The following is a 57,671-nucleotide window of genomic DNA, read 5'->3' as shown; positions in this document are numbered from 1 at the left end:
GACGCGGTGAAGCACGGTTCGTTTGATGCGCGGCTTGAAGCTAGGCTCGGCCGATGACGAACGACCTCCCCGCAGATAATCCCAGACGTTTCGGGTGAGCAGGAAGTGATCGGAGTTGATCGTATTTTCGGGAAATGAGTAGATATTGAGCGGGCTGAAGGGATTTCCTTCATAACGCGTCTCGAAATGCAGGTGGGCTCCATAGCTGCGGCCGGTATTACCGCCCAGTCCCAGCTGGTCACCGGCTTTGATGAGTTGACCTGTTTCGACTGTCTGCTTGGACATGTGGCCATACAGCGTTTCGAGCCCGTTGTAGTGCCGAACCAGTACATACCGCCCGTAGCCGTTACCATCCCACCCAACGACCCGTACAATGCCGTCGAAGGCCGAGTAGACCGGGTCGCCGGTTTCCAGGTCGAGGTCGGCTCCGGTATGCCAGCGTCCCCAGCGGTAGCCAAAATTAGACGTCAGTTTGCCTTCGTTCAGCGGGGGCGACCAGAAGCGGTTGGCTGGCGGATCATAGAGCTTGATGTCGATGGCTTCGTCGAACTCCAGCGGATTAATGTTGTAGGGATCGATCGTGCGCGAATCCCATACGGCGTAATAATCGGCTATCTTGACCCATTCATTACCTACCAGCACCGAGTCGATAACTTCAACAACGCTGGTTTCTCCCTGATCGATCTGGCTGGTGTCTTCGCTGACGACCGGGTTTAGTGCTTTTTTAGGTTCAAACTGGTTGTTGAAGCGCAGTTGAGTGGTTTCCTGGTCATAGGGGTCGTCCGCTTTTCGAGGCTGCTCAACGACCGGCGCATTGGGGGAGGGTTGATTTCTTGGCGTAATCTTCAAGTTATTCTTGAATCGACCGCGTTCCTGGGCGGACGCCGTTACGGTCAGGCATAGGCATCCAATAGCCAAAAGCCACTGTGTAGCGGTTTTTTTCATCGTTCGGAAGGGGTAGGGTGTCGAATAAACCGGTTTATACAGAATCCTCTACCAGGCAGAGTGTTCTCTGCCTGGTAGAGGAGCCACGAACAGCATGGATTATAGACCTGTCAATTCGATACCCTGCCTCTTTTTAAGTTAATGAACAAGTTCCTGGTCCTGCATTTCCAGCGTGACAAGGTAACGTTCGGCATCCAGTGCGGCCATACAGCCTGTTCCCGCAGCGGTAACGGCCTGCCGGTAGATGTTGTCCTGAGCGTCACCACACGCAAAAACGCCGGGTATGTTGGTACGGGTACTCCCTTTCTCGGTCAGAATGTATCCACTCTCATCCAGATCCAGATAGTCCCGGAATATATCCGTGTTGGGTTTGTGACCGATGGCTACAAAGAAGCCGGTCACATCTAAAACGCGTTCTTCGCCCGATACCGTATTTTTCACCCGTACGCCCGATACTTCGTCGTCGCCCAGGATTTCTTCGGTTTCGGTATGGAACAGAATCTCAATATTGGGCGCCGTTTTTACCCGTTGCTGCATGAACTTGGAAGCCCGCATATCGCCCCGGCGGACGAGCATGTACACTTTGCGGCAAAGGTTAGCCAGGTAGCTGGCTTCTTCGGCCGCTGTATCGCCGGCCCCTACAATCGCTACGTCCTGCCCCCGGAAAAAAAAGCCGTCGCAGACCGCGCAGGCGGATACGCCCCGACCGTTTAGCCGCATTTCGGAGGGCAGGCCCAGCCACTTGGCCGATGCGCCGGTTGAAATGATGACCGAATCGGCCGTTAGTTCAAGCTTATCGTCGACGGTGATGCGGTGGGGCCGGCCGTGACCGGGTGTTTCCGAAAAATCCACGGCCGTGACCATACCGTATCGAATATCAGTACCAAACCGGCGTGCCTGCTTTTCGAGGTCCTGCATCATCTGCGGGCCTTCTACGCCATCTGGATAACCAGGAAAATTGTCGACTTCTGTCGTAATGGTCAGCTGGCCACCAGGCTGTCCACCCTGATAAAGGACGGGCTTCATGTTGGCGCGGGCTGCGTAAATGGCGGCTGTATAACCGGCGGGGCCGGAGCCTATAATCAGGCACTTAACGTGTTCGGGAGTCATTGCAAATGGGGCAATTCGTTGTCGGATAGCACTAGTGACCGTTCGATAAAAAACGAGTGTCAACAGGACAACATACGCAAAATTGAAAAAAATCCCGTAGAATGCAAAGTAAGGGGCGTCCGGTCCGTTAGGACTATAGATTTACCGCACCGATCGTCCGGGCCTGAATGGATCATAACACCCGCCATTCGATGCGTCGGTTGAGACGCCGGTTTTCGTCGTTCGTGTTGGGCGCCACCGGGCGTGTTTTTCCGTATCCTACGGCCCGAATGCGCCCCGGATCGATGCCTGCCTGGCTTAGGTACGTCACGACCGTCTGTGCCCGTTTCTGCGACAACGTCTGGTTGGCGGCTGCTTCGCCGGTATCGTCGGTATGGCCCGATATTTCAATACGGAGGGCCGGGTTCATTTTTAGAAATGCCGACAGCCGGTTCAGTTCGGTACGCGATTTATCGGCCAGGTCATACCGACCCGACTCGAAGAATAGGTTGTTCAATGTTTCTTTAGCGGTGGCTCCTGCTACCGCCGGCTCCAGGGGAACGGCCAGGGTCAGGCCATCGCCCCGCTCGCTTTTTTTCTGGGTAAAGTCGAACGAGAGGCTCTTAAACAGATAGCCGGGGGTGCTAACGTAGAGTGCATATTCACCACCGCTCGGCAGCACCGTTGTGTACTGTCCTGTTTGCGCATCGGCCTGTACCTGGGTGATAACCTGGTTGGTTTTCAGGTCGATCAGCTCGATGGTAGCGGCCAGGGGTTTCTTCGTTCTGGCGTCGGCAATAACCCCTTTTAGAATACTGACCGGCCTGACCCGTTCCCGCAGCGACTCGGGCAGATCGAACGCATACAGCCGGGACTTCTGGGATACGCCATCTTTCTGCTCTTCGTACGAGTAATAAGCTCGTTTGCCGGTTGCTGAGACAAAGAGAGAGGCCTGGTCTTCGGAGGTGTTGATGGGATACCCCAGGTTAGCCGGCGCTGACCAGCCCGATTGGTTACTGTCACTCACAAACAGATCGTAGCCCCCCAGGCCAATGTGCCCGTCGGAAGCGAAAAACAGGCTCTGACCATTGGGGTGAATAAAGGGTGAAGCTTCGTTCTGGGGCGTATTGATGGGGTCGCCCAGGTTGACAGGGTCGGCCCAATTGCCCAGCGAATCCCGATCGGCCCGCCAGATATCCCGACGACCTTTGCCGCCCGGCCGGTCCGACACGAAATACAGACGCCGTCCGTCGGCCGACAGGGCGGGCTGCGATTCGTAGAAACGGGTGTTGATCGTTGGGCCCAGGTTATCAGGGGTCGACCAGGTATCGCCGGTTTTCTGGCTAACGTACAGATCGCAACTGCCAAACCCTTTTCGCCCCTGACAGGCCGTAAAAACAATCAGTCGCCCATCGGCCGATAAACTGGCGGTGCCTTCGTTTTCGGGGGTATTGATGCCGGGCGACAGCGAGACGGGGGGCGTCCAGGTTTCGCCGTTGAAGGTGGCTACCATCAGATCTTCGTCTCCTTCGGGTTTGAGGGCTGTAAACACCAGTGTCTGCTCATCGGCCGTAAGGACCGGAAAATACTGCGAAGGGGTCGTCTGCAGGACTGGTGACAAGGGTTTGGGGTCGACCGTTTGCGGGCGTTGCAGGGCGTTCTGCCCAAACCGGGCGGTTTCGATCTGGCGTTCGATCCGTTTGGCCTGTACCGACTGGGGGGCAAATAAGGTCTGGTATTTTTCGAGATAGGGCAGTGCTTCGGCGTAGCGCCCCAGTCGAAGGAGTGTGTTGCTGAGCGATTGATAGGCTGCTCCCGAGGCCGGACTGTCGGGTTGCAGCCGAAGGGCGTTACGATAGGCCGCTATGGCCGGCTCGTACCGTTTGGTGAACTCATAGAGCTGCCCCAGTTTAATGTAGGCATCGGTAAAATTAGGGTTTTCTTTGATGGCCTGTTCCATGAACGGGATGGCTTCCGTAGCGCGCCGTTCGCCAAAAAGCTTGATCGATTGGTCGTAGAGCTGCCGGGCTTTGGTCGTCTGCCCGAAACCAGGGCTGGTCAGCAGGAGCAGGAAGCTAAACAGGCCGATGAGCGCGAGCAGCCCCCCGTACTCTCCATTCCGTTTACCTGTCAGGGAATATCCAGATACTTGTGTGTTTGTAATGAAAGCTGCCATTGCGGATGGTCTTTAACGTACTCAACGATGCGAGGTAGCATTTCATTGGAACGACTCCACTCGGTTTGTAAAAAGAGTTTACAATCGGGGCGCAGCGAGGGTACAAACGACTCGGCAAAGGCGAAATCAGACTGATTGTAGACAATGACTTTCAACTCATCGGCCCGTTCAAAAATGGCCGGGTTGGGCTTTTTGAACTTCTTGGGCGAAAAGCAGATCCAGTCCCACGAACCGGTAACGGCCTCACAGACGCCGGATGTTTCGATGTTGGTCCTGAAGCCGGCGGTCTGTAGCGCGCGGGTGAGTGGGGTCAGGTTGTGCATCAATGGTTCGCCACCCGTAATGACCGCCATTCGACCCGGATAGGCCAGGGCGCCGGTCACAATAGCATCGATGGTACGCTGCGGATGAGCGTTGACATCCCACGATTCTTTTACGTCGCACCAGTGACAGCCCACGTCGCAGCCACCCAGCCGGATAAAATAGGCCGCCCGCCCGGTATGCGCTCCCTCGCCCTGGAGCGTATAAAACGCTTCCATTACGGGTAATGATGACGTAAGTAAGTCTGTTGAAGGTTGTTGTTTCTGTTCCAAAAGCATACGACAAAGATACGGCTTTTGGCGCCTGGTTCGAGCCTCTGCCTGTTTTAGGACACGCCGACCCGCTTACAGATGGCGAAACTGGCCGGAGGCTTGTTCCAGATGGAGCTGGCTATTACTTTTGCGCCCATGATCTCCTCCCGGGCCGCCGTTCCTTATTTTCGACATCGTCGCCATCATCGCGGCTGATCGGTCCATATTCTACGACTGAATCGATCTGCCGATCCGTCGTTTTCCAGTACTTTTGCCGTTCATTTAACCAGGTGGTTCTGCGACGCGTCAATGCCTGCGGCCTGCCTACTCATCAGCGAATAACTCCCGGCCTTTACGGCCTGTTGTGATTCGTCATTCGTCAAATCCATTCATGGCTTCTTTATTACGCATTGCCCTTCAAAAATCCGGTCGGCTGAGCGAAGATTCGTACCAGCTTTTCAAAGAGTGCGGTATCCGGTTCGACTATGGCACCGGTAAACTCAAATCGGTATCCTCCAATTTTCCGGCCGAGTTCCTGTTTTTGCGGGACGACGATATTCCAGGCTACGTCGAAGATGGTGTGGCTGACCTCGGTATCGTTGGAGAGAACGTAGCGGTCGAGACGGGCCGCCCTGTCCAGACGGTACACAAGCTGGGCTTTTCAAAATGTCGGCTGAGTATTGCTATTCCGCGCGGTGTCGACTGGGCCGGTATTCAGGATTTGCAGGGTAAAAACATTGCCACGTCGTATCCGAACCTGCTGGGTACTTACCTGGCTGGCGAAGGGGTTCAGGCCGAGATTCACGAGATCAGCGGATCGGTCGAGATTGCACCCAGCATTGGACTGGCCGAAGCCGTCTGCGATATCGTCAGCTCAGGCAGCACATTGCTGAGCAATGGCCTCAAAGAAGTCGAAACCATTTTCCGGTCGGAAGCTATCCTGATTGCCCGCCCGGCCCTCGACGCCGACAAACAGGCGCTGGTCGACAAACTACTGTTTCGGATTAAATCGGTGCAGGCCGCCAAGAATAACAAGTACATTGTGCTGAACGCGCCTAACGACGCCCTCGACCAGATAACGGCGCTGCTGCCGGGCATGAAGAGTCCGACCGTAACACCCCTGGCTACGGAGGGCTGGAGCTCGGTTCATTCGGTCCTGAATGAAAACGAATTCTGGGAAAACATCGAAGCGATTCGGGCCGCCGGGGCGGAAGGGATTCTGGTTATCCCAATCGAGAAAATGATTTATTAACAGCGATGCAATCCGGTCGGTGGCGATGTGCTGTCGGCCCAGCGCATTTCTTCAGCCGTATTATCATGACAATTATTCCCTTTCCTGACCGGAGCGAATGGCCTGCGCTGCTGGCCCGACCGGTGCAATCGACCCAGCAGATTGAAGCGGCCGTCACCCCTATACTGGCCCAGGTACGCGCCGGAGGGGATGCGGCCCTGATCGAACTGGCTCAGCGATTTGATCGGTTAACGCTACAACCCGATCAGCTCGAGGTCAGCGCGGCCGAACTCGATGCCGCAGAAGACCAGTTGTCTGCCGAGTTGAAGGCCGCGATCCGGCAGGCGTATCAGAACATTCGGCTATTTCATGAAGCACAGAAACAACCCGTCGAAAAAATAGAAACGATGCCGGGCGTTACGTGCTGGCGCCGGAGTGTAGGCATCGAAAAGGTAGGCCTGTACATTCCGGGTGGCACGGCTCCTTTGTTCAGCACGGTTCTGATGCTGGGCGTGCCGGCTCAACTGGCCGGTTGCCGGGATGTCGTGCTCTGTACGCCCGGTAGCCATCCGGCCATTTATTATGCGGCCCGGCTGGTTGGGGTCACGCGCGTTTTCCGGATTGGCGGAGCACAGGCCGTTGCGGCCATGGCGTATGGGACCGAGACCGTTCCCCGGGTATACAAAATATTTGGTCCGGGTAACCAGTACGTGACGGCGGCCAAGATGCTGGTGGCCAAAGAAGGAATGGCTATCGATATGCCCGCGGGTCCCAGCGAGGTAGCCGTTTACGCCGATGATACCGCCGTGCCGTCATTTGTGGCGGCCGATCTGCTTTCACAGGCCGAGCACGGGGCTGACAGCCAGGTTCTGCTGGTTTCCACCAGTAAAAAACTAATTAGTAGCGTGAATCTGACCTTAGGGACGCAACTCGATAAGCTTCCCCGGCGCGACCTGGCCGCGCAGGCGCTCGAGAATAGTAAGGCCATCCTGGTCGACACGCAGGCCGATGCAATCGAGCTGCTGAATCACTACGCGGCCGAGCACCTGATCCTGAGTGTCAGCAACGCCGAGCAGGTAGCCGAACAGATTATCAACGCGGGGTCTATTTTTCTGGGCAACTACACCCCTGAATCGGCTGGCGACTACGCGTCAGGCACGAACCACACCTTACCTACCAACGGGTTTGCGCGGGCTTACAGTGGCGTATCGCTCGATAGCTTCGTCAAAAAGATTACGGTTCAGCACATCACCCCGGAAGGGCTTCAGCTGGTAGGACCAGTCGTTGAAGCAATGGCCGAAGCAGAATCGCTGGATGCACACAAACGCGCCGTCAGCCTGCGTTTAGCTAGTATCAACGAAGAAAGTCCGGTAAATTGACCGTCGGCATTAATGCCGACGCTAGTCATTGATAGAATGGGTTGGATTATCTCATTGAGCCAGGTCTATGAGTAGCAGCGGCATTGATGTTGTTGCGGTATACGGGATCACCGGGGATCGTCGGCATCAATGCCAACGCTAGTCATTGATAGAATGGGTTGGATTATCTCATTGAGCCAGGTCTATGAGTAGCAATGGCATTGATGCGTTGTTGCGGTATACGGGATCACCGGGGATCGTCGGCATCAATGCCGACGCTGTTCATTGTTGGAATTGGTTGGATTATCCCATTGAGCCAGGTCTATGAGTAGCAATGGCATTGATGCCGTTGCGGTATACGGGATCACCGGGGATCGTCGGCATCAATGCCAACGCTAGTCATTGATAGAATGGGTTGGATTATCTCATTGAGCCAGGTCTATGAGTAGCAGCGGCATTGATGCCGTTGCATGTATATATCTATAACACCGCCTTGGTCTGCCGGTAGAATTAACACAATTCTGTCTATAAAATGAAAACGCTTTCCGACCTGCTCCTGCTCGGCGACCCGCGGTTGTATCAGAACTGCGACCCGGTCGGGAAAGAAGAGCTACCTCTGGTGTCAGGATGGGTGGCGGACCTGCATGCCGTGATGGAAGCGATTCGGGCCCGCTATCAATTTGGGCGGGGTATTGCCGCACCCCAGTTAGGCATAATGAAACGGCTGTTTTATCTGAACATCGACCGGCCCATAGTTGTGATCAACCCCGAGCTGGTAGACGTAAGCCCCGAGCTGGATGAACTCTGGGATGACTGTATGAGCTTTCCAAATCTACTGGTCAAGGTTAGGCGTCACAAAACGCTGACGCTTGCCTATCGGGACGAACACTGGCGGGAGCAGGTATGGACAGTAACGGACTGGTCCCTGGCCGAATTAATTCAGCATGAGTATGACCATCTAAACGGTGTGTTGTGTACGATGCGGGCCGTGGATGAGCAATCGTTCCGATGGAGACCCACACCTACGGACTAAAGGCCTATGGATTTGACAACGAAGAATATAGCCCGGTAAGTAAACAAGAGGTTACGGATGGCTCGAAAATAAATGCAAAAAGTTGGGTTTGGTAGCATACCAGAGCGGTAGAACTACCGTTTAATCAACAAATCCAACTATATATTTTATGAAGTTTTCCTACCTCTTCGCTACGGCAGTCATAGTTATGGCTACAGCAGCGTGTCAGTCCGATCGGGAGTCGGAGCAGGTGCCGGCTCCTGTATCGTCTTCAGTCTATGCCGAAATAAACACGGGAGAAACCACCGTCCCTGCCCCGGATCTGGCCGGGGCTCGTGCTGCAGCCGCCAGCTCTGCCCAGCAGCAGGAAGTCCTGACGTACATCAACGTGGCTCGCTCCAAACCTTGCCAGTGCGGCACCACAACGTACCCCGCTGTGCCTGCTCTTACCCTGGATAGCCAGCTAAATTCAGCTTCGGACAAGCATGCGCTGGACATGGCTACCTACAACTATTTCAGCCATACCGGACGCGACGGCTCGCAACCCTGGGATCGGATGACCCGGGAGGGATACATATGGCGGGCCGCCGGCGAAAATATTGCGGCTGGTTATAGCACCACCCGGGCGGTAGTCGATGGCTGGCTGAAGTCGCCGGGCCACTGCCGCAATATTATGAGTGCCAACTTCAAACAGGTAGGGGTGGGGTATGCTTATTCAGCGACCAGTACTTACCGCCACTATTGGGTCACTGATTTCGGTACCCGCAGGTAGTACCCACCAACGAAACCTATCCGTGTCCGGAGGCTGCGGATACGGATAGGTTTGGCCAAACAGATAACCGAATTCTTCTACAGGAATAATTTGTATTGCCAGCACTACAGGTAATGCGCGTCATACAGACGCCGAATCTTATCACGGGTGCGTTTCAGGCGCATTTTTACCGCGCTGTCTTTCAACGCCAGCTGGTCTGCAATGGAACGGATATCCAGCCCTTCCTCGTACTTAAGCCGAAGCATCTGGGTCTCCTGGGGCGAAATGGTGCCCATCACCTGAGCCAGCTGCTGAAATTGGGTTTCGATCAGTTCGTGATCCGAACTGTCTGCCAGTTGATGCTCATCGTCATCGTTCAGTGCAACGGTTACCGTGCGATGGGCGTACCGAAGCTGGTCCATGCAGTAGTTGTAGGAGATGGAGTACAGCCAGGTTGAAAAGGTAGAGTGCTCGCGGAAATTACCGAGGTTTCCGTACACGCGCAGGAAGATGTCGTGGGTGAAATCTTCAGCCTTGGTAGAGTCTTTGATCAGCGAAAGACACCGGCGGTACACCTTGCTGACGTACCGATTGTAAAGGGTTTCGAAATAATTGTTCTGCTGGGTATGCAGATACATACGGATAAGTTCTTCATCTTTTAGATGTTGGTGTTTAGCCATGACAAATAAAGTATATTGAGAATAAGGTTAGCAGTAAGCGCATTAAGTGATCGTTGTGAGCTAATCAGATACAGAATCGACCTTAGACAATTACTATACCTAACACCACTTTTATTCACTGTCAGTACGCTTATGCACAGAAAAGTAGCCGTTTTAAGTAAAACTTTAGATACTCTAAGGATAGATTAGACTAAAGATTTATTATTCGGTTAGTCTATAAAATAGCTTACAAACGAAAAGGAAAGTTAACGTCCGAGTTGAGATTCTTTTCGGATTCCGACGTAAAATCCGAGGCTATTGTAGTAAAGATTGCCCGTATCAAGGGCTACCGCCATCGAAGCGGTCACGCCGTTAAGAATGTAGAGCGGGGCCGACATGGTCAGCGCCGACGAAAACTGACGCACCGTCTGGGCAAAGGGTTTTTCGTAGGTACCCTTATTGGCACTGTAGGACGCCTTCACCTGAAACTGAAAGAAATCCAGCACCTGCCCCGACAGACCGATGTGCATGACGGATACCCGGTTGTTGTTGGTGAACCCGTACAGGGGCAGGCCAGTGCGGCCATCTCCCGAGGGAGTGATGAAGGGCGTGCCAATGGTCAGCCCGTAGCGCGACCAGCCGTCCTGGTACTGAGAGTGGTTGAAGTAGTTGTCCCGGCCGCGCTGGGATGGGTTATTGCTGAATACCGCGCCCCCCTGATTTTGTGTATACAAATATTCGAGCAACAGGTCCTGAATCTGGAGGCCGTCGGGATTCAGGGGCCGTCGGTTGCGGATGCGGAGGCCGTGTAACCCATCGCGAATGTTGATCAGGTAAAACAAAGACCCGTCTTCGTATATGCTCTGGCGATACGCAAAGACCGAAAAAGAACGAGCTGTGTACTCGAACCCCACATCTACCGTGCCGAGGTGGTTGCCAATCCGGTTTTCGCGATCAAACTGGCTTACCCGATTGGTGTCAACATTGGTGCGGGCGCCCAGGGTACTTCCCATCACGGCGTCGAGATAGTCACTGAAGGTAGCGGGCAACTGCTGGTTTTTGACCATAGTGCCTGGCAGTCGCTCGGTATTCCCGCCCCACATGACCTGGTGGTTGAAGCCGCCGTACAGTTTAAGTCGCCAGCTGGGTTTACCCAAACGCAGGTAGAGCGCTTTCTGGTGCAACATGGCATTTTTGACGAAGCGATCGTTCTCGAACCAGCCATGATTATAAAAACCTTTCAGGCTGATCAGCCCGCGTCGGGGGGTGAACTCCGGAATGCCAAACTGTAGGCTCAACGGCGGTAGCGCGTTGCCCGAAACCGCATAGGAGCCTGACGAAAGAGTCGAATCTGCCAGTCCACTCGTTGTGCGCCGACGACCACTCCAGATCTCAAACGCACCTAGTTTAACCTTGACATACGCTTCGGGAATCAGCAGTTTGTAGGCATACCCAGCGTTGAAGACAGCCTGAAGACCCCAGCCCCAGTCGATCCGTTTGTTGACCGAACGGAGGCTATCCCACTTGCTGCCGGGCTGCCGGTCATAATCGACCCGCAGCGTTTGCCGGACGGTCATGATGGCATGTTCGCGCGGAACAATACCGAACTGGTTGGCCCGTAACCAGAAGGGGGTAAGCCCGGAGGTTGAAAAATAGCTTCCGGCCTCAGTATCTAACTGGAGCGGCTTGGTAAACTGACCTGAGCAGTTGGCAAGCCCCAGTAGAAAGCAGACAAGTAAGCGTAGAAACGAAGTCATCATCGGTAGGCCTGTTCAGTTGAGTCGCGGGGAGCTTCCCAGGGTCACATCCGGTGAAAAACCTGTTGCTAAAATCATGCCCAACCACAATTATTGCCGATCGGGGGCTTCAGGTGCCTAAACCCACGTACTGGTAGCCCTCAATTAGAGCGGCCTCAGTGCGGCATTTTTTCGGAACCCGTCAATATTAACTTACCTTTGCGGGACAAATTGCTGATCGGCCCCTGTGCAGCGAACACCTGCCGATGGGCGACTGTGGTTGATTTAACCGTATTTATTAAGGTAAACCAACAGAGTACGGCACTTCGTGTTATACGTATGGTTGGTATTACTACTCTGAAGCACTACGACACAACTAGAAAAGATGGTTCCTAACGACGAACTCATACGCATTATCGACTTACTCAACACCACGTATGAAAGCGAGGAGGCCTGGCATGGCCCGTCGGTGGTGGAGGCCCTGCGGGAAGTAACCCCCGACATGGCCGGGCGACGGATTAGCCCTAATACACATACCATTGCCGAACTGGTTTTTCACATGACAAGCTGGCGGATTTTCTGCGTCAAGAAGATGCAGGGCGATGCGACGTTTGACATAACCACACCGGAGAAAAATTTTGGTGCCCTCCCCGATAAAATCGATGATTTTGAGTGGGAAGCGCTCGAAATGGAACTCAGCCTGAGTCAGGAGGAGCTGATCAACGAACTCGACAAACGGGACGATGACGAGTTTCTGGAAGACATTGTGCCGGGGCGTGACTACACTTATTACGATATGCTCCACGGTATAATCAACCATGACCTGTATCATACGGGGCAGATCATGATTCTCAAGAAAGCACTGGCATTCAACCGGGCCGGATCGCGCTACGAAGACGACGAAGACCAATACGGATCGCCCTTCGGCAGCAGCTCTGAGCACGACGATTTTTATTAATAAAACCCGCCGGGTTGTCAGCTGATCCTGCCCGCAGGATCAGCTGACAACCCGGCTTTTTTATGATTGCGCCTTGAACTACTGGCTCGTAAAATCAGAACCGGATGCGTACGGATGGCACCATTTTATTGCACAGGGACGTGCCATCTGGGACGGTGTTCGCAACTACCAGGCTCGCAACAACCTGAAGGCGATGCGGGTTGGCGATCCCGTCCTGTTTTATCATAGTGTCACCAAACCCGCCGTAGTTGGTCTGGCTACGGTTGTCCGCGAAGCCTATCCCGACCCGACGGTTGCCGATGATCCGGCGCAAACTAAATTTGGGTGGGTGGTCGTCGAACTGGAGCCCGTTTTGCCGTTTACAAGCCCCGTTTCGCTGGCCCAGATCAGGCAGGAGCCCTTGCTGACCAACATCGCGCTGATCAGGCAATCCCGCCTGTCGGTGATGCCTATTCGGTTCGATGAATACGAGCTTATTCTCGCCCTGGGCCAGCAGAGCCTGGCCCAGTAACGGGGCTGCCCGCTTCATCGTTTTCCGTTCACTTCTTTCGTATGCAACTCATTACTCCTGCGCCCTGGTCGTCGTATGAACTGATCGACTCCGGCGATTTTTATAAGCTGGAACGGTTTGGGGACTTCGTGCTGGCCCGGCCCGAACCCCAGGCTATCTGGGATAAGTCGTTGAGTGACGACGAGTGGGAACGGCGTGCCCATGCCATTTTCCGGCGTGACCGGCAATCTCCCGAACGGGGCGACTGGCAAACTACGCCCGATATGCGCGACCCCTGGTTCGTAACGTTTCAGCAGAGTGGCCTCAACCTTAAGTTTAAGCTGGCCCTGACAACGTTTAAACACGTGGGTCTTTTCCCCGAACAGGCAGATAACTGGGCGTATCTCCACCGGGCCATTCAAAGCATGGATACAGAGCGGCCCAAGGTGCTGAACCTGTTTGCGTACACCGGCGGGGCTTCGCTGGCGGCCCGGCAGGCCGGCGCCGACGTGACCCACGTAGATGCGGTTAAGCCTATTATCAGCTGGGCGAGGGAAAATATGGACCATAGCGAACTCGATAATATCCGGTGGGTGGTCGATGATGCGGTAAAGTTTGTTCGTCGGGAAGGGCGCCGGGGAAATCGGTACAACGGCATCATCCTGGATCCGCCGGCCTACGGGCGCGGCCCCGATGGGGAGAAATGGGTGCTGGAAGAACACCTTAACGACCTGCTCAAAGCCTGTGCCGACCTGCTCGACCGGGATAATTTTTTCTTCATTATTAACCTGTACTCGCTGGGGTTCTCCTCGCTGATTCTCGACAACCTGATGCGGCAAACGTTTGGGGAGGTACCCAATGCAGAATGGGGGGAGCTATTCATGGATGATACGTACCAAAAACGGCTGCCACTGGGCGTATTCTACCGATTTGCGTCCGTACCTTTGTCGGCAGGCGTTACCGCCGGGCTTGACTGAGCCATTCCGGTGAAAAAACAAAGCATCATATCCCCGCAACAACAACCAATCAACTGGCTGCTAAACCGGCTGGGCGCAGGGCGTTTGTGGGGTAACGGCTGGGCCAGTACAAGTCTGGCCGTTCTGCTCGTCGGTATCCTGTTGGGCGGCTGTGGCAGCGACAACCGGCAAGCGGCCCGTATTCCTGATTTTCCCAAGCCCGACGATAGCAGCCGGGTAGAGGGGGCGCTGCGGGCACTGACGCGGGCCATCAATGCCTCATCACCAGCCTCGGCCTACGCCAAGCGGGCGGTGGTCCTGCTGGCACTCGGCCGGGTGAACGATGCGCTGGCCGATATCAATGAAGCCATCGAGCGGAACAACAATGCGGGCGTTTACTACCTGACCCGGGCTAAAGTGCTGCGGGAACTGCAAAAGCCGGCCAACGCACTGGACGATGCGCAGCGGGCTGAAATTCTCGGGGTCAACACACCAGAGCTGTACACGCTGCAGGGGGATTTACTCCAGCAGCAGAGTCAGTACGATAAAGCCCGGCTCTACATCGCCAAAGCCCTGCAGATGGCTCCCTACGATGGCGAAGCGTATTTCTTCAACGGCCTGATGGCGGCCAAGCAGGGCGACACGGCGCAGGCCCTGGCGTTGTATCAGCAATCGCTACGTCTGAAACCCCGGTACCTGGAAACCTATAATCAGCTGGCGTCTATCTACCGGACGCTCGGCAATCTGGACGCTGCGCTGACCTATAGCGGACAGGCTATCCGGTACTTCCCCAACAACGCCCGCCTTCAGTACGGTCGGGGCCTCATCTACCATACGGCCAACCGACCCGATAGCGCGCTGGCCTGCTATTTGCAGACCATCAAATTGCAGCCTGCCTATTATCAGGCTTATTTTCAGGTGGGTCTCATCAATCAGAAGTATCGGAATCATTACGCGGCCCTGGCCAACTACCAGAAAGTTCAGCAGCTGAGGCCGCAGTTTCCGCGCATCGACACCTACATCGGGTACTGTCACGAGCAGATGGGGCAATATGAACAGGCGGTTGCGGCTTATACCAAGGCCACCCGGCAAAATCCGGCAGACCGGCAGGCTGCAGCCGGGTTGTGGCGGTCGCAGCGACGCCAGTATGCCGGATCGTACAACCCGCTATTTTTGCCGAATTCACCAACCGAGCCGGTAACCGTAGAACAGAAGCGAACGGAACTGGATACCAGCCGGGTCCGGATCTCGACGATCCAGCCGAAAGCCAGGGTATCAGTCAGTGAAAGCGACTCGCTCCGGCGGGCCGTCAAGCCCATTGGCCAGAATTGATACATGCTGTTTGGGCCACGCGGCTGTGCTGACTTTATCGTGGGCAGCAGATCAGCTGACGGGGTGACGGACAAACTTAGCATAGAATACGTTACATGAATAAAGTAAGTAGCCTACAGTTGTAGGTAGGCTGCGGGTACCATCTATAAACCAATTCAATCCAATGATTGCGCAGGACGAACAAATCCGCGTGACGCTGCCCGATGGGAGCGTACGGCAATACCCGAAAGGCTCGACCGGGCTGGATATTGCCACCCAGATCAGCGAAGGGCTGGCCCGCAATGTGCTGGCTGCCAAAGTAAACGGTAAGGTACAGGACGCGACCCAGCCCATCAACGAAGATGCCAGCGTGCAGCTGCTGACCTGGAACGATGCCGAAGGAAAAGCCACCTTCTGGCACTCATCGGCCCACCTGCTGGCCGAAGCCCTGGAAAGCCTGTACCCCGGCGTGAAATTCGGGATCGGCCCGGCGGTAGAAACCGGCTTCTATTACGACGTTGACCTCAACGGACAGCCCTTCTCGCAGGAGGACTTCAAAAAAGTTGAGGACAAGATGCTGGAACTAGCCCGCCAGAAGCAGGATTACATCCGCAAGCCGATGAGCAAGGCCGATGCCATTGCCTACTTTGAAGAAAAAGGAGACCCGTACAAGCTCGACCTGCTCGAAGGACTCGACGACGGTACGATCACGTTCTATACACAAGGTCAGTTTACGGACCTCTGCCGGGGGCCGCATATTCCGAACACCGGGTTCATCAAGGCCGCCAAGCTGATGAATGTGGCTGGCGCTTACTGGCGCGGCAACGAGAAAAATAAGCAGCTGACCCGTATTTACGCCGTTACCTATCCCAAACAGAAAGAACTCGACGAGTATCTGCATCTGCTGGAGGAAGCTAAAAAACGGGACCACCGTAAGCTGGGCAAAGAGCTTGACCTGTTCGCGTTTTCGGAGCGGGTAGGGGCGGGCTTACCCCTGTGGCTGCCCAAGGGTACGATGCTGCGTGAGCGGCTCGAAAATTTCCTGCGCAAAGCCCAGATCCGCGCTGGTTACCAGCAGGTGGTTACGCCCCATATCGGCAGCAAGCAACTGTACGTGACCTCGGGCCACTGGGATAAGTACGGGGAAGATTCATTTCAGCCCATCAAGACGCCCGATCCGAATGAGGAGTTCCTGCTGAAGCCCATGAACTGCCCGCACCACTGCGAGATCTATAAAACCCGTCCGCGCTCTTACCGTGACCTGCCCCTGCGGCTGGCCGAGTTCGGTACGGTTTATCGTTACGAACAGTCGGGTGAGTTGCACGGGTTGACCCGCGTACGGGGCTTCACCCAGGATGATGCGCATATTTTCTGTCGCCCCGATCAGGTGAAAGACGAGTTTATGAAAGTAATTGACCTGGTTCTGTACGTGTTCAAGTCGCTTGGCTTCTCCGACTACAGCGCCCAGGTTTCGTTGCGCGATCCGGAGAACAAGGCCAAATACATCGGTTCGGACGACCTCTGGGAGCGGGCCGAATCGGCCATTATCGAGGCCGCAGCCGAGAAAGGACTGCGGACCGTTACCGAGTTGGGTGAAGCCGCTTTCTACGGTCCTAAACTTGATTTTATGGTTCGCGACGCCCTGGGCCGGCGGTGGCAGCTGGGTACCATTCAGGTCGATTACAACCTGCCGAATCGGTTTGAGCTCGAATACATCGGTGCCGACAACCAGAAACACCGGCCCGTTATGATTCACCGGGCGCCGTTCGGATCGATGGAGCGGTTCATTGCCATCCTGATCGAGAACACAGGCGGTAACTTTCCGCTCTGGCTTTCGCCCGATCAGATCGCCATTCTGCCGATATCCGAGAAGTACGAAGATTACGCCAACGACCTGTATTTCACCCTCCAGGAACACGATATCCGGGGCTTCGTAGATCTGCGCGATGAAAAGATTGGCCGTAAAATCCGCGATGCAGAAGTGAACAAGGTGCCGTTTATGCTCGTTGTAGGCGAGAAGGAAGCTGCCGAAGGAAAAGTATCGGTCCGGCGGAAAGGCCAGGGCGATCTGGGAAGCATGAGCATAGCCGAGTTTGTAGAAACCTTCCAGCAGGAAGTGAAGGTCTAAATACACAGACCGGGTATGATGGCTGACAGGATGGTTACCTTTCTGTTAGTTATCATACCCGGTAGTATAAAAACTATTTACCTGGCTTCGGTAAGCGAAGTAAACTTGCGTAGCACCCGTATTTTCAATACTTTCCCGAACTTTTTGGTAGCGCGTACGTTATCCAAGCGATTTCAAAGTCACACTAAACACAATATATGGCATTACCCCAACGCAGACCACCCCGTCGCGTGGTTGAAGAACCCTACAAAGTCAATGAGCGCATACTGGCCCGCGAAGTGCGGGTGGTCGGTGAAAATGTAGAGCAGGGAATCTACGATATTAATAAGGCGCAGGCGATGGCTAAAGCCCAGAACCTCGATCTGGTCGAGGTATCTCCCAACGCTGTTCCGCCCGTTTGCCGTATTGTCGACTACTCCAAGTTCAAATACGAGCAAAAGAAAAAACAGAAGGAAATCAAGGCGAATGCTACCAAGGTCGTGATCAAAGAGATACGGTTCGGCCCGAATACAGACGACCACGATTTTGAATTTAAACTCAAACACGCCATCAACTTCCTGAAAGAAGGCGCCAAGGTGAAAGCCTATGTGCAGTTTGTAGGCCGGGCCATTGTATTCAAGGACCGCGGTTTTCAGCTGCTGGAGCGTTTCTCGAAAGGACTGGAGGAGTACGGTAAGGTAGAAGCCGAGCCCAAGCTCGAAGGAAAACGCATGAGCATGTTCCTGGCTCCCAAAACGGTAGTTCCGAAGAAATAAACGGATTCAGTTTTCAGAACAGACCCCCACCCGGTACGCTGTCAATACGGCTTTGCGAGTGGAAGGTATAGACTGAAAACTGAATTTTTTTTGTACCTTTGCGGCCTGTTTACTTATTTTTTTCTCTACTAAGCGGTTTACGACAATGCCAAAAGTAAAAACCAACTCAGGTGCCAAGAAGCGGTTCAAGCTGACCGGTACCGGGAAAATCAAGCGGAAGCATGCCTTCCACAGTCACATTCTGACGAAAAAAACCACCAAGCAAAAGCGTAATCTGGTACATGATACGCTGGTGTTCCCCGCCGACGAGCGTCGCATCAAAGCGCTGCTGAACGTCTAAGGACAAAAAGGATGCAGGTGCATCCTGGTTTCACGTTTCACCCGATGCCCGGCTTATAAAGTGAAGGCGTATTGATCGATACAGTACTTCCGCCGGTCGTCAAAAAACAAAAAAATTATGCCACGTTCCGTCAATCACGTTGCCTCACGGGCGCGTCGGAAAAAAGTAATGAAGCTGGCCAAAGGCTATTTTGGTCGGCGTAAAAATGTTTGGACGGTAGCTAAAAACGCCGTTGAAAAAGGATTAGGGTATGCCTACCGCGACCGTCGTGCCAAGAAGCGCGATTTCCGTAGCCTGTGGATTCAGCGGATCAACGCTGGCGCCCGCATCAACGGGATGTCGTACTCAGCCCTGATGGGTGCCCTCAATAAATCAGGCATCGAACTCAACCGGAAGGTACTGGCCGATCTGGCTATGAACCACCCCGAAGCGTTCGCTGCTGTTGTAGAGCAAGTAAAGTAAACAGACCTGAAGAAAACGAAACCCCGGTGATGAGCCGGGGTTTCGTCGTTTATAGCCTGTCGGTTCGGTGCGCGTTCATGACCGGTTGCAGGCTTAAACTGCCTGTAAACTCTAGGTCTGAACGATTTTGGTATGGATACCGGTTCGCTGGCCTGAGGGCTCCCGGCCCAGGAAATAAACGTCCATTTCCATCTCACCTACGTAAAAAACCTGACAGACCGTTAGCTCACGTTCCAGAAACTGACGCAGCTGCTGAAAGCGGGCCGTCCGGGCTTTTTCGTCATCGGTATACCAGTCCTGCTCCGTAACTACGGGAGCCCAGAAGTCGGCTGCCGGCCGCTCCTCAACATAAACGGCTGGCGGCAGCATTTGCCAGTCTTTGATCTGGCTGACCGTTAAGGGCGTTTCCTGCTTCAGGTAGCAGGAAACCGGCTCGATAGGCTCATCGGATTCGCTGGGGTAAAACAAGTCAGTGATCAGTGGGGGCAGCGCCTGCTCTACGGTTGTTTTATCGGCAGATGCGTCGTTACGTTCGGGGGTGTTGTTCGTCATAGATGGGCTTTTGGTACTTTAGCAGAACCATCGGGCAAAAGTATAACACGTTGACGAAGTAAGGTAGCCGGTGTTTCGGATCAGGCCGATAAAAAACTGTTCGGCTCCTTTTGAGTTCAACCCAATAAACACTTTACAGACATGTTTGAAACCCTTATGAATCTGGTTCAGCAGCAATCTGGCCAGGCAGTCGTGAATAACCCGGCTATCCCCAACGAACAGAATGATTCCGTGATGCAGACGGTAGCCAGCAGTATCCTGAGCGGTCTGGGCCAGCAGGCCCAGGGCGGTGGTCTGGGCAACTTGCTCGGGATGGTCGTGAATGGGGGTGGTAACGTGCAGGAGAATCCGGTAACGGGTGGCGTTCAACAACATGTTGAACAGAATCTGATGCAGAAGCTGGGCATTTCGCCCCAGGTGGCGATGTCGGTAGCTTCGGCCGTTGTGCCTATGGTGCTGGGTAAGCTGATGAATAAAGCCGCCGATCCCAACGATAGTAGCGTGGATGGCAACAGCATCCTGGGTGCTGCCACCGGAAAACAGGGAGTCGACTGGATGGGCATGGCCGGTTCAGCCATGGCCGATGGCAAACTGGATATGAACGATCTGCTGCGCGTTGCGGGTCAGCAGGGCGGTGGCGGTGGCCTTGGCGGTATGCTGGGCGGCCTATTTGGCGGACGATAAAAACACTAAACCAGTTAGGGGGGCTCAGATCGTATTCATTCGGTCTGAGCCCTTGTTGTTTATACGGGACAGCCAATTCATTCCTGACAGGAAATGAGGCATACAGTGGCACAGACCCGCCATTCTGGCCCACAAACTCGGCATTTGCTGTCAATCTGACAGCAAATCAAACAAATTTCCCGGCTGGCATTTCTATTGATAGTATGAGTTCGTCTGTCAGCATTCAATTGCAGCAAGAAAGAAACTAAACCAAATAGAATTGGTATCATGGGAAAAATTATTGGTATTGACTTAGGCACCACAAACTCGTGCGTGGCCGTGATGGAAGGCAACGAGCCGGTCGTGATCCCGAACAGCGAAGGAGCCCGTACTACGCCCTCGGTGGTCGCGTTTATGGACAACGGCAACGGCGAACGGAAGGTCGGCGCTCCGGCCAAACGCCAGGCCATCACCAACCCGACAAATACGATCTCATCCATCAAGCGTTTCATGGGCAAACGCTATGGCGAAGTATCGAATGAAATAAAAAACGTTGCGTATGACGTAGAGAACGGCCCCAACTCGACCCCTCGCGTTCGGATTGGCGACCGTCAATATACACCCCAGGAAATCTCGGCCCTGATCCTTCAGAAAATGAAGCAGACCGCCGAAGATTATCTGGGCCAGACCGTGACCGAAGCCGTCATTACCGTACCGGCGTACTTTAACGATGCCGAACGGCAGGCTACCAAAGAAGCGGGTCAGATTGCCGGTCTCGATGTAAAACGCATCATCAACGAGCCTACCGCAGCCGCGCTGGCCTATGGTCTCGATAAGACTGATAAAGATCAGAAAATCGCCGTCTTCGACCTGGGTGGTGGTACGTTCGATATCTCGATCCTGGAACTGGGCGATGGCGTGTTCGAAGTAAAATCGACCGACGGGGATACGCACCTCGGGGGTGATGACTTTGACCAGGTAATCATCGACTGGCTCGCCGACGAGTTCAAGAAAGACGAAGCCATCGATCTGCGTCAGGACCCTATGGCCCTGCAACGCCTGAAAGAAGCCGCCGAGAAAGCTAAAATTGAGCTGTCGAGCTCTACGTCGACGGAGATCAACCTGCCGTACATCATGCCGGTGAATGGTATTCCCAAACACCTGGTCCGTACGCTGAGCCGGTCGAAATTCGAGCAGCTGGCCGATTCGCTGATCCAGCGCTCGCTGGAGCCCTGCCGCAAAGCCCTGAAAAACGCCGGCTTGTCGGCGGGCCAGATCGACGAGGTTATTCTGGTCGGTGGATCGACCCGGATTCCGAAGGTGCAGGACGAAGTGGAGAAGCTCTTCGGTCGCAAACCGTCGAAAGCCGTTAACCCCGACGAAGCCGTAGCCATTGGGGCTGCTGTACAGGGTGGCGTACTGACCGGTGAAGTGAAAGACGTACTGCTGCTCGACGTGATCCCGCTCTCGCTGGGGATCGAAACGATGGGTGGTGTGTTTACCAAAATGATCGAGGCCAACACGACTATCCCGACCAAGAAGTCGGAGGTATATTCGACGGCGTCGGACAACCAGCCCAGCGTGGAAATCAACGTACTGCAGGGCGAGCGTCCCATGGCGCAGCAGAACCGTCAGTTAGGTCGCTTTATCCTGTCTGACATTCCGCCCGCTCCCCGGGGTGTACCCCAGATTGAAGTGACCTTCGATGTCGACGCCAACGGTATTCTGAACGTAACGGCCAAGGACAAAGGAACCGGTAAGGAGCAGAAGATCCAGATTGAAGCATCGAGCGGTTTGACCGACGCTGAAATCAACCGGATGCGCGAAGAAGCCAAAGCCAACGAAGCGGCCGATAAAGCCGAACGGGAAAAAATCGAGAAAGTCAACGCGGCCGACTCGATGATCTTCCAGACCGAGAAGCAGCTCAAGGATTACGGCGATAAGCTCTCGGCCGGCAACAAAACTGCCATTGAAGAGGCACTGGCCGGTCTGCGTACCGCACACGGTTCGCGCGACGCAGCCGCCATCGATTCGGCCCTTGAAACGCTGAACAACGCCTGGGCTGCCGCTTCGCAGGAGCTTTACAACGCTACCAACGGGCAGGGTGCTCCGACAGATGGGGCCGGTTTTGACGGCGGAAACGCCAACCCCGGCGCTGGTCAGGGTCAGCCAACCGATGGTAACGTCTCGGACGTACCGTATGAAGAAGTGAAATAAAATCCGGAACAAACCGGGTTACTCATGCAAAAGCCCCCGCCAGCACTGGCGGGGGCTTTTTAGTTATGGTAAAGACAGTTACTGGCCTTCCTGAGCGGCCTCCCTGAGTTCGGGAAGGCGTCCCTGCAGACGCGAAAGGGTTGCGTTGGGCAGATGGGGCAGTACGAGTCGGGCTACGTAGTTGGCCTCGTCGAGTAGGGGATAGCCAGAGAGGATGAAGGCCCGCATGCCCATGTCCATGTATCGGTTGAGTTTGTCGACGATCTGCTCCGCACTGCCGACCAGCGCTCCACCCGCCCCCGACCGGGCTTTGCCAATATCGGTCCACAAGAGGGGTTCTACAAACCCCTCGGCATCGGCTTCGGTGCGAAGCTCATTCTGCCGACGTACACCCAGCGACCAGGAACTTTGGGACGCGTTCTTCATCGCAGCCCCCCGCACCGGGTCAAACTTTGACATAATATGCCGGGCCCAGGCCCTGGCTTCGGCTTCGGTTTCCCGCACAATGATGTGTATTCTTAACCCGAAATCGACCTGCCGCCCGTAGCGGGCCGCGCGTTGCGAAACGTCTTCCATATTGGCGTACAAACTCTCTTCCTTTTCGGGCCACATCAGAAACACATCGCAATACTGGGCACAGACTTCCCGGGCGCCGTCGGAGGTGCCGCCGAAATAGAGAAGGGGGCCACCGTTCTGCTGGGATGGCCTGATCGGGTCGGTAGAGAGGGAGAGTTTACCATAAACGGGCCCGTCGTGCTCGATGCGGTCGGCGGTCCAGGCCTGCCTGAGGATTTGTATGGTCTCGGCGCAGCGCTGGTAGCGCAATTCGGCATCTTCCTGATAACCGGGCAGGTCGGAGTTGATGATGTTGATCGTGAGTCGCCCCTTCAGCATATGATCCAGCGACGCGAGCGTACGGGCCAGCATGGGCGGGTGCATCTCTCCGCATCGAATAGCCGTCAGGAGGTTGATCCGCTGCAGATCAGGTGCTACCCCCGCGGCAAAAGGAACAACCTCCAGACCGGGCATATAGGAAGTCGGGAGGAGGAGATTGCTGAAGCCCAGGCGTTCGGCCGCCAGCGCAATGTCACGACAATGGGCGAAGGTGGCCCGGGCCGGGTCGCGTACGCTCAGGAATTCAGTATCTTCTCCGCAGAGGTCAGAGAACCAGGCTACTTCGCAGACGCGGTCAGCCGTACGGGTCGCTATAGGAACAATGGGTTGGTCAAGCATAAAATTCAAAGTGCTATCAAGCTGATCGCATCCGCCAGTAAATGAGCAGGCCAACCGCCCCGGCAATGGCTACATCGCGGGCTTCCCGGCCCGAGCTGTTACTGAGCAGCCAGCCACAAAGCAGAACGGCCAGCCCGGACACCAGCCAGCCACCCGCCACCCGGAACTGGGCCGACGGCACATCCTGACGCTGCCGGAGAACGGGTAGGGCCGCGCAGGTCAGCGCAAAATAGGAAAGCCGGATGAGTGTACTCAGAGTGAGCGCGTAGAGAAAGGTTCCGGTTACGGCCAGCAGGAGCTGACTGGTAGCTGTGATGAGAATGGCCACGTACGGGGTTCGAAATCGGGGGTGGGTGCGGGCCAGCCAGCTGGGTAGTTGCTGTTGCTCGGCCATGGCAAAGAGGAGCCTTGGACCGGTCAGCATCAGGGCGTGGAGCGTACCCAGGGCGGTTAACAGTGCAACTATAGTGATGAACAGCGCCCCGGCCGGCCCCACAAACTGCCCCGCAGCGTCGGACAGGGGCCGTTCCGACTGCGCCAGATTCGGCAAGGTACCGATGCAGACAACCTGTACGGCCATGAACAACACCGCCACGGTACCGATCGACACCAGCAGCGCCACCGGAACGGTTCGCTGGGGCTGCTGAACCTCGCCAGACGGGATGGCCGCTACGTCGAAGCCGGAGAAGGTGAAAATCAGGAGCAGGACCGCCTGCGAGAAAGGGGCGTAGTCAGGAACGCCGGGAAACCGGAATGCTGCCGGATCGATGAACAACAACCCAAACACCGCAAAGGCGCCGATCACGACCAGCTTGCTGACCGTGAAGATGGTGTTGACCCGGGCGGATCGCTGTACGCCGATGTAGTTCAGCGTTGCCAGCCCGGCAACCAGAGCCGTCATCAGTCCGGTGCGCTCCCAGCCTTCGGCCAGCTGGGGGCGGAACAGCGCAGCATAGCTCACAAACAGGTTGCAGATCGACGCGAAGCTGGCCACCCGCGACAGCCAGAACAGCCAGCCGACCTCGAAGCCGACCAGGGGCCCGAAGGCAACCCGACTGTATAGATAGGGCCCGCCCGTACTGCTGAACCGGCTGCTGACCTCGGCAAAACAAAGGATAATCAGGGTAACTACGGCCGCACTGACGCCATACGCCAGCAGGCTCCAGGTTCCTACCAGGGCATACAGCCGGGCTGGCAGTCCCAGAATACCCGCGCCTATGGTAATGTTGATGATCAGCGCAATGAAGTCGAACCGACTGATGCCCCGCAGCAAGCCGGATGGGCTGGCGCCTGAACGGCTCACCGGACAGCCGCGTTGGTGCCGAACTTGGTACCGAAAAAGTCGCCTTCGTTCCAGACGGGTCGGCTGTCGGACTGGGCGGTCAGGTAGCCGATCAGGAACTGGAGCTGAACATGGCGGGCAGCCGCGTTCCAGTCGAAGGGCTGGTTCATGTCATCCTGTGGGGTGTGATACACCGTAGCGCGCCAGTCGAGGTTCAGCTTCGTCCCGTCGCGGTCGTCGCCGGTGGTGGACCCGCTCTTGATGTAGATGGCCGGTATGCCCTGCCTGACAAAGCTGAAGTGGTCCGACCGCATGAAAACCGCCTGCTCGGGAATCGGGTCTTTTGCGATTTTCACCCCGACAAACTGGGCCGCTGCGTCCACGGCTCCTTTCATACTCGAATGCTCAGAGCCATAAGGAACGATGTCGAGCAGCGGATGGAAGAAAAACGGCATGTCGAGGCAGAGGTTGGCAACGATACTGGCCTTAGGAACGGTAGGATTGCTGGCAAAATAGTCGGAGCCCAGCAACCCCATTTCTTCGCCCGTTACGGCCACGAACACGATAGACCGGCGTGGCTTCTTTGGCAGGGAGGCAAACAGCCGGGCGGCTTCCAGGTTGATCGAAACGCCCGATGCATTGTCGTGTGCGCCGTTATTGATCGAATCGCCCTTCACGACCCGGCCCACACCCAGGTGGTCGAGGTGGGAGACGTAAACGACATACTCGTTCCGAAGCTGCGGATCACTGCCCGGGAGCATACCCACGATGTTTTCGCCGATCAGGCCGTCGTTGAGGTCCGTCTGGGTACGGGCGCGTACAGACAGGTTGAGCGGAAAAGCCTGTGGCTGGCTTTTGTTGGCCGCGAGCCGGGCTTCTTCAAAGCTTTTGGTACTCGTGGCGAACAGCGAACGAGCCGTTGAGTCGCCCAGCGACGCGATGACCCGCAGTTGCGGAAAGGTTCGCTGGGTCTGTCCCTTAGGATCGGTCCAGCGGTAGATAGCCTGTCGGTTGCGGGGGGCGTTGGATTCGATCCGCGCCCGTACATCGGTGGGCAGACTAAAGGTTATCAGGCCGACGGCGCCCCGGGCCGCGGCTATCTCCTGCTTGGCCGAACCCGTATAGGCCCGCTGGTTAGACGGGAACGTAGCCGGGGCGCCGTTGAAACAGGCTACAATCTTACCCCGTACGTCGATACCGGCGTAATCGTCATAACCCAGCTCCGGAGCCGATACCCCGAAGCCGACAAAAACGACTGGCGCGGACACCTCGCTGGTAGCCTGCCCGAAGTTGGGACTTAGTATGAAGTTTTTGCCGTAGGTAAGCTGCTGTTCCCCTCCGTTCTGAATCAGGGCCATAGAACTGGCCTCTTCCCGAACCTGTGCTTTCCGGAGGGGAACGGCCTGCCGGAAGGTGCCGCGCTGGCCGGCGGGTTTAAAGCCCAGCGTTTTAAACTGGCTTTCGACATACTGAGCCGCCAGCTCGAAGCCGGGCGTGCCCGGTCGGCGACCCGCCAGTTTATCGTCAGACAGGTAGCGCATGTGCGCTTCGATGGCTTCGGGCCGCACCTGACGGGCTGCCTGCTGGGCTTCATTGGGAATGGTAAGAGAGGTAGTCTGGGCTGAAGCCAGTTGAAAAAGCCCCAGCTGTACACTGAGGGCAAGGGCAATACGATGTCCTTTCATAAAGCGAGTTGATGTCGGGTGGCGGCAGGCGGTCTGTCGCCGATCACGAAAGATACTAAAAAGCCCGTATCAGGGTGCTGTTGACGTCAGTTTGCTGCGTTTACGGCCGTAGGTGTAGTAGATAACCAGCCCGATGGCCAGCCAGATAATCAGCCGGAGCCAGGTGTCGCCGGGTAGCGAAAACATCATGACGGCGCAGGTAATGATGCCGAGTATGGGTACGACCGGCACCCAGGGCGTGCGGAAGGCGCGGGGCGCATCGGGTTGCTTTTTGCGCAGGATCAGGACGCCCAGGCATACCATAACAAACGCCAGCAGGGTACCGATACTGGTCATCTCGCCCACTACCCGAATGGGGACAAAGCCGGCAAACAGGCCGATGAATACGCAGAGCAGCACGTTTGATTTCCAGGGCGTGCGGAATCGGGGATGCACCTGGGAAAAGGCACTGGGCAGCAGGCCGTCGCGGCTCATCGAGAAAAATACCCGCGACTGCCCCAGCAGGTCGACCAGAATGACGGAGGTATACCCGATCAGGATGGCGCCGATGATCAGCTGGCCCAGCCAGGGGTAAGGAGTTTTGTCGATGGCGATGGCCACGGGGGCCGCGCTGTCTTTAAACTCGGTATAGTTGGCCATCCCCGTCATGACATAGCCGAATACCACGAACAGAATGGTACAGACAACCAGCGAGCCGATGATACCAATGGGCATGTCGCGCTGCGGGTTACGGGCTTCCTGCGCCATGGTCGCTACGATGTCGAAGCCGATGAAGACAAAGAAAACCACACCCGCTCCGCGCAGCACCCCACTCCAGCCGTACTCACCGAACGTTCCGGTGTTGGCGGGTATGTAGGGCTGGTAGTTGGCGGGGTCGATGTAATTCCAGCCAATGGCAATGAAGACCAGGACCACCAGCACCTTCAGCACGACGACAACCGCGTTGAACAGCGCCGAACCCGAGGTGCCGCGTACGATAATACTGGTGATCACCACCACGATCAGCACGGCGGGTAAGTTGATCAGCCCCGATACCACCGACCCATCGGCCCCGGTAGCGGTCTCGAATGGCGACAGCATCAGCTGCGGGGGCAGGTGTAACCCGAAGGTGCCCAGAAACCGGTTCAGGTACTGCGACCAGCTAATGGCTACCGTAGCGGCCCCGACCGAATATTCGAGAACCAGATCCCAGCCGATGATCCAGGCAAACAGCTCGCCCAGGGTGGCGTAGGCGTAGGTATAGGCACTGCCCGCCACGGGTACCATGGCCGCAAATTCGGCATAACAGAGCGCACTGAAGGCACAGCCTACGGCGGCAACAACAAAGGAAAGAGTAACAGCCGGGCCGGCATGATTGGCCGCAGCGATACCCGTCAGAGAAAACAGGCCGGCGCCGATAATGACACCAATGCCGATAGCAACGAGATTGAACGCGCCCAGCGAGCGTTTGAGGGTCTGCTCTCCGCTTTCGGCGGCTTCCTGCCGAAGCAGGGCAAGCGATTTGATACGCATATACTGAAGAATGTTGATGAGCCGCCGGAGCGGTGTTGCCGCCTTCGCCCCAGGTTTGGCGAAGCCGGCTATCCGGGGAGATTGGTTAAACCCCGAAACAAAGGTAGTCATACCAGTAAACACCCTCTGCCGGACGACCAGGGTCAGCAGAGGGTGGGATGATCGATGCAGGGCCGGTGACGGATGAACGGGTACGACCCAGGCTGATGAATCAGTTCTCTTCTTCGCTGATGGGCAGGCCAACGGGGGTGTTCACCAGCGGGCCAAAGAGTACGGCGTTCAGAAAAAGGCGCGACGTACCGTGCCAGTACGACCGGAACGCCGGGTTATCGGCAAAAAGCACCACCCGGCCCTGTCCCTCCGGACTCACCACGATGGCCGCCGAATTGTTGATCTTTTTCAGGTTCTCTTTCGAGACATAGCCACTTACCAGCGAATTGGGGCTGTATTTAGCCACGGTGTTGTAGGGGCTGCTGCCCGACTTGAGCAGGGTGGTCCCGTTGCGGAACACGAAGATGCGCCGGTCCGACAGCCCGAAACCGATAGGATGGGTAATGTCGAGGTCGGCCGTGTAGATAGATCCGGCAACGGCTTTGGTGCCCTCCCGTTCGGCAACGCGGCCAAAATCAGCTCGTTCGGTTGAACGGCTTGTATCCGGCCGGGCCGATGCCAGCAGGTTTTCGCGGGTTAGCCCCTGCCTCACCGCCCACTCGGAAGCGGTTTTGGTCGTGATCAGAGTTCCGCCGTTCTCGACCCAGCTTTTCAGCTTGCTTACCAGCGCTTTATCGAGGCTGTTGTATTGACCACCTACCAGTACCACCGTGTTGTACCGGTTCCAGTCGACCCGGTTCAGGTTGCCGGGGTCGAGCTTGCTGACCGGCAGGTTCAGTTGATCACTGAGTAAAAACCAGACTTCGCCAGCTTCGGACGGGTTCACCCCGGGTCCGGCCAGCAGCGCTACCTCCGGCTTGCGCAGCGCCCGGATGTTATTGCTGCCCAGGTCAATGCCTTTGGCGTTGAAGCCGGTCGAAACCCCGGTAAAGGTAACGCCCGTCCGCTGGCCAACGCTGCTCAGCAGGCTAACGAGCGAGTCGGCCGTAAGCTTCTGACCGGCTACCGGAATGACGATCGAGCCCGCCTGGAAATCGGTCTGTATCGACTCCCGGGGAAGCGACTGAGCACCCGAACCGCCCGGGCGGTTCGGTGGGTTAATGCTGAAGGACTTCAGCGCTACTTTGGTCAGCACCCCGGCCTGTTGCAGCGCCGTCAGCGCCTTCGACGAATGATAGTCTGACCAGTTCAGCAGATACGCGTAGGGCGATGGCCCGCCTGCCAGCCCTCCCTGCACGGGTTTGAGCGTCCTGATCGGTTCGCCGGTTGCCAGGGTCGCGTCTTTGAGTTTGGCGTAGGGGAGGCCGTAACCATGAATCAGTGACCAGCCCGTAACGTCGTAGAAAACACTGTCGTGGAATGTCGTCACCTCCTCAAATATGGAATGGACCAGCCGGTAGTTCGGCTGAGCCGTAGGCACCACATAGGCGCGGCCGGGCTCGAAGGTTTTGCCGCCCGCACTTGTCGTCTGTTTCAGGTCGTAAAAGCGGATGTTATGCCGGAGCAGCAGATCGGCGAAGCGGTTGGTCAGGTTCGGGTCGGCGGCAGCCCCAAAAACATAGGACTTGGTAGGGAATTTCTGCGCATCGGTCAGGGCAGACGCAAAAAAGTCGCGCTGGTGCCGCAGATACAGTTCTTTCTCCTCCACGGCGCCCTGTACCGCAGCCAGCCCCGTACGCAGGTGATTGCGGATCGTGAACGGAAACGTGACGACCCCGTTGCTGCCTTCCTGCGCCAGCCCTCGCGAACTGCCTACTTCGAAGGTAACCCCCACGCCCCCCGTAAAGTCGGGATAGGTCGATCCATAAATGGGCGACAGGTTGTCGAACTGCTCTTTGGTCCAGTAGAGCGACCCGATGCCATCGAGAGCCCGCGCAAAATACCGGGCCAGCCGTACGTTCAGCACGTCGTAGGTGGCCCGGGGAATCAGGTCGTTTTCCGTACTGAAGGGTTTCGAGGGTTCGAAGTAATACGTACTGCTGGTGCCCATCTCGTGAAAATCGATCATCACGTTCGGCAGCCAGTCCTGGTGGAACTTCATCCGGTTGCGGCTTTCTACGTGGGCCAGCGGCAGCCAGTCGCGGTTGAGGTCGTTGAGGTAATGGTTGAACCGACCATTGGGCCAGCCCTCGTTATGCTCCCGGTCGAGGGGGTCGGTCACCGGCGGAACGGATTTGTGCTGGTTGAACCACTGGGTGGCCCGGTCGCGGCCATCGGGGTTTTCGGCGGGGTCGAGGGTAACGACGGCTTCGCTGAGCCAGCGGGCTACATCGGGGCTGGTCGAGGCCGTCAGGTAGTAGGCCGTCAGCAGGGCGGCTTCACTGCTCGAGCTCTCGTTGCCGTGTACGGTATAGGCCAGGTGAACAACAACCGGCAGCGCGCCATAGCTGGGAGCGCTGGCTTTGGGGTCGGCCAGTTGCAGGTGCTGCTGCCGAATCGTTTCCAGATTTTTCTGGTTGGGGGCCGAGGTGAAAAAGGCAATCACCTGCGGCCGTTCTTCGTAGGTTTTGCCGATGGGTTGCAGGCTGACTTTGTCCGACAGTCGATCCAGTTCCTTCAGGTAATCGACGATACGGTCGTAGCGGGTAAAATGGGAGCCGACGGGGTAGCCCAGAAACTGCTCGGGGGTCGGTATGGCCGGGTCGAAGGCGGCTTTATGATCGGCGAAGTAATAGCTGCTCTGGGCAAGGGTCGGTTCGGTGACCGCCAGGGAGCCCAGCAAGGCCATGGCCAGTAGGTACGGTTTGCGCATAGTGGGTAGCTTTTCGGGTAAGGTTGGGTGGCCCGGCACCAGTCTGGCCGGTGCCGGGCCGGAAAAATCAGGCGATGACGCGAATAACGGCTTCGGAGAACCGCTCCATCTCTTCTAGTTGCGGACTGCACTGCAGCAGCAGAAAGTCGACCCCAACGGCTTCGAAGGCCGCTACCTGCTCGGCAACCTGGTCTGGCACGCCGGTCAGCCCCGACCGCAGGCCCCGATTGGATACCGAATAGTCGGCCAGGGAGGGCTGCTTCTCCAGCTGGGTGCCGGCCAGCCACTGCTGGTAGTTTTTGTAGCCAGCCGACGAATGCTGCACGTTGGTGATGCGGTCGATCTCGCGCTTCACCTCGGCTTCGGTGTTACGCACGATCGAGTAGCCCGCCACGCCGAACTTCATGGGCGGCAGCTCGGGACGTAGCCGTGCGCGCCGTTCGCGGAGGTCGTTGATTCGGCGGCCGATGGCGGCCGGCTCGTCGCCGTGCATCACATACCCGTCGCAGAGGCTGGCAATCATGTTTTTGGCTGCTTCGGACTCACCGCCTGCGTAGATGAACGGCCGGGGCGAGGAGATCGGTTTGGGCTGCAGAATCGAGTCCTCTACCCGGTAGTAGTTGCCGGTGAACGAAAAATGATCCTGTTTCCAGAGGTTGTCGACCACGTGCAGCCATTCGGCGGTGCGCGCATACCGGTCGTCGTGCTGTTCGAAATGAACCCCGTACTTACGCGCTTCGTCCTGCCACCACGAGGATACAACGTTGAGGGTTAAGCGGCCTCCGCTGATGTGGTCGATATTAGCGGCCTGTTTGGCCAGCAGCGCGGGCTGATGAAAGGTAGGCCGAACCGCGACCATCAGTTCGATGCGGTTCGTAACGGCCGCCAGCGCAGCCGCCGTCGACCAGGCGTCGAGCGAAGGGGCCTCTTCGCCTTTGATGTCATTCAGGTTCAGTTCAGCAATCAGCGTCAGGTCGTAGCCCCAGTCTTCTGAGCGCTGGGCCAGGTTTTTGACATACGCCCAATCGGGGCGCATCTGCTCGTCGTCGATGTTGCGAAGCCACCCGCCAAAAACGGGTAGCCAGTAGCCAAATTTCATAGGTATGGGATTAAACGGATGCTGTCTCTAAAATCGGGGCCTTCGGGGCGTTGGTCGGTAGGGTCGCCAGTTGCGTTCCCAGGTAGTCGACGAAGCGGGCGTAGGGGTCAAAGCCTACTACGTTCACGGCATCGGCGACGAAGTTGGAGAGGGCGTTGATGTCGTAGAACAGCACCGCACCGGTCTGGTCGTCGATCAGGTACTCGACCCCGCCCACGTCCATATGAGCCGCCCGGGCAATCTGCTCCACCTGGTCGATGATCTCGGCCGGGGGCGTGTAGGCTTCGACCTGAATCCCTTTTTTAGGCGCTTCCGTCAGGCAGAAATCAGCCGAAGGCGCTTCGGGAATGGCGCAGATCTCGGCCGGACAAAGGTTGAAGCTTTCGCCCGTGGTGAAAACTTTCATGGCGTACAGAAACTGGCCGTTCAGCGTTTCAACCCGAACGATATGCCCAGCCCGCGGCTGGATGTACTCCTGCACCAGGGCCGTCTGATCGATGCCCAGGTCAATCTGGTCGGCTTCGAGGGCCGCCTGTAACCCGTCGGGCGTATCGAAACGGACAATACCCGCCCCGGCCCCGCCGATATTCACCTTCACGACCAGCGGAAACCGGAGCTGGGCGGCCGCTTTTGGTATCTGCGACACATGGTTGACCACCAGACTTTTGGGGAAGCGGAGACCCAGCGAGGCCAGCAGCGCCAGCTGACGGGCTTTGTTAGTCTCGATGCTGGTAGCCACCGTGCCGTTGATCACCCGTACGCCGATGCGCTCCAGGTGGGTCAGATAGCCCGCCGTATGGAAGATTCCCTGGCCGTTGCCACGCAGGTAAGCCGATGAACTCATCCGGTTCACGACCAGCGCATACGGGCTTTCCGACTCGGACGGATCGTAGAGGTGATGAGCCGCGTCGATTCGTTCGTAGGGGATGGCCCGTCGGTCCAGCTCGGCAAACAGCGGCTTGAACCAGTCGGGGTGTTCATAATAGATGCCAATGGGTTTTTGCGGGGTACTCATAGTCTGTATTTAGTTTGCGAGACAACACCCAAATCGGGGTTCTGATTCATTAAACCGCGATTATCGCCGGGCATTTGTCCGTTTCGTCAGGCTCTGGCTCCTAGTAGCCGGGGTTCTGTATCAGGTCGGGGTCGGCGGCTATGTCATTGAACGGAATGGGAAATACCCATTTCCGTTGATCCGTCAGGCCGAGCACCTCACCCGCCCGCCCGGTGCGGACCAGGTCGAACCAGCGGTGGGCTTCGAAGGCAAACTCGATCCGCCGTTCGTTTTCGATGGCCAGGAGCAGGGCCGCCGGGCTCGTTACGGTTACGGTAGTCAGGCTCGCCCGGCTTCGGATGGCGTTCAGATCGGCCAGTGCATCGGTAAGCTTGTCCTGGCGGGCGCGGGCTTCGGCCCGGATCAGGTACAGCTCGGCGACCCGGATCAGATAGGCTGGATCGTCGCGCTGGGCCGCCCGGTTATACAGGTTGCCATACACGAAATCCGTTGTGCCAACCCGCACGGTAGCCAGCAGGGCCGCGCGGTTTCCGCCAACATCGGCTCGGTTGATCAGGCTCGTAAACTCAGGCGTCGGCTGAAGGGTATACTGGCCGCCCAACGCACTCGGGAACCAGTTGTTCCACTGGCTGTTCTGGTCGGCAATGCTGTAGGTGAGCTCCAGCACCGACTCCGTGCTGCCAAAGGGCGCTGCCGAAAACGCCCGGTAGGGGGTAACCAGCCGATAGGCTGCGCCGGCTAGTACCTGGGTCGCGTAGGTTTCGGCCTCGGCCCACTGCCCCCGGTAGAGGTGCAATCGGGCCCGCAGCGCCCGGGCCGTATTTTTCACCGCCCGGTTTCTCGTGGTGCCGTCGGGCAGTAAACGTTCGGCTTCGATCAGGTCGGCAAGAACCTGGTCATAGGTCTGTACCAGGGTGCTGCGTTTGATACCCTGGCCATCGGCCGCGGAGCGGGTCGGTTTCAGCACCAGCGGTACGCCACCCCAGCCACGGCCAAGGTCGAAATACCCCAGGGCCCGAATGAAATAAGCCTCCCCCAGCAGCTGGTTCTTTTCGGTGGCCGACAGCAGCGGATCAGTCAGGTCAGGCAGAGCCGCAATCACGTTGTTGGCCGAATTGATCGCCTGGTAAATCTGGGTCCAGGTTTCGGTAATGATCACATTGTCGGCGCTCAGGGCGTTCTGGTCGATCTGGTTAAACTGGTTCAGTGTCCCGTTAAAGCGAACGTTGTCGCCGGGCAAATAGCCCAGCACCGGGAAGTTCAGCTGGTAATAATTCTGGACACCACTGTAGGTGCCGAGCAGAGCCGCCCGCGCACTGCCCGCATCGTTGATAGCCCGGCTATCGGGAAGCTGCTGAAAAGGCTGAACATCGAGCGTATCGCAGGAAGCCAGCAGGAACAGGGTAAAAAAAGCGTGAATGTACTTCATGGTATTGCTCGGGAAAGTGGCTACAGACCAATGGTTAACCCGGCCTGAATGGTACGGGGCTGGGGTACGGTGGCCCAGTCGAAGTTTTTGGTATTGGCTACGTTGCTTTGCGAGTTCACCTCAGGGTCGAGGCCCGAGTAGGGGGTAATGGTAAAGAGGTTGGTGGCCTGTACGTAGGCCCGCACGGAAGCCAGCCGGAGCCGGGTCAGGAGCGGAGCCGGCAGCCGGTATCCCAGCGACAGTGTACGCAGCCGGATGAACGAGCCGTCTTCGAGGTAACGGTCGCTCAGATTCTGCACAACGCCCCCGTAGTTATTGTTGTTGGGGTCGGTGGTCAGCCTCGGAATAGAGGTCTGGTCGCCCCGCTGCTGCCAGCGGTTGAGCTGATCCGGGTAATAGCCAATGTTCCGCTGCGTGCCGCCGTGGACCAGAAAGAACCGGTTCATATTCATGATCTTGGCACCCTGCTCGACGTACAGGTTGAGGCCCAGGTCGAACCCTTTGTAGGCCAGGGTATTGGAAAAGCCGCCAAAGAAGTTTGGCCAGGCATTGCCAACCAGCTGCCGGTCGGCAACGGTGATGGCCCCGTCGTTATTGACGTCCTGGTATTCGGCATCACCGGTTTCGGGATTGACCCGAGTTTGCCGGTACAGCCAGAACGAGTAGAGAGACGCACCTTCTTCGAGCCGGAAAATATCCCGTGAGCCGGTAGTGATAGGAGCCGCCAGTTTTTCGATGCGGTTGATGTTCCGGGCCAGGTTGAACGAACTGCTCCAGCTCAGCTCCCGCCGGTTGATCCAGTTGGCGGTTACCTGGAACTCGATGCCTTTGTTGCTGACGGCGCCGAAATTCTGGATCACCGAGGAGTAGCCAAGCTTGCGGGGTACGGGTACGTTCAGCAGCAGTCCGTAGGTGTATTTGTCGTAGTAATTGACTTCCAGAGCCAGTCGGCGTTTCAGCACGGCTGCGTCGAGCCCGATGTTCCACTGGCGGGTCGTTTCCCAGCTCAGGTCCGCATTGGCCAGTTGCAGGGGCGCCGTGCCGGGCAGGTCGAGGTAGTTGGCGCCACCCTGCCACAAGCCCAGCGATGCGAAGTCGCTGATACCGGCCTGGTTGCCGGTCAGTCCCCAGCTGGCCCGCAGCTTCAGTTCATCGAAGGCGTTCAGATTGCGCAGGAAATTTTCTTCCGACACCCGCCAGCCCAGACCAACGGACGGAAAGTAGCCCCAGCGCCGGGACAGACCGAAACGCGACGATGCATCGGCCCGCAGGCTGGCATCCAGGGAGTAGCGGTCCCGAAAGTTATAATTGGCCTTGCCGAAGAAAGACACCAGACCCGCCTTCGACCGGCTCGACGAACCGGTCTGGGTGGCAGACGAAGCAATGGTTTGCAGATCGTTGGAGGGGAACTGCTGGCCGCTGAGTGTTGTGCGCTGAAACGTATTCTGCTGGAGGGTATTGCCAACCAGAACCTGTACCGAATGCTGGTCGGCAAAGGTCTGTCGGTAGGTCAGTACCTGCTCATTCAGCAGGGTGACATCGCGTGAGAGAAACGACGTAGCCGTACCGCGGGGTTGCCCCGCCAGCAACAGGGTGTTGTTGTAGTTGTTCTCGTACATATCGTTGAAGTCGATGCTCCAGCTGCTGCGCAGGCTCAGATGCGGAGAGAAGTCATAGACACCGAACAGATTGCTGATGATGCGCGACCCTACCGCGTTGTTGTTCAGGTTGTTGATGAGAGCCAGGTGGTTGTCGAAGTTGCCGTATTTGGCATACGAGCCATCGGCATTGAAAACGGGCAGGTTGGAGCGGGGAAACAGCGCCGAATTAATGACACCCGCCGGATTGTTGTCATTGCTGCTGACGTTCCGGATGGTGCGGGCCAGGGTGGTGCTGGTCCCGATCTTCAGCCGGTCGTTTACCTGATTGTCGAGGTTGATGCGCAGGCTGTAGCGTTCAAAATTGGTCGGCCGTACGATCGACTCCTGCCTGAAATAGCCTCCTCCGATATAAAACTGCGTTTTGTCGGTGCCGCCCGAGGCCGACAGCTCGTAGTTAGCCGTGCGGGCCGTCCGGAACAGATTGTTGATGCGGTTAAAGGTAGGCTGCTGCTGGGGTAAACCCAGGCCGCCGTCCGCTACAGCGCGGTAGGGGATATTGGCCGGGTTCCCGCCGTCGTTGATGAAGCGTTCATTTTCCAGTTCGGCCAGCTGCTGACCGGTTACCGTTTCAAAGACCTTCGGCGCTTTTGACCAGCCCTGGTAGGTATCGAAGGTGAGCCGGGTTTTGCCCGACTTACCGCGTTTGGTGGTGATCAGGACAACCCCGTTGGCCCCGCGCGATCCGTAAATGGCCGTGGCATTGGCGTCTTTTAAAATTTCGATGGATTCGATATCGGCCGGATTCAGGTCGGCCAGCGGGTTAGAAGGGACCTGGTTGCCGAGTCCAGTGGCTACCAGGTTGGTGTTATTGATGAACACCCCGTCAACCACATACAGCGGATCGTTGCCGGCATTGACCGAGTTGGTGCCCCGCACCCGGATAAAAATGCCGCCCCCCGGCACCCCCGAATTGGCCTGAACCTGCACCCCCGGGGCCCGACCCTGCAGAAGCTGATCGGGACTCGCAACGGGGATGTCTTTCAGATCGTCACCCTTTACGGTCGAGATGGCACTGGTCAGTGACTTCCGGCTCTGTTCGCCATAGCCCGTCACAACGATCTCCGACAATTGCCGGACGTCATTCTGGAGCCGGATCGTCAGCGGCTCGCCGGCTGGTCTGATTTCCTGGGTTACATACCCAATGGCGCTGATGATCAGCAGGGTGTTTGCCTGGTCGAGAACCAGCGAGAAGCGGCCTTCGGCATCCGTAGATGTGCCCTGACTGGTGCCTTTTACCGCAACGGTTACGCCGGGCAGACGCTCGCCATCTTCTGCCTGGATGGTGCCGGTTAGGCGGGTTTGCCCTGTCCCGCCAGATTGGGCCAGTACAGTACTGGTCAGGAGTAGCCAGCCGGCTACCCATGCCGATAAAGATTTAAACATGGTATGAACTGTGGTTACGTGAAAACTGGCCTGCCAGGGCCTGTAAATAGACTGACCGAACCGGTTGCCGCCGATCCGCTCAGCGGTAGTCAGCGGCCGCCGGTTGTCGCCGGGACTGGTTCGTTTTTAAGGAGTTTGTCAATCGTCTGGTTGAATTCGGCTACGTAGGCATCATAATAGCTGCCGGTAGCCGGACCCGTGTACCCCGTATGAATCTGCGCTACCTTACCCTGACGATCCAGTATAATCGTTGTCGGGAAGGCCAGCACCCTGTTCAGGGCAGGGAGGGCGTCGGAAGCTGCTTTCTTGTCGGCCAGACCCGCAAACAGGATGTCGTATTGTACATCAAACCGGTTGATGAGCCGGGAGAGGGCGGTTTTGGCGAATGCGAGATCGTTCTTCCGCTCAAACGCCAGTCCGATAATCTCGACACCCCGCTGCCGGTTGGCTTTGTACCAGGGCGCCAGAAAAGCCGCTTCGTCGATGCAGTTGGGGCACCAGCTGCCCAGAATGGTAACGACCACTACTTTATCCTTGTATTTGGCATCGGTGAGCGAAACCGGCTTTCCGGTCAGGTCGGGGAAAGTGAACGCAAGCTGGTTATAACCCGGTTTCAGCTGGGTGAGGCTGTAGAGATCGGGTAGTTTGGCCCCATCATTCTTTTTGCCCGTTACCGGTATGGTGCCCCGGATGTAGCGAAACGTACCGGTCAGGCTGCCGTCAGGCTGAATGGTACCCTGAAAAACCGAAGGTGATGATCCGCTGAACGCCGAAAGTCTGAACTCATTTCCGGTAACCTGCCCGTCGAGGTACCGATAGTCCCCGGTCGTTGTCAGAATGGTTCCGGTTACGCGGCTGCCGGTTTGGGTAAAAACGCCCACGGTCTGATTGACGTCGTTCGGGTCGTTTGGATTGCGCTGGATGCCAATTTCCCATTTTCCGGTCAGGCTAACGGTCGGGGCAGCCCCTTTTTCGAATCGGTCCGAACGCCCGTACGCGGCCGTTACGGGGATGGGGCGTCCCTGACCAGCCCGGTAAATACCCGTCAACAGCTGGCCCGAGCGTTTGAAACGAAGGCTGGCGTCATAAAGGGGAATGGGAATGACGATCGAATCGCCTTCGGCATGAGTACCCGTCAGCTCTTCCCGCTCGTTTGCATTCAGCAGGTAGACAGTTACCGCTGCATTGTTTTTGACTTGCACCTCGAAGTTAAACGGTATGGCTCCCGAGGAGGTTTGAAATTCGCCCCGGTACTGACCGGCTGGCAACGAAACCGGCGTTTGCACCAGGGCTACTGTGCCCATGAGCAGGGTACCGGTCAATGCACCTAAAGTTGCTTTCATAAAACTGGTTGTATAAAGTGAATGATTGATAATCAGGTGATGTTCAGTATTAATATTTATAATCTATATATTAAATAGATTAAACTTGGAAATAAAGAAGCCAGCGTGTAGGCTGACTTGGTTTGGGTGGGCAGTGATGGAACCGAACTGCCGGGAGCAAAATTGGGGCGTGAAGTTTGGTTCTGCAAGAAAAAGTTAAAAAAATGATTGTCAGCTGGTTATGTAATAGTCTATCGGGTTTTAGGTGTATTGGGTATACCGATTGCCTACGAAAGTTTTGGGTTCATGCCAAGTAAGTCAGCCACAGCGAGTAAGCTGAACCAGCCGGAAACCGAGGTAGAGGGAGCTCTCTTTTTGGAAAGAAACCGGCCAAAATTTTTATTTTTCAAAATAGTGCACAAAATTTATAGGACAAACAGACTAGTTCTATAAGTCTATAGGCTTGCAACGTTAACCTAAGCACGTATGATCTCGAAAAAAGCGAAATACGCCATCAAGGCCCTCAAAGCACTGGCAGCTGCGTACGGCAACGGACCGGTGCTGATTGCATCGATTGCGGAAAAGGAATCGATTCCACAAAAGTTTCTGGAGACCATACTCCTGGAGTTGCGAAATCATGGTATCCTGCAAAGTCAGAAAGGAAAAGGAGGGGGGTACCTGCTCCGGATCGAACCGGAACGGATCACCCTGGCTCAGGTCATACGGATCATTGATGGCCCTATTGCGCCCACTCCCTGTGTGTCGCTGAACTTCTACGTCCGCTGCGACGACTGTGAGGATGAAGAAACCTGCGCCATTCGACCCATCATGTTAAAAGTTCGCAATGCGAATCTGAGTGTGTATGAATCCACGACCATGCAGATGCTGGTTGACGGAACGCACAAACTGGCCCAGGTAGCTTAGCCTGCCGGGTAATGTGCTCTAAAAATACCAAAGGCCGGAACCTGGGCGGTCCGGCCTTTGGGCTTCCAGGCTTCGTGTCGCCTAGGCGTTTTTCATGTTCTTATCAATAGTGGTGATTCGTTCCAGGTGCTTCTGAAGCGTAGGCAGCGTTTTGGCCGCAAAGGCTTTCATGTCGGCATCTTTGGCATCGTCGGCAGCTTCTTTGAACAGTTTTACGTCTTCCTCGTGATCATCGACCATCAGTTCCACGTATTTTTTGTCGAATTCAGCGCCGGTCAGTTTCGCCAGCTCATCCACATGTTTCTGCTCGTCATCGCCGAGCCGGGCGGGCAGGGTGATGTTTTTCTGGCCGGCCAGTGTCTTTAGCTCGTCGTGGGCCATCTGGTGGTCTTTCAGCATCATGGCGGCAAACTCCTTAACGTCGTTGCTCTGGGCTTTCTCACGGGCCATACGGGCCAGTTCCATTTCGAGCATACCCCCGTTGGCGGCTTTCACCGCAAAGTCGTTATCATCATCAGCCTGACCGGTACCGGCCTGTTCTTTGGTGTCGTTAGCGTCGTGGGCGTTTTCAACACTGTCGGTGCTGTCTTTTTTGTTTTCGTTGCAGGCCTGCAAACCTATTGTTGCCGCAACGAGGATCATTACGAGTGTCTTTTTCATAGCGTTGTTGTGTATACGGGTGAACCTCCTGGTATGGAACTGACAGGCAAGTATCTCGTTTACCAGGTTCCCATTTCTCTATTAAACGGACTTACGTCGGGTAATTCTGGCTGATTGTTTCCTTTCTTTAAAAGGAAAAATTACTTTCGGGACTTAACCGAATAAACGTACAACCCTTGTATGGACCCATTTCAGATTCAGAAACCCCCCACGCAGTTTGACGTAGCCATTGTTGGTTCCGGCGCCGGGGGGGGGATGGCGGCTTACACACTGGCAAAAGCCGGGGCAAAAGTCGTGCTTCTCGAAGCCGGTGGCTATTATGATCCTGCCGACCCCAAGTATATTACCCAGCTGAAATGGCCATGGGAATCGCCCCGGCGGGGGGCTGGTACTACGCGGGCATTCGGTGATTTCGATGCTGCCTGGGGCGGCTGGGATATTGAAGGCGAACCGTATACCACCGCCAAGGGCACCGAGTTTCACTGGTTTCGGTCGCGCATGCTCGGCGGCCGGACCAACCACTGGGGGCGTATCTCACTCCGGTTCGGTCCCGATGATTTCCGGCGTAAAAGTATGACCGGCGTTGGTCAGGACTGGCCCATCGGCTACGATGATCTGAAACCGTTTTACGACCGGGTCGACCGGCTTATCGGCGTGTTCGGGTCGGTCGAGAATTTTCCTAATGAGCCCGACGGTATCTTCCTGCCCGCCCCCAAACCCCGGCTCCACGAGCTGATGATCCGGAAGGGAGCCCGCAGTATCGGTATCCCGGTCATTCCGTCGCGGCTGTCGATGCTGACCAAACCCATCAACGATGAGCGGGGGTCCTGTTTTTACTGTGCGCAGTGTGGTCGCGGTTGTCAGGCCTATGCCGACTTCTCGTCGTCGTCGGTGCTGGTAAAACCGGCCATGAAAACCGGGAATGTTACCCTGATCAACGGGGCCATGGTCCGCGAAGTGATCACCGACCCGGCCACGGGCCTGTGTACGGGCGTGAGCTACGTCGATACCCAGACGCTGCAGGAAGTGACCATCAAGGCCAAATCGGTGGTTCTGGCGGCCAGTGCGGGCGAAACGGCCCGGTTGCTGCTGAACTCCAAGTCGAGCCGGTTCCCGACGGGGCTGGCCAACAGCAGTGGGGTGGTCGGTAAATACATCAACGACTCGACCGGGGCCAGCCGTTCGGCGTTCGTACCGGCGCTGATGGATCGGAAGCGCTATAACGAAGACGGCGTAGGGGGTATGCACGTGTTTACGCCCTGGTGGCTGGATAACAAGAAGCTGGATTTCCCAAGGGGGTACCATATCGAATACTGGGGCGGCATGGGGATGCCTGCCTATGGGTTCGGCTGGGGCGTTGAAGCGCTGAACGGTATGATTGCCGCCCGCGACGGCAGCAAGAAGCCGGGTGGCGGGTACGGTGCCGGGCTGAAGGATGACTACCGCCGGTTCTACGGCGCCTATGTCGGCATGGCCGGTCGGGGCGAGCCGGTGCCGCTCGAAAGCAACTACTGCGAAATTGATCCCAACGTGGTAGACAAATACGGGATTCCCGTGCTGCGGTTCAACTACAAATGGTCTGATTATGAAGTGAAGCAGGCCAAACACATGCAGGATACCTTCGAGGAAATTATCCACTCGATGGGGGGTATCGCCCTGGGCGAAAAACCCGGTGCCGATAACAGCTACGGACTGGAAGCGCCCGGCAAGATCATCCACGAAGTTGGCACATCCCGCATGGGGAATGACCCGAAAACGTCGGCCCTCAACAAGTTTCAGCAGGCGCATGACGTGAAAAACCTGTTCGTAGTCGATGCGGCCGCGTTCCCGTCGCAGGGGGATAAAAACGTAACCTGGACCATCCTGGCCAGTTCGATGCGCACCTCGGAGTATTTGATCGATCAGGTTAAAAAGAAAAATATTTAACAAAACCGGTTTGCGGTGTTCCGTTGCCAGTGGCAACCTGAGGCTCGCTCCCGGGCTGTCTGACCGCCCGACAGGTTCGTAAACCCTACGACGGGGACGAATGTGGGTCAGGGCCAACGAGACACCAGTAAACTACTAACAGGACCGCTATGAAACGGAGAGATTCATTAAAAGCGTTGTCGCTGACGGGCTTTGGGCTGGCGGTTGGTCCAACCGAAGCTGCTGTGCCGGCTCCCCCCGACGTAAAGCCACTGAAAATTCCCGGTGGCCGGCAGAAGTTCGAGGCCGAGCGGGACGCGAAGCTGATGGCGGAGAAATTCTTTACCCCCCATGAGCTACAGACGGTGACCGTCTTGTCGGATATCATCATACCGGCCGATGAACGGTCGGGGAGTGCGTCGCAGGCGGGGGTGCCGGCCTTCATCGAATTCATGATGAAAGACCAGCCCCGGAACCAGACCCCCATGCGGGGTGGTATCCGCTGGCTCGACAACACCTGTACCAAGCGGTACGGGAAGCAGTTTGTTCAGTGCACCAAAGCGCAGCAGATCGATATGGTCGAGCAGATCGCTTATCCGGCGCTGGCGAAGCCCGACATGACGCAGGGGGCTTCGTTCTTTACGCTGATGCGTAACCTGACGGCTTCCGGTTTCTTTACCAGCCAGATAGGAATCAAGGACCTGGGCTACGTCGGCAACACCCCCAACCAGTGGAACGGCGTGCCAGACGATGTACTCAAGCAGTACGGCCTGGCCTACGAAGAGCGCGAATTGAATCCGGGGAAATAACGAATATCCCACTCAAAACGAAGCGGCCCCGTTGATTAACGGGGCCGCTTCGTTTTGGAGCCTGAGCCGATTACCGATGAGCGGGCCGCAACACTGGGAACCGCTGTTGAAGCAGGTAGTAGCAACCGAACAGCAGGCCACTGAAAAACAGGTCGCCGACCAGTCCGTTCAGGAAGAACGAGGTGCCGTTGTAAAAAGCCAGCCCGGCGGCATAGCAGCTCATCAGACCAGCCGCCGTTTGCGGGTAGAACGAGCTACCGAACCATACGGCAAAATTCGTGATCAGAAAAAACAGTACCGACGAGGTAACCGAAGCGGCTGCTATCCGACCCGCCGTGGGCTGACGAAGGGCGTAGAGCCCAATCAGCCAGGTCAGGGCAAAGCTGGCGTATACGGCCGCCATACCACTGTGAAACCCGATCAGCGCATCGCTCAGCAGCATAGCCGCCAGCGGGGCTACCAGACCGAGCCACCGGCGTTCGAACGCGGCCGCACCGAATAAAGCAACAGCCGCTACCGGGGTGACGTTAGGCCAGTGGGGCAGGATCCGGAACAGGGCCGTAGCCAGAACGATCGTGGTCAGGGTCGTTAAACGAATGTGAAGCGGCTTCATGCAGAAGAGTCAGCGATTGATGTATTGAATCGTATAAGACGATCCGGTTAAAGTTAGTTTCGTAACGGCTCCATAATCGAGGTTGATCCGATACGCATTCTGCAAAGATAAATCCAGAAACAGACACAGCAAAGCCCGTATGACGCCCCCGTGCGAAACAATGCAGACCGACTGGCTGGTCGGCTGATCGGCCAGGGGCATGATCTGCTCCTGCCAGAACGAGCTGACCCGCCCGAACAGGTCGCTGAAGTTTTCGCCGTTGGGCGTGCGGACGTTGACAAAGTCAGCCATCCAGGGGTCCAGCTCCGCGCGGTCGATATCGGCCCAGGGTTTCATCTCCCAATCGCCAAAATGATACTCTTTCAGCCGGTCATCGTACTGAACGACAGGCTGATGGGCGTCGATCACGTTAGTCTGCCCCGGTGCCGTTTCGATGCGGCTACCGACGGAGAGGGCCGTAGCCAGATCGATGGCCAGGCGTTTGCACCGGCTCAGCGGAGACGAGAAAATGGCCGCCGGGTCGGCGGGCAGATGAAGCAGGAGCTTATCCCGCTGCTCCTCGTACACGTCGGCCAGCTCCACATCCGTTTGCCCATACGCCACCCGACGACCCACCGAAACTTCCGTATGACGAATTAAATAAACATCCATAATGAGTGATGAGTGATGAGTGATGAGTGATGACATTCATTACTCAAATCGATACCCAGAGCAGGGAGACGAAAGAGAGATAAATGATGACTTCGGCGAGTTGCTGGGTGGCCCCCAGGCAGTCGCCGGTGTAGCCGCCCAGCCATTTGTCGAAAAAATAGATCAGCCGCCAGCGTAGCAATAGCAGCGGGATCAGAAACAGGCTGTAGATCCAGAGGCCGGTCAGCGCGATCAGCGCCAGCAGGGGTGCGAGGCCCAACAGGGTGGCTATGGCCAGTTGCGGGCTGGTTATTCCCTGCGCAATGGGTTTGGCTTTGGCATCGAGGTCTTCGCGGGCATAGGGTAATGCCCGAATCACCGTAGCCGCCGTCAGCCGACTCAGGCTGTGCGCCGATACGTATTTGAGGGCCAGTACCCAGCTGAACGCTTCGACGGTCAGCATGGCCTGCAAGGCGAAGAACTTGACCGCCAGCAGCAGCCCCAGCCCGATTGTACCGTAGGTGCCGAGCCGGCTGTCCTTCATGATGGTCAGGATCTGCGCCTTGGTCCAACCCCCGCCGAACCCGTCGCATACATCGGCAAACCCATCTTCGTGGAAGGCGCCCGTGACCCATACCGTCGCTACCATGCTGAACAGGATGGGCAGAAACTGGGGCGGGAACAAAACCGTACAGAGCCAGTAGACGCCCACACCGATAGCGCCGACAATCCAGCCAATCAGCGGGAAAAAGACCGTAGCCCGGTTGAGGGCGTCGGCCGAATGATCGATCGATTTCGGCACCGGCAGGCGGGTGTAGAACATCAGGGCCGTAAAGAATAAGCGCATACGAGAAGGAAGAACGAGTACCTACGCCTGTAAACTATCCATACTGGCCATTTCGTTCAGCATACCCACCGCAGCCTGCAGGAGCGGATACGCCAGCGCACAGCCCGTTCCCTCACCCAGCCGCATTCGCAGGCGCAGTAGCGGCTGTACGTTGAGATAGTCGAGCATCAGGCGGTGGCCAGCTTCATCGGACTCGTGGCAGAAAACGCAGAACCGGTCCAGGTCGGGGTTGATGGTCCGGGCCACCATCAGGGCCGCCGTCGCGATGAACCCGTCGATAAGAATGACCATCTGCTCCTCAGCCGCCTGCAACAGTCCGCCCACCATGGCCGCAATTTCAAGACCGCCCATAGCCGCCAGTATCGCCAGGGGATCGGTCAGGTCGGCGTAGCGGTCGGCTACCGACCGCAGCACGGCCTGCTTGTGGGTTAGCCCGGCATCGTCGAGACCCGTGCCGCGGCCCACGCAATCGACGAGGGGGAGACCCGTAAACCGATGCATCAGCAGGGCCGCCGACGAGGTGTTACCAATGCCCATCTCACCGAAGCCTACGACATTGCAATTTCGGTATCTAACACCGTTAACCATCGTTTTTCCTGCATCCAGGGCCGCTTCGCACTCATCCGGAGTCATGGCCGGTTCGAGGTTCATGTTCCGGCTGCCGGCCCGTATTTTGTATTTTACCAGGGTCGAAGCACCCGGCGTACCGGCCTGCGTATCGAAGCTCCCGTTCACCCCGACATCGCAGACGAGCAGGTTCAGCCCGTTCTGTCGGCAGAAGACGTTGATGGCTGCTCCACCCGCCATAAAGTTGTGGACCATACCGTGGGTAATGTGGGATGGATAGGCGCTGACCCCTTCGGCAGCCAGGCCATGATCGGCGGCAAAGACCAGCACGTGTGGATGAAGCAGGGCCGGGGTTTCGGTCTGCTGAATGAGGGCAATCTGAACTGCCAGGTCTTCCAGCTGGCCTAATGCCCCGAGGGGTTTTGTTTTGGTATCGATCAACTGTCTGATCCGGTCGGCATGCATACGTTTAAACACAAAAGCTTTTACGAACTCAAAGGTCTTAAATGAGTTGTTAGAAACAGACTTAACAGCCCACATAATGGACAAATTACTGGAAATCGACTGGGATAGTGTGTTTATCCCCAGCAGCTCTGTGGCCGAAATTTTCGTGCGGGGTACCCTGACCTACCTGGTGGTGCTGGCTTATTTCCGCGCGTTCCGGCGCGGAACGGGGCAGCTCAATATCAGTGATCTGCTCCTGGTAACGCTGGTCTCCGACGCGGCCCAGAATGCCATGGCGGGCACGTACGAATCCGTCACAGAAGGGGTTGTGCTGGTTGGTACACTCGTTTTCTGGGATTACCTGATCAACTGGCTCGGCTACCGATCCGTGTTTTTTAACCGGGTGGCCTCGCCGGAGCCAGCCCTGCTGATCAAAGATGGCGTCCTGCAGCGCCAGACCATGAAGCGGGAGCTGCTGACCGAAGATGAACTGAAAGGAATTCTGCGCGAAAATGGAGTCGAGGACTACACCACCGTGAAGCTCTGCTACCTGGAAGGCAGCGGAAACGTTAGCGTCATCGAGAAAAAATGAGGGGATTTGGCGGCTATCGCTTCGCCTGTCAACCTACCGTTTAGTTGATTTATCCGGATAATGTTGGTAGGTAGATGGTTGCCGTCCTGTATTCCTGGTTTACCTTCCGGCACGAACGAGCCCGTTCCTGTCTTCGGGCACTCACCTATTGTCTCATGCGCATCTTTCATCGTCTGTTGGTAGTCCTGGTAAGCCTGAGAGCCGGGTCTGCTGTGGCCCAAACGACCGAACCCATCCGATACATCACCACCGTACCGGCTGGCCTGAGTCTGACCCTGGAGGGAACCCTGAGCCTGCCCGCTGACACCCATAAACCGGTGGCGGTCGTGCTGCTGATTGCCGGCTCGGGCGCCACCGACCGCGACGGAAACAGCCCGAGCCAGATTGCGGGCCTGGGTACGCTCAAAGCCGCTACGTATCGTCTGCTGGCCGACAGCCTGGTTAAAGAAGGGATTGCCGTAGCCCGGTACGACAAACGCGGGTCGGGGTCCAATACCCTGGCTAGCAGTGCGCTGATAAAGCCCGAAGACCATCGCTTCGATTACTATGTACAGGATGCGGTGGGGTTTATCCGGCAGCTGCAGGCCGACAAACGGTTTAGCCGGGTTTACGTTGCCGGGCACTCGGAAGGTTCGCTGGTGGGTATGCTGGCGGCCCGGGCAACCAAACCCGCCGGGTTCATCTCCCTGGCCGGAGCGGGACGTAATATTGCCGAGGTGCTCAAAACCCAGTTGCAGCAACTGCCCGAACCCGCCCGCGAGCTGGCCTATCGCGACCTCGACTCCCTGCGGGCCGGTCAGCGGGTTACGGCACCCGAAAAAAGCGCGCTGATGGTGCTGCACCCGAAACTACAGCCCGCCATGATATCCTGGATGCAGTACGACCCCGCCCTGGTACTCAAAGATGTGCCCGGTACTATCCTGATCATCAACGGCCGGCACGATCTGCAGGTGGCCGTTAGCGAAGCCGAAGCGCTGAAAGCCGCCCGCCCCGACGCCCGGCTGCTGCTGTTCGACCAGATGAACCACGTCCTGAAAGACGCCCCCGCCAGCGGGCTCGAGCACCTGCGAACCTATACGGACCCGATCTATCCGCTAACTCCCGGACTGGTTGCCGGTATAGTCCGGTTCATACGGCCGTAGCGCCTGCCGGGTCCGCGCCTGCTGGTGATCAATTGGCCGAGTAGTGATTGAGGTAAGCAATCAGCCGCTCGAAGTTCATCTGTTCATAGGGGTTCTGGGTCTGGCGGACCAGCACATGCCGATACGCATCGATGAGCCCGTCGAAATGGGGATTGTGGTTGAGTCGGGCCACGATCAGCCCTTTGTAGCAGCGGTGGGCCTGGTTGTAGACGTAGGGACAGGGCTGATTCGCCTGTTCGTTGAACAGCCGGTCGAGGGTGGGCAGGCTACAGGCATCCTGCAGAAAAGCGAAGCCGTAGGTATCGAAAAAAACGCGGATTTCGTCGCAGACCGCGGCCAGATCGGCCGGGGAGCCGATTTTGTACCGGAAATAGAGCCGCTCGGTGAACTTGCCGATGGAGATGATGAGGGTATTGGCATCGGAGCGGAAATCGACCAGGTTGTTGAGAAACTGCTGGGCGATCTGCTCCACCTGCTGGTTGCGGCAGCCGAAATTAACTTCGAGCAGCGTCTCGCTGTCGTAGAATGAGGGCGAGAGGATGACATTCAGAAACCCCTGCGGAGTCTGGTGGCGGTACTGCTTCTTTTCGGGAATGAGCGCATAGCCATGTCCGTCAAAAAAAGGGGTCAGCAGCTGGTAAAGGTTTGTTTCGAACGGTGTCAGTGTCATTGGTGATGAAGAGCGTAGGCCGGTACGGACCGGGGTAGCGGCATAACTAATTCAGAACGAATAAGTTTGCTATTCGGGCACAATATGACGACAAAAATGTGAGCCAATCAGTGAACCAAGCGGGTGGGGCCGATGTTGTTTATAGACACGCCCTGCCGGGTGTTCACACTGGGGACGACCGGAATTGACAGCTTGCTGAGGTCGCGTGTAAGCATGCCGGGAGTTGACGGTATTTCCCGCCCAAACAAATCGTCAAAACAATAACTGGCGAATATAACTACGCCATGGCTGCCTAATCCGGAGGATTAAGCAATAGCCATTGTCTCCCCGGCCTACGTGCTGCTGGCTGGATCAGGAGGCATCGACTCGCAGCGCTGGCTCAGTTTATGGTGTTAACGGCTGAGTAAGACACAAGCACCTACGGATGAGGGTTGGCCTGACGCGATCCTGCCCGATTCCCGACAATCCCAATCGCGGCTAAGCATGTAGAAGGCACGACGGGTTCCTTGACTGGACGAGAGTTCGAATCTCTCCGTCTCCACAAAATCCGAAAAAACCCCGAAATTTAGCTTATTTCGGGGTTTTTTGTTACTACAGTGCACCCTATAATAAATAGATGCTCCGCAACTTGCATATTATTGAGTATTATAAGAGCCATATCGCTTTATAAATAAACTGGACTAATTGTGGACAGTGTAAAGACCACACCAACCATAACCTTATTACGTCAATGATTGAGCAAATAGTTAAAATAATTTCTGATTATAGGGAAGATGATTTGTTTGTAAAAATAGATGAAGCACATGTACAAAGATGGATTAATCAATTCGATGAAGGCGATAGAGAATTTATTCTGAACGAGTTGCTGTATATCTTGCCAAAAAGCTATCTATCAAAAAGTGCTGCTTTAGATGAATTAGATACATTGCTTGAAACTTTGGCTGAAGATTATAAATATGATACAATAGAAAATTTCTTAGACCATACTGTCTTCTTAAGGTGTCAAGATGACTACAAAAGCCAATCTCAACTCCTTTTATTTTTAGATCAATTATTAGAAAGGGAATATGGAACATCCATTGACAATTGTGGAAATAAGGAAGTAAGGAACTGGCTTTATATAGATGATATACTAGCTTCAGGAGGAACGTATAAAAGAGATATACAACAAAAAATCGAAGAATATGGGAAAAGTGAATTTCAAAAAAATAATATACAAATTATAAGCATATTTTTCTTTTTACATGAATGGGGAAAACGGAACGTCCTATATAATTTGCAACGAAACTTAGGATATAGTTTGACTGATAGAGCTAAATTTTATAGAGTATTTACTATTAGTAATGACCCCATAATAAACAAGTATAACAAAAACCCGACTTTTAATCATACATACCCACTACAAACACAGGAAGGAGTTGAATTTTTGAATTTCATAGAAAAAGCTTTCGAAAGAAGCTATCCAATGACAAATGACCAATACGCTTTTCGTTCAGAAAGTATGCCAACAAAAGAGGATTTCTTTTCTAGCCCTGATAATAGAGATAGATACGAAAAAATTATCGTACAGAAAGGAATTGAAATAATAAAAAATATAGATAACTTAAGGGTTCAAGCGATAAGGCCTTTAGGTTTTACTCAACCAGCATATAAAACCCTAGGTACTGGAAGCCACTGCTTCACATGGAGAAATATATCTAATACATGCCCGTTAGTATATTGGTGGGAAGCAAACTGGTATCCTTTGTTCTCCGTTCAAAATAGAGGCAGATAATGAATGAGAATGATCAAATAAGAAAGTATCACAGAGATGACTGCATTACTTTCAAGAGCACTAAGGGTATTTATGGAGGGCTATCTAATATGGCTCCAGGGTTCCCTATTAAGATAAATGACTTTTATATTAGAAATTCTGAAGTTCTTTATCAAGCCCTTAGGTATCCAGATTATCCCGATATTCAGAAAGTAATTCTCGGCATGAATAGTCCTATGTCAGCTAAACAATATAGCCGTAAATTCATTCAGAATACCAGACCTGATTGGGATGAGAACCGCTTTAGGATAATGCGGCTATGTGTTGAAATTAAATTGGTACAAAACTGGAGTAAATTTTCAGTGATTTTAAAAAGTACTGAAAATTATTCAATAGTTGAGTACTCAACCGAAGATAAAATATGGGGTGCTTGCAAACATGGTGAATATTATATAGGTGTTAATGCCCTAGGGCGTTTATTAATGGAATTAAGAGAAAAGTTAAGACATGATATGTTTAGTTTAACCATACCTAATATTGATAATCTAACAATACTAGGTATAGATCTGAAAGAGGTTTTAATTTTTCAGTATAGTAATAGATAGATTTGTCTTAAATCATATCTTCGATTTTACTTCCTTAAAATCGAAGATATGATTTAACAGTTGCTTGTCTATGTCTTTAATCGAAGGTACATAAATAAACAATCGTCTTTTTGCTCTGCTAACCGCCACATAATTTACTCTATGTTCTTCCTCATCTATCAGATTTGGATTAGTTAAAAACATCAGGCTAGATTTTGCTTTAAGAGCTAAAAAAACATTATCAAACTCGTCTCCTTTTGACTTATGTATAGTTTTAAATAAACTTAAATCATCGGTATAATTTAAACACATAGCCAAACTTTTATATGTATTTTCTTCACAAAACTTCTTTAATGGTCCTCTAGATACTTTGGGTACCAAATAAATATTCTGTGAAACAAAGTTAGAAAACTCAAGAAAACTTTGGTCTCTAAAGCTTTCATAATGACTAACTAACAAGTAAAGAGCTTTTAGTGCTCGCTTGTTTCCTTTATCCGAATCCGCTTTATATAAAAATTTAATATGCTTCAAAGCATCTTTGTATTTCTTGCTATGTCCTAGCTCAGCCGCCCTAATGCAAGCTATAAGTATCTTTTTTCTATCATAGTTTGTGTCTTTTATTTCAAGTTCATCAATTAAGTTTTGATTAAACATACTACTTGCTTTATACTGTATTGAGTTTGCAGTTATATTGACTCGAGCTAATGAACAGATTTCTTCATTACCACAAATTGATGCTGCAAGTTCATAACTTGTAATCATATCCCCATAAAATATGATTGGTTTTTCACCAATGGTATTTTCTAAAGATTTTTGCTCTATATCTTTTCTGATATGATTTAGTACCTCTATGATCTGAATTGTACTCCGTCTATTAAACGAGATCTGATAATTACTTATGCCTGGTAAAGTGAAATTAACGAATGCTGAACTATTGACGCCTTGAAAACCATATATAGACTGAGCATAATCACCAATAATTCCAATCTTAGTTTCTGTCTCGCCTATTCTTTCAATAATTTTCATTTGTATAGGATTAGTATCTTGGAACTCATCTATAAGAAGATATGGAAACTTTGCTCGAATAATTTTTATTACAAAAGGATAATGCATTATTATGTTATAACTAAAAAATAATACGTCATCATGGTGAATAACACCTTGTTTCCAAGCCATTCTTTTGTACTCTAGATAAGCTTCATTTTTAATTGAGTATCCGTTAACTCTACTTTGTTTATCAGGATTGATAGTTAATCCTTTAACCGAGTCTAATTCCCATTTAGCTTTACTTAAAGCCAATACTATCTCACCCTTGTTCTTTAAATAATGTTGCCCAGTTTTATTTTTCCATTCTTCAATAAAGGTATAGTTTGATAATATTACGTCGTCGTGTCCATCTATCTTTTCATGATTTAAATTATACTCATCCGCAATAAATTTAACATATGGTTTTACAATATTTTTATACAAAAAACTATGAATAGTACTTACTTCTAAATTTTCATGTGAAGAGTCGAACCTCGATAATATTGCTTCTACTGCTACATTAGTGAATGTAATACAAGCTATTTTTCTAGTCTTACCTAATCTATCAGATTTAGACAAAATATTTTTCAAATGATTAATAAGCCAATGGGTCTTACCAGCTCCTGGACCCGCTGAAACCCTAAAATGTTGTTCAATTGAAATTGAATCGTCAGAGCTTATTTCGATTAACTGCATATCCATATTACAGAATCTTTTATATATTGTGGAACTTCAAAAAAATCGTTCATTCCGTTTTTTAAGTTTTCTTCCAGAGAATAAACCAACTCAAGCGCATTTTCACCTTTGTTAATTGAGTTTAAATACCGTGAGGCAATTATAGCTTTCTTTTTATCATTATCGTCCCAATTGCATTGGTTAATAGAATCTAAAATTCGACTATTTTCTTGAGAAGTATTCAGTATCTTACATAGAACTTCAAGTGTGTCTCGTTCATATGAATCCATTAAAGATATAATCTCATTTTTATTTGACATTGATTCTGTAATTAGTAGTTTAAGATTAGGATTGTGTAATATTAAGTCATACTCGAAAGTTTTACCAAATCTTTCGTCTTGACTATAAAATTGAATATTCTTACTTGTACTGTTGTAGGTATTAATAAACTTTTCGGCATGGTTTCTATACTCATAGTTCACCATATCTACATTATACTCAAATGGATAACACGTATCAAACGTTTTGTTTGGCGAAATTGCAGATTGTCTAACAGGGTCTCTATCAGTTAAACAAACAACCTTTTTGCCAATTGCAAATGACGATTTATTAGTGTCAAATAAATAAAGGAAGTGTTTAAAATATCTTCCTCCAACATTGATAATTGCTATATGCTTGTCCTCTAGAGATACGCCAATGTACTTTGCTAATGTACTTATTAAGAGCTGTTCCGCTAATCCTTCAACTAAGATTACCTTTTGTGCAAACAACATATCAGACTTTGTAGCATCTAAAAATCTTTCTACGTATGCTTTAGCTCTTCTACCTTCATCACTATGAGGGAATACTCTGCCAGGATATCCAATTTTCACTTGTCTATTTACTTCATATAAACATATGATTTCATCCAAAGCAACGACTGCAGTAATTTGAGTAGAGTGAGTTGTAACAAATATCTGTCTTACTTTTTTTCTTACGTCTCTATTTTCTCTTAAGAACTTTAAAAATTTGTACTGCATTGCAGGATGAAGGTGCGCTTCTGGCTCTTCAATAGCTAGTATCGGAAACACTTTTGCATTACTACCCAAATAATTCCCGTCAGAATTAACTTGCATTTTTGCGAGTAGCAAAGACATAAATATCAAGTTATTATATCCAAGTCCGTTGTGCGTTGCTGGAATTTTTATCCCCGTTTCATATTCAACTATAAGTCTCAACGCTGAAAATATTTCCACATCTGATAGACTACCCTCGAAATTTGGTGTAGCATTATGAAATGATGCACCTGTTTCGTTTGCGTAGGAAAGAATTTCTTTATTACCATGTTCCATTCTTTCTTTAATATTAGATAACAAGATATTAGCTTGATCAGAAAATAATTTTTTCTTTAATTTTATCTCATTTTTTTTCTCTTTATCATCTTTTAGTTTGTTGCTTTTTATTTCATAATCCATAAAAAAATCTAGCACATCACGTAGTAGAGTATTTCTACCTGTGAACATATCCCTTTCTACATCACGTATCGCGTCTAAAAACTGAAAGTCAAATTTCTTTAATAAGGAAGCGTCGGCCACTGTTTTATGTTCTGGAAATCCTCCGTAAATCTTATAGGTATAATATCTTATAAAATCGTGTTTAATAATAAGCCATGCTTGATTAATATCTTCCGCCTCAAGTAACAACTCTTCATATTCTAATGCCATTCTTTCCGGCAAAGAAAATTCATAGGTAAGTTTAGCTTCATATGGCTCATCTAGATTTGTCAGCCATTCACTTACTGTTACAAGATCATCTGAATTAAGGTCTTCGTCATTACTTTGTTTGATTGATAATTCAATAATTATTTTTGGTGGTGTATTCTTTAGAGTATCCAAATCTATATTCTTATAAAAGTCGTCTACGTCTAGCTTCCTTCCACCATTCTGGTCGAGCACTAGCGATAGGGCTTTTATTAAATTAGTTTTGCCAGCATTATTGTGGCCAATAATTACATTAATTCCGTCGTTAAACGAAATAACATTATCTTTAAAGTTTCTAAACCCTTTTACACTAATTTCAGATATATACATTACTAGTTTTGACGATTTTTAATTTATTCACATTATAAGTACTTAAACAGTCACGTTCATAATTTAATTCTATCTGAGGCAATAAAATGTTAAAAAATATTTGTACAAGCGTCAGTTTAGTATTGCAAACAGTTCTAATTATTGTATGACAGATTTAACCATTGCTCATCTTCCGATTGCCTGAGTTCGTACTCGCCTTAGCCTTTGATTCTAGTTCTCCTTGCTAAGATTGAACTATTGGCAGTTTTTACTCGTCCATTACTACCCTTCTTTGTTAACATGGTTGAGCCATTTGAACGTACATATTGAATCTATTTAGTGTCCTGTTATAAGTCGTCTTTGGCACTTTACACATTTTCGTTTAAATAAAGCTAATATAACTGATTCATTCTAATCCAAACTGTATTTTTTAATCTTTAGTTAATAGTACCTTGTATCTGCTTATAGATGATTCCTCTCCATTCTGTTTAAGTTAATCTTCTTTGTCACTTTCGGGTAGTGGTGCTTGGGCCGGTGCCGTCTCGTTCCTATTCGACTAGCTTTTAATGTACTTGAATAGGTCTGAAACTGATTCTTGCCGGTATTGTCTGCCTGTACTTAGATTGCTATTCACCTCTTATGTAACATTGTCCCATCGTCTATCGGAACAAACTTACTTAACCAAATTCAAGTCCCACTGCTTTCGCTGCTTTAATACATATACCTCTTTCAATCTCGCTTATGTTGATTTATGGACCGTTCCCACCTTTTAATAGATTGGCTCTAAAATCCCCCTGGCTGTCCGTTCGCTCCATTGCTGATACTACTTTATCTCTTATAACGACGGCTCTTAGATCGGGTGATTCACTAATGTTGTTATTTTGAGCTTTAACAAAGATCTAAAGCTTCATAGGGATGCTGGCTTTATGGAAAGTTGGCTGCTAGAGATGTTTCTATAAACCATACACCAGCTCCTTGTGATCCCGGGAGCTGCTCGGCAACAACAGACAGCCTCCCGCTTCCTTAATAGCCAAAGCTACCTGGTTTGATCGTACCGTCAACACGGTTAAGGGGGTACCTACATTGCCCGAGCTAAGCGCCTTGCTAGTTCATAGCTTGTCAAGAGCTACCAATAAGCTAATAGCCGTTTGTGGGCTATAGACAATTAATATCTTCTTCTAGGTGTCCAAAGGTGGAAACACAGATAAGTAGATTGGCTCCTATAAGACTATTGATGGCATCTAATGAGGCAGAAAAGAAGCGCGAAGGACTTCCTAGTCCGGAGAACCGTTGAAGATGCGATCGTAGCCATTTACTATCTCAGAGATGAACAAGTATAGGTTGCGTGGGTCATATACCTCATAGGTATGCCCAGCGTCGATAATCGTTTTAGTGAGATGATTTGAAGGGTTCGCTGTATTTAATACTGAAAGTTTCATTAATGGTTGAAGTGTTATTAGTTGATAATTGGAAAGTCAAAGTTAGGTTAGCGAATTACTTTCCAAACAGATCAGTTTGCACTCCTTTTGCACCTCCATTATTTGAAGCCGTATTCAGCTCACAATTCAAATCGCAAATTCATATATTCGGGATTGGCTTTCTGGAAATTTACAATACTGCTAAAGGGCGGGGTCAATAGACCGAAATAGGAGTGATTTAGCGCGTCATCAGATGTTAAATCACTGAAATGCAATGTTTTAACTATATCAGGGCTTTCTTATAAAAAAAGGCAAGTAGTGCTTAGCCTTACTTTTGTGGTTGACTAGACTACAAAACCATGACTACTCCTGCTTGCCCAGCTAAAGCTACCACCTTTTTCCGACTCCTTGAGCAAACACCTAACTTAGATCTGCGGGATAATCGAGGTAAACGCCATTCGGTCGCCTTGGTGCTTACCGGTCTGGTAGCCGCCCTCTGCTGTGGCCGGGATGGCAGTCTATCCCGGCTCCACCGGCATATGAGTAACCAGTTTGAGTACCTGCTGGAGGCCACTCAACTGACTGACCAGAAGGTAATTTCGCGCGCTCAGCTACCTGTTCTGCTGGCCAAAGTGAATGGCTCATGCTTTGCCAAACTGTTATTTGACTGGTTCGGCTTTTGCCTTGATGAGCAGCAGAAGGCTTGGTTCGCCGTCGATGGTAAAGAGCTGCGGGGAAGTATTCCTACCGGGCACACACGAGGGGAAGTATGTGTTTCGGCCGTCGCCCATCAAACCCAGCAGGTCGTAGGGCAAACCTATTACTGCGGCAGCAAAGAAAGTGAGCGACCAACGGTACGCCAACTACTGGATAAGCACTCTTTGTGGACTCAAAAGATTAGCTTAGATGCCTTACATTTGACCCCATTGACCTTGCGCTCGATTCATGCAGAGGAAGGCATTTATGTAGTGGGCTTGAAAGCCAATCAGGCCCATTTGTATCGGCAATGCATCTGCCGAGCGCTATTTTCTACTGAATATGAACGAGTTGACCTGGTGCAAAAGCATCATGGCCGTACTGAGCAGCGCATCTGTCGATGCTATTGCCTTAAATCGTTGACTTTAGCTCCACGCTGGCAAGGCACGGGTTTGGCAACCCTTGTCTGCGTAGAGCGGCATCGCCACCAAGCAGGTATAGACAGCGAGGAAACGAGTTATTTTGTGAGTAACGCTCAGCCCACGAGTCAGTCTGAGGCCGCTGAACTGTTCGATGCCATCCGCCAGCATTGGTGTGTTGAAGTGATGCACCATCAACGGGATGTAACCCTGGCAGAAGATGAGTTGCGAAGCAGTCAGGCAGCAATCAGTCGAGTTTTGAGCAGCCTAAGGACGCTGGTTATCAATCTGTTGGAAAAGCTGAATGTCAAGAATATGGTGGCTCAGTTCGATACCTTCGCCGATAAATTTCCAGCCTTGATCCAGTTCTTTACCCAACAAATGGTTTTATAAGAAAGCCCTGT

Annotated in this window: 48 protein-coding genes and 1 other RNA gene (1 of these 49 running past the window's edge); 23 read left to right on the top strand and 26 right to left on the bottom strand. The window is 53.6% G+C overall.

Annotated features, from left to right (window positions below):
- The 4 genes from B1C80_RS10120 to B1C80_RS10105 form a co-directional block, all read right to left on the bottom strand.
- Nucleotides 1-945, bottom strand: the 5' portion of a protein-coding gene (locus B1C80_RS10120; protein ID WP_077920975.1) for a peptidoglycan DD-metalloendopeptidase family protein. It extends 126 nt beyond the left edge of the window; 945 of the gene's 1,071 nt are visible here — the first part of the coding sequence; it begins with the start codon at nt 943-945; its stop codon lies off the left edge, out of view.
- Nucleotides 946-1,083: 138 nt separating this feature from the next.
- Nucleotides 1,084-2,055 (bottom strand): thioredoxin-disulfide reductase, encoded by a 972-nt coding sequence (gene trxB / locus B1C80_RS10115; RefSeq protein ID WP_077920974.1) that lies wholly within the window; start codon nt 2,053-2,055, stop codon nt 1,084-1,086.
- A gap of 172 nt (nt 2,056-2,227) precedes the next feature.
- Complete coding sequence (locus tag B1C80_RS10110) at nt 2,228-4,210, bottom strand: OmpA family protein (RefSeq protein ID WP_077920973.1); 1,983 nt, start codon at nt 4,208-4,210, stop codon at nt 2,228-2,230.
- Nucleotides 4,165-4,809 (bottom strand): 7-carboxy-7-deazaguanine synthase QueE, encoded by a 645-nt coding sequence (locus B1C80_RS10105; protein WP_077920972.1) that lies wholly within the window; start codon nt 4,807-4,809, stop codon nt 4,165-4,167. The genes B1C80_RS10110 and B1C80_RS10105 overlap by 46 nt, the downstream gene beginning before the upstream one ends.
- 364 nt (nt 4,810-5,173) lie before the next feature.
- Here B1C80_RS10105 and hisG point away from each other — a divergent pair, with 364 nt between their 5' ends.
- The 4 genes from hisG to B1C80_RS10085 all read left to right on the top strand — a co-directional run bounded on the left by hisG (nt 5,174) and on the right by B1C80_RS10085 (nt 9,155).
- Entirely contained in the window at nt 5,174-6,034 is an 861-nt protein-coding gene (gene hisG / locus B1C80_RS10100) for an ATP phosphoribosyltransferase (RefSeq protein ID WP_077920971.1), read from the top strand.
- A 65-nt stretch (nt 6,035-6,099) separates the two neighbouring features.
- The gene (hisD, locus tag B1C80_RS10095; protein WP_077920970.1) at nt 6,100-7,392 is read left to right on the top strand and encodes a histidinol dehydrogenase; all 1,293 of its coding nucleotides are present in this window, start codon (nt 6,100-6,102) and stop codon (nt 7,390-7,392) included.
- 511 nt (nt 7,393-7,903) lie between these two features.
- The gene (locus B1C80_RS10090) at nt 7,904-8,404 is read left to right on the top strand and encodes a peptide deformylase (RefSeq protein WP_077920969.1); all 501 of its coding nucleotides are present in this window, start codon (nt 7,904-7,906) and stop codon (nt 8,402-8,404) included.
- A gap of 148 nt (nt 8,405-8,552) precedes the next feature.
- Nucleotides 8,553-9,155 carry a CAP domain-containing protein gene (locus B1C80_RS10085; RefSeq protein WP_077920968.1) on the top strand — a complete coding sequence of 201 codons (603 nt, stop codon included), beginning with the start codon at nt 8,553-8,555 and terminating at the stop codon, nt 9,153-9,155.
- Between the two features lie 104 nt (nt 9,156-9,259).
- Here the strand turns inward: B1C80_RS10085 and B1C80_RS10080 are convergent, their stop codons facing one another.
- Together B1C80_RS10080 and B1C80_RS10075 are read right to left on the bottom strand one after the other, a co-directional pair.
- Nucleotides 9,260-9,814, bottom strand: a complete 555-nt coding sequence (locus B1C80_RS10080) for an RNA polymerase sigma factor (protein ID WP_077920967.1) — start codon at nt 9,812-9,814, stop codon at nt 9,260-9,262.
- Nucleotides 9,815-10,059: 245 nt separating this feature from the next.
- Nucleotides 10,060-11,553: a capsule assembly Wzi family protein gene (locus tag B1C80_RS10075; RefSeq protein ID WP_201723562.1), complete on the bottom strand. Its 1,494-nt coding sequence runs from the start codon at nt 11,551-11,553 to the stop codon at nt 10,060-10,062.
- Nucleotides 11,554-11,914: 361 nt separating this feature from the next.
- Here B1C80_RS10075 and B1C80_RS10070 point away from each other — a divergent pair, with 361 nt between their 5' ends.
- From B1C80_RS10070 to rplT, 8 genes are all read left to right on the top strand, one after another.
- Complete coding sequence (locus B1C80_RS10070; RefSeq protein WP_077920966.1) at nt 11,915-12,487, top strand: DinB family protein; 573 nt, start codon at nt 11,915-11,917, stop codon at nt 12,485-12,487.
- A gap of 73 nt (nt 12,488-12,560) precedes the next feature.
- Nucleotides 12,561-12,998 (top strand): EVE domain-containing protein, encoded by a 438-nt coding sequence (locus B1C80_RS10065; RefSeq protein WP_077920965.1) that lies wholly within the window; start codon nt 12,561-12,563, stop codon nt 12,996-12,998.
- 41 nt (nt 12,999-13,039) lie between these two features.
- Nucleotides 13,040-13,954 carry a class I SAM-dependent methyltransferase gene (locus B1C80_RS10060; RefSeq protein ID WP_077920964.1) on the top strand — a complete coding sequence of 305 codons (915 nt, stop codon included), beginning with the start codon at nt 13,040-13,042 and terminating at the stop codon, nt 13,952-13,954.
- 9 nt (nt 13,955-13,963) lie between these two features.
- Nucleotides 13,964-15,265 (top strand): tetratricopeptide repeat protein, encoded by a 1,302-nt coding sequence (locus B1C80_RS10055; protein ID WP_369822687.1) that lies wholly within the window; start codon nt 13,964-13,966, stop codon nt 15,263-15,265.
- 163 nt (nt 15,266-15,428) lie between these two features.
- Nucleotides 15,429-17,372, top strand: coding sequence for a threonine--tRNA ligase (gene thrS, locus B1C80_RS10050; protein WP_077920963.1), 1,944 nt, complete (start codon nt 15,429-15,431; stop codon nt 17,370-17,372).
- Nucleotides 17,373-17,569: 197 nt separating this feature from the next.
- The gene (infC, locus tag B1C80_RS10045) at nt 17,570-18,127 is read left to right on the top strand and encodes a translation initiation factor IF-3 (protein ID WP_077920962.1); all 558 of its coding nucleotides are present in this window, start codon (nt 17,570-17,572) and stop codon (nt 18,125-18,127) included.
- A 145-nt stretch (nt 18,128-18,272) separates the two neighbouring features.
- Nucleotides 18,273-18,467 carry a 50S ribosomal protein L35 gene (gene rpmI, locus B1C80_RS10040; RefSeq protein WP_077920961.1) on the top strand — a complete coding sequence of 65 codons (195 nt, stop codon included), beginning with the start codon at nt 18,273-18,275 and terminating at the stop codon, nt 18,465-18,467.
- A 117-nt stretch (nt 18,468-18,584) separates the two neighbouring features.
- Nucleotides 18,585-18,929 (top strand): 50S ribosomal protein L20, encoded by a 345-nt coding sequence (gene rplT / locus B1C80_RS10035; RefSeq protein WP_077920960.1) that lies wholly within the window; start codon nt 18,585-18,587, stop codon nt 18,927-18,929.
- A 111-nt stretch (nt 18,930-19,040) separates the two neighbouring features.
- Here rplT and B1C80_RS10030 read toward each other — a convergent pair whose 3' ends face one another.
- Nucleotides 19,041-19,481 carry a nuclease A inhibitor family protein gene (locus B1C80_RS10030; RefSeq protein WP_077920959.1) on the bottom strand — a complete coding sequence of 147 codons (441 nt, stop codon included), beginning with the start codon at nt 19,479-19,481 and terminating at the stop codon, nt 19,041-19,043.
- Between the two features lie 141 nt (nt 19,482-19,622).
- Between B1C80_RS10030 and B1C80_RS10025 the strand changes: the two genes are divergently transcribed.
- Together B1C80_RS10025 and dnaK are read left to right on the top strand one after the other, a co-directional pair.
- A complete protein-coding gene (locus B1C80_RS10025) occupies nt 19,623-20,165 on the top strand; it encodes a DUF937 domain-containing protein (RefSeq protein ID WP_077920958.1) in 543 nt (180 codons plus the stop codon).
- 267 nt (nt 20,166-20,432) lie between these two features.
- Complete coding sequence (gene dnaK, locus B1C80_RS10020) at nt 20,433-22,361, top strand: molecular chaperone DnaK (protein WP_077920957.1); 1,929 nt, start codon at nt 20,433-20,435, stop codon at nt 22,359-22,361.
- 78 nt (nt 22,362-22,439) lie between these two features.
- On the opposite strand, the gene B1C80_RS10015 is transcribed toward dnaK, so the two are convergent.
- The 10 genes from B1C80_RS10015 to B1C80_RS09970 all read right to left on the bottom strand — a co-directional run bounded on the left by B1C80_RS10015 (nt 22,440) and on the right by B1C80_RS09970 (nt 38,866).
- Nucleotides 22,440-23,594, bottom strand: coding sequence for an LLM class flavin-dependent oxidoreductase (locus B1C80_RS10015; protein WP_077920956.1), 1,155 nt, complete (start codon nt 23,592-23,594; stop codon nt 22,440-22,442).
- A gap of 16 nt (nt 23,595-23,610) precedes the next feature.
- The gene (locus B1C80_RS10010; protein ID WP_077920955.1) at nt 23,611-24,897 is read right to left on the bottom strand and encodes an APC family permease; all 1,287 of its coding nucleotides are present in this window, start codon (nt 24,895-24,897) and stop codon (nt 23,611-23,613) included.
- Nucleotides 24,894-26,561, bottom strand: a complete 1,668-nt coding sequence (locus tag B1C80_RS10005; RefSeq protein ID WP_077920954.1) for a M28 family metallopeptidase — start codon at nt 26,559-26,561, stop codon at nt 24,894-24,896. The genes B1C80_RS10010 and B1C80_RS10005 overlap by 4 nt, the downstream gene beginning before the upstream one ends.
- Nucleotides 26,562-26,630: 69 nt before the next feature.
- On the bottom strand, nt 26,631-28,073 hold the full coding sequence (locus tag B1C80_RS10000; RefSeq protein ID WP_077921154.1) for an amino acid permease: 1,443 nt from the start codon (nt 28,071-28,073) through the stop codon (nt 26,631-26,633).
- A 211-nt stretch (nt 28,074-28,284) separates the two neighbouring features.
- Nucleotides 28,285-30,936, bottom strand: coding sequence for a M14 family zinc carboxypeptidase (locus B1C80_RS09995; RefSeq protein ID WP_077920953.1), 2,652 nt, complete (start codon nt 30,934-30,936; stop codon nt 28,285-28,287).
- Between the two features lie 67 nt (nt 30,937-31,003).
- On the bottom strand, nt 31,004-32,035 hold the full coding sequence (locus B1C80_RS09990; protein ID WP_077920952.1) for an LLM class flavin-dependent oxidoreductase: 1,032 nt from the start codon (nt 32,033-32,035) through the stop codon (nt 31,004-31,006).
- 10 nt (nt 32,036-32,045) lie between these two features.
- Entirely contained in the window at nt 32,046-33,050 is a 1,005-nt protein-coding gene (locus B1C80_RS09985; protein WP_077920951.1) for a RimK family alpha-L-glutamate ligase, read from the bottom strand.
- Between the two features lie 100 nt (nt 33,051-33,150).
- Nucleotides 33,151-34,479 (bottom strand): RagB/SusD family nutrient uptake outer membrane protein, encoded by a 1,329-nt coding sequence (locus tag B1C80_RS09980; RefSeq protein ID WP_077920950.1) that lies wholly within the window; start codon nt 34,477-34,479, stop codon nt 33,151-33,153.
- Between the two features lie 20 nt (nt 34,480-34,499).
- Nucleotides 34,500-37,523, bottom strand: coding sequence for a TonB-dependent receptor (locus tag B1C80_RS09975; protein WP_077920949.1), 3,024 nt, complete (start codon nt 37,521-37,523; stop codon nt 34,500-34,502).
- Nucleotides 37,524-37,612: 89 nt separating this feature from the next.
- The gene (locus tag B1C80_RS09970; RefSeq protein WP_077920948.1) at nt 37,613-38,866 is read right to left on the bottom strand and encodes a peroxiredoxin; all 1,254 of its coding nucleotides are present in this window, start codon (nt 38,864-38,866) and stop codon (nt 37,613-37,615) included.
- Nucleotides 38,867-39,331: 465 nt separating this feature from the next.
- On the opposite strand from B1C80_RS09970, the gene B1C80_RS09965 reads away from it, so the two are divergent.
- Entirely contained in the window at nt 39,332-39,769 is a 438-nt protein-coding gene (locus B1C80_RS09965) for an Rrf2 family transcriptional regulator (protein ID WP_077920947.1), read from the top strand.
- Between the two features lie 81 nt (nt 39,770-39,850).
- Here the strand turns inward: B1C80_RS09965 and B1C80_RS09960 are convergent, their stop codons facing one another.
- Complete coding sequence (locus B1C80_RS09960) at nt 39,851-40,429, bottom strand: DUF4142 domain-containing protein (protein ID WP_077920946.1); 579 nt, start codon at nt 40,427-40,429, stop codon at nt 39,851-39,853.
- Nucleotides 40,430-40,609: 180 nt separating this feature from the next.
- Here B1C80_RS09960 and B1C80_RS09955 point away from each other — a divergent pair, with 180 nt between their 5' ends.
- Complete coding sequence (locus tag B1C80_RS09955; protein WP_077920945.1) at nt 40,610-42,355, top strand: GMC family oxidoreductase; 1,746 nt, start codon at nt 40,610-40,612, stop codon at nt 42,353-42,355.
- Between the two features lie 149 nt (nt 42,356-42,504).
- Complete coding sequence (locus B1C80_RS09950; RefSeq protein ID WP_077920944.1) at nt 42,505-43,143, top strand: gluconate 2-dehydrogenase subunit 3 family protein; 639 nt, start codon at nt 42,505-42,507, stop codon at nt 43,141-43,143.
- 70 nt (nt 43,144-43,213) lie between these two features.
- Here B1C80_RS09950 and B1C80_RS09945 read toward each other — a convergent pair whose 3' ends face one another.
- The 4 genes from B1C80_RS09945 to cobT are packed head-to-tail and all read right to left on the bottom strand — an operon-like array spanning nt 43,214 to nt 46,265.
- Entirely contained in the window at nt 43,214-43,756 is a 543-nt protein-coding gene (locus B1C80_RS09945; RefSeq protein ID WP_077920943.1) for a DUF6580 family putative transport protein, read from the bottom strand.
- Nucleotides 43,757-43,765: 9 nt separating this feature from the next.
- Nucleotides 43,766-44,407, bottom strand: a complete 642-nt coding sequence (gene cobC, locus B1C80_RS09940) for an alpha-ribazole phosphatase family protein (protein ID WP_077920942.1) — start codon at nt 44,405-44,407, stop codon at nt 43,766-43,768.
- A 43-nt stretch (nt 44,408-44,450) separates the two neighbouring features.
- Nucleotides 44,451-45,233: an adenosylcobinamide-GDP ribazoletransferase gene (locus tag B1C80_RS09935; protein ID WP_077920941.1), complete on the bottom strand. Its 783-nt coding sequence runs from the start codon at nt 45,231-45,233 to the stop codon at nt 44,451-44,453.
- A 21-nt stretch (nt 45,234-45,254) separates the two neighbouring features.
- Entirely contained in the window at nt 45,255-46,265 is a 1,011-nt protein-coding gene (gene cobT / locus B1C80_RS09930) for a nicotinate-nucleotide--dimethylbenzimidazole phosphoribosyltransferase (protein WP_077921153.1), read from the bottom strand.
- Nucleotides 46,266-46,341: 76 nt separating this feature from the next.
- On the opposite strand from cobT, the gene B1C80_RS09925 reads away from it, so the two are divergent.
- Both B1C80_RS09925 and B1C80_RS09920 read left to right on the top strand, forming a co-directional pair.
- A complete protein-coding gene (locus tag B1C80_RS09925; RefSeq protein ID WP_077920940.1) occupies nt 46,342-46,836 on the top strand; it encodes a DUF421 domain-containing protein in 495 nt (164 codons plus the stop codon).
- Nucleotides 46,837-46,991: 155 nt separating this feature from the next.
- Nucleotides 46,992-47,978 (top strand): S9 family peptidase, encoded by a 987-nt coding sequence (locus tag B1C80_RS09920; protein ID WP_077920939.1) that lies wholly within the window; start codon nt 46,992-46,994, stop codon nt 47,976-47,978.
- A gap of 28 nt (nt 47,979-48,006) precedes the next feature.
- Here B1C80_RS09920 and B1C80_RS09915 read toward each other — a convergent pair whose 3' ends face one another.
- Nucleotides 48,007-48,648 (bottom strand): hypothetical protein, encoded by a 642-nt coding sequence (locus B1C80_RS09915; RefSeq protein ID WP_077920938.1) that lies wholly within the window; start codon nt 48,646-48,648, stop codon nt 48,007-48,009.
- A 170-nt stretch (nt 48,649-48,818) separates the two neighbouring features.
- On the opposite strand from B1C80_RS09915, the gene ssrA reads away from it, so the two are divergent.
- The 3 genes from ssrA (at nt 48,819) to B1C80_RS09900 (ending at nt 51,006) form a co-directional block, all read left to right on the top strand.
- Nucleotides 48,819-49,192: a transfer-messenger RNA gene (gene ssrA, locus B1C80_RS09910) on the top strand.
- Nucleotides 49,193-49,378: 186 nt separating this feature from the next.
- A complete protein-coding gene (locus B1C80_RS09905; RefSeq protein ID WP_077920937.1) occupies nt 49,379-50,422 on the top strand; it encodes a hypothetical protein in 1,044 nt (347 codons plus the stop codon).
- Nucleotides 50,422-51,006, top strand: a complete 585-nt coding sequence (locus B1C80_RS09900) for an NADAR family protein (protein ID WP_077920936.1) — start codon at nt 50,422-50,424, stop codon at nt 51,004-51,006. The genes B1C80_RS09905 and B1C80_RS09900 overlap by 1 nt, the downstream gene beginning before the upstream one ends.
- A gap of 12 nt (nt 51,007-51,018) precedes the next feature.
- Here B1C80_RS09900 and B1C80_RS09895 read toward each other — a convergent pair whose 3' ends face one another.
- The 3 genes from B1C80_RS09895 to B1C80_RS28980 form a co-directional block, all read right to left on the bottom strand.
- On the bottom strand, nt 51,019-52,707 hold the full coding sequence (locus B1C80_RS09895; protein WP_161492748.1) for a UvrD-helicase domain-containing protein: 1,689 nt from the start codon (nt 52,705-52,707) through the stop codon (nt 51,019-51,021).
- Nucleotides 52,698-54,755, bottom strand: coding sequence for an ATP-dependent endonuclease (locus B1C80_RS09890; protein ID WP_077920934.1), 2,058 nt, complete (start codon nt 54,753-54,755; stop codon nt 52,698-52,700). The genes B1C80_RS09895 and B1C80_RS09890 overlap by 10 nt, the downstream gene beginning before the upstream one ends.
- 728 nt (nt 54,756-55,483) lie before the next feature.
- Nucleotides 55,484-55,606 carry a hypothetical protein gene (locus B1C80_RS28980; protein WP_369822690.1) on the bottom strand — a complete coding sequence of 41 codons (123 nt, stop codon included), beginning with the start codon at nt 55,604-55,606 and terminating at the stop codon, nt 55,484-55,486.
- A gap of 905 nt (nt 55,607-56,511) precedes the next feature.
- Between B1C80_RS28980 and B1C80_RS09880 the strand changes: the two genes are divergently transcribed.
- Entirely contained in the window at nt 56,512-57,660 is a 1,149-nt protein-coding gene (locus B1C80_RS09880) for an ISAs1 family transposase (protein WP_139361631.1), read from the top strand.
- The last annotated feature ends 11 nt before the right edge of the window (nt 57,661-57,671 follow it).

This window comes from Spirosoma sp. 209 (assembly GCF_002006735.1).
In the GTDB taxonomy this organism is placed as follows: domain Bacteria; phylum Bacteroidota; class Bacteroidia; order Cytophagales; family Spirosomataceae; genus Spirosoma; species Spirosoma sordidisoli.
The sequence above is the reverse complement of the archived record's forward strand: the minus strand, read 5'-3'. Positions and strand labels throughout refer to the sequence as shown.

Excerpts from the sequence above, each read along its gene's own strand:
- trxB (WP_077920974.1), bottom strand. The coding sequence starts at position 2,055 with ATGACTCCCGAACACGTTAAGTGCCTGATTATAGGCTCCGGCCCCGCC.
- B1C80_RS10110 (WP_077920973.1), bottom strand. The coding sequence starts at position 4,210 with ATGGCAGCTTTCATTACAAACACACAAGTATCTGGATATTCCCTGACA.
- B1C80_RS10105 (WP_077920972.1), bottom strand. The coding sequence starts at position 4,809 with ATGCTTTTGGAACAGAAACAACAACCTTCAACAGACTTACTTACGTCA.
- hisG (WP_077920971.1), top strand. The coding sequence starts at position 5,174 with ATGGCTTCTTTATTACGCATTGCCCTTCAAAAATCCGGTCGGCTGAGC.
- hisD (WP_077920970.1), top strand. The coding sequence starts at position 6,100 with ATGACAATTATTCCCTTTCCTGACCGGAGCGAATGGCCTGCGCTGCTG.
- B1C80_RS10090 (WP_077920969.1), top strand. The coding sequence starts at position 7,904 with ATGAAAACGCTTTCCGACCTGCTCCTGCTCGGCGACCCGCGGTTGTAT.
- B1C80_RS10085 (WP_077920968.1), top strand. The coding sequence starts at position 8,553 with ATGAAGTTTTCCTACCTCTTCGCTACGGCAGTCATAGTTATGGCTACA.
- B1C80_RS10080 (WP_077920967.1), bottom strand. The coding sequence starts at position 9,814 with ATGGCTAAACACCAACATCTAAAAGATGAAGAACTTATCCGTATGTAT.
- B1C80_RS10075 (WP_201723562.1), bottom strand. The coding sequence starts at position 11,553 with ATGATGACTTCGTTTCTACGCTTACTTGTCTGCTTTCTACTGGGGCTT.
- B1C80_RS10070 (WP_077920966.1), top strand. The coding sequence starts at position 11,915 with ATGGTTCCTAACGACGAACTCATACGCATTATCGACTTACTCAACACC.
- B1C80_RS10060 (WP_077920964.1), top strand. The coding sequence starts at position 13,040 with ATGCAACTCATTACTCCTGCGCCCTGGTCGTCGTATGAACTGATCGAC.
- thrS (WP_077920963.1), top strand. The coding sequence starts at position 15,429 with ATGATTGCGCAGGACGAACAAATCCGCGTGACGCTGCCCGATGGGAGC.
- infC (WP_077920962.1), top strand. The coding sequence starts at position 17,570 with ATGGCATTACCCCAACGCAGACCACCCCGTCGCGTGGTTGAAGAACCC.
- rpmI (WP_077920961.1), top strand. The coding sequence starts at position 18,273 with ATGCCAAAAGTAAAAACCAACTCAGGTGCCAAGAAGCGGTTCAAGCTG.
- rplT (WP_077920960.1), top strand. The coding sequence starts at position 18,585 with ATGCCACGTTCCGTCAATCACGTTGCCTCACGGGCGCGTCGGAAAAAA.
- B1C80_RS10030 (WP_077920959.1), bottom strand. The coding sequence starts at position 19,481 with ATGACGAACAACACCCCCGAACGTAACGACGCATCTGCCGATAAAACA.
- B1C80_RS10025 (WP_077920958.1), top strand. The coding sequence starts at position 19,623 with ATGTTTGAAACCCTTATGAATCTGGTTCAGCAGCAATCTGGCCAGGCA.
- dnaK (WP_077920957.1), top strand. The coding sequence starts at position 20,433 with ATGGGAAAAATTATTGGTATTGACTTAGGCACCACAAACTCGTGCGTG.
- B1C80_RS10015 (WP_077920956.1), bottom strand. The coding sequence starts at position 23,594 with ATGCTTGACCAACCCATTGTTCCTATAGCGACCCGTACGGCTGACCGC.
- B1C80_RS10005 (WP_077920954.1), bottom strand. The coding sequence starts at position 26,561 with ATGAAAGGACATCGTATTGCCCTTGCCCTCAGTGTACAGCTGGGGCTT.
- B1C80_RS10000 (WP_077921154.1), bottom strand. The coding sequence starts at position 28,073 with ATGCGTATCAAATCGCTTGCCCTGCTTCGGCAGGAAGCCGCCGAAAGC.
- B1C80_RS09995 (WP_077920953.1), bottom strand. The coding sequence starts at position 30,936 with ATGCGCAAACCGTACCTACTGGCCATGGCCTTGCTGGGCTCCCTGGCG.
- B1C80_RS09990 (WP_077920952.1), bottom strand. The coding sequence starts at position 32,035 with ATGAAATTTGGCTACTGGCTACCCGTTTTTGGCGGGTGGCTTCGCAAC.
- B1C80_RS09985 (WP_077920951.1), bottom strand. The coding sequence starts at position 33,050 with ATGAGTACCCCGCAAAAACCCATTGGCATCTATTATGAACACCCCGAC.
- B1C80_RS09980 (WP_077920950.1), bottom strand. The coding sequence starts at position 34,479 with ATGAAGTACATTCACGCTTTTTTTACCCTGTTCCTGCTGGCTTCCTGC.
- B1C80_RS09975 (WP_077920949.1), bottom strand. The coding sequence starts at position 37,523 with ATGTTTAAATCTTTATCGGCATGGGTAGCCGGCTGGCTACTCCTGACC.
- B1C80_RS09970 (WP_077920948.1), bottom strand. The coding sequence starts at position 38,866 with ATGAAAGCAACTTTAGGTGCATTGACCGGTACCCTGCTCATGGGCACA.
- B1C80_RS09965 (WP_077920947.1), top strand. The coding sequence starts at position 39,332 with ATGATCTCGAAAAAAGCGAAATACGCCATCAAGGCCCTCAAAGCACTG.
- B1C80_RS09960 (WP_077920946.1), bottom strand. The coding sequence starts at position 40,429 with ATGAAAAAGACACTCGTAATGATCCTCGTTGCGGCAACAATAGGTTTG.
- B1C80_RS09955 (WP_077920945.1), top strand. The coding sequence starts at position 40,610 with ATGGACCCATTTCAGATTCAGAAACCCCCCACGCAGTTTGACGTAGCC.
- B1C80_RS09950 (WP_077920944.1), top strand. The coding sequence starts at position 42,505 with ATGAAACGGAGAGATTCATTAAAAGCGTTGTCGCTGACGGGCTTTGGG.
- B1C80_RS09945 (WP_077920943.1), bottom strand. The coding sequence starts at position 43,756 with ATGAAGCCGCTTCACATTCGTTTAACGACCCTGACCACGATCGTTCTG.
- cobC (WP_077920942.1), bottom strand. The coding sequence starts at position 44,407 with ATGGATGTTTATTTAATTCGTCATACGGAAGTTTCGGTGGGTCGTCGG.
- B1C80_RS09935 (WP_077920941.1), bottom strand. The coding sequence starts at position 45,233 with ATGCGCTTATTCTTTACGGCCCTGATGTTCTACACCCGCCTGCCGGTG.
- cobT (WP_077921153.1), bottom strand. The coding sequence starts at position 46,265 with ATGCATGCCGACCGGATCAGACAGTTGATCGATACCAAAACAAAACCC.
- B1C80_RS09925 (WP_077920940.1), top strand. The coding sequence starts at position 46,342 with ATGGACAAATTACTGGAAATCGACTGGGATAGTGTGTTTATCCCCAGC.
- B1C80_RS09920 (WP_077920939.1), top strand. The coding sequence starts at position 46,992 with ATGCGCATCTTTCATCGTCTGTTGGTAGTCCTGGTAAGCCTGAGAGCC.
- B1C80_RS09915 (WP_077920938.1), bottom strand. The coding sequence starts at position 48,648 with ATGACACTGACACCGTTCGAAACAAACCTTTACCAGCTGCTGACCCCT.
- B1C80_RS09905 (WP_077920937.1), top strand. The coding sequence starts at position 49,379 with ATGATTGAGCAAATAGTTAAAATAATTTCTGATTATAGGGAAGATGAT.
- B1C80_RS09900 (WP_077920936.1), top strand. The coding sequence starts at position 50,422 with ATGAATGAGAATGATCAAATAAGAAAGTATCACAGAGATGACTGCATT.
- B1C80_RS09895 (WP_161492748.1), bottom strand. The coding sequence starts at position 52,707 with ATGCAGTTAATCGAAATAAGCTCTGACGATTCAATTTCAATTGAACAA.
- B1C80_RS09890 (WP_077920934.1), bottom strand. The coding sequence starts at position 54,755 with ATGTATATATCTGAAATTAGTGTAAAAGGGTTTAGAAACTTTAAAGAT.
- B1C80_RS09880 (WP_139361631.1), top strand. The coding sequence starts at position 56,512 with ATGACTACTCCTGCTTGCCCAGCTAAAGCTACCACCTTTTTCCGACTC.